This is a genomic window from Streptomyces cyaneofuscatus (genome assembly GCF_042718795.1).
Lineage (GTDB): Bacteria > Actinomycetota > Actinomycetes > Streptomycetales > Streptomycetaceae > Streptomyces > Streptomyces cyaneofuscatus_A.
The window spans coordinates 171,170-228,840 of record NZ_JBHXOX010000011.1; the positions used below are offsets into that span (position 1 = coordinate 171,170).

The 57,671-nt window shown below is 72.2% G+C and carries 43 protein-coding genes (1 of these 43 cut by a window edge); 31 read left to right on the forward strand and 12 right to left on the reverse strand.

Annotated elements, in window-relative coordinates:
* The 9 genes from ACFWRT_RS15280 to ACFWRT_RS15320 all read left to right on the forward strand — a co-directional run.
* Positions 1-298, forward strand: partial view of a gamma-aminobutyraldehyde dehydrogenase gene (locus ACFWRT_RS15280; protein WP_380951858.1) — the end only. Its footprint begins 1,217 nt before the window's first position; 298 of the gene's 1,515 nt are visible here — the last part of the coding sequence; its start codon lies off the left edge, out of view; its stop codon occupies positions 296-298.
* 70 nt (positions 299-368) lie between these two features.
* A complete protein-coding gene (locus ACFWRT_RS15285) occupies positions 369-1,616 on the forward strand; it encodes an ABC transporter substrate-binding protein (protein ID WP_380951857.1) in 1,248 nt (415 codons plus the stop codon).
* Between the two features lie 64 nt (positions 1,617-1,680).
* Entirely contained in the window at positions 1,681-2,835 is a 1,155-nt protein-coding gene (locus ACFWRT_RS15290; RefSeq protein WP_380951856.1) for an ABC transporter ATP-binding protein, read from the forward strand.
* The gene (locus ACFWRT_RS15295; RefSeq protein ID WP_317817110.1) at positions 2,832-3,773 is read left to right on the forward strand and encodes an ABC transporter permease; all 942 of its coding nucleotides are present in this window, start codon (positions 2,832-2,834) and stop codon (positions 3,771-3,773) included. Before ACFWRT_RS15290 ends, ACFWRT_RS15295 begins: the two co-directional genes overlap by 4 nt.
* Complete coding sequence (locus tag ACFWRT_RS15300) at positions 3,773-4,576, forward strand: ABC transporter permease (protein ID WP_380951855.1); 804 nt, start codon at positions 3,773-3,775, stop codon at positions 4,574-4,576. The genes ACFWRT_RS15295 and ACFWRT_RS15300 overlap by 1 nt, the downstream gene beginning before the upstream one ends.
* Before the next feature lie 23 nt (positions 4,577-4,599).
* Positions 4,600-6,015: an NAD(P)/FAD-dependent oxidoreductase gene (locus tag ACFWRT_RS15305; protein ID WP_380951854.1), complete on the forward strand. Its 1,416-nt coding sequence runs from the start codon at positions 4,600-4,602 to the stop codon at positions 6,013-6,015.
* A gap of 136 nt (positions 6,016-6,151) precedes the next feature.
* Complete coding sequence (locus ACFWRT_RS15310; RefSeq protein WP_161268335.1) at positions 6,152-6,616, forward strand: hypothetical protein; 465 nt, start codon at positions 6,152-6,154, stop codon at positions 6,614-6,616.
* Between the two features lie 118 nt (positions 6,617-6,734).
* A complete protein-coding gene (locus ACFWRT_RS15315; RefSeq protein WP_380951853.1) occupies positions 6,735-8,558 on the forward strand; it encodes a chitinase in 1,824 nt (607 codons plus the stop codon).
* 185 nt (positions 8,559-8,743) lie between these two features.
* Positions 8,744-9,043: a hypothetical protein gene (locus ACFWRT_RS15320; RefSeq protein WP_380951852.1), complete on the forward strand. Its 300-nt coding sequence runs from the start codon at positions 8,744-8,746 to the stop codon at positions 9,041-9,043.
* Here ACFWRT_RS15320 and ACFWRT_RS15325 read toward each other — a convergent pair.
* Both ACFWRT_RS15325 and gabT read right to left on the reverse strand, forming a co-directional pair.
* Positions 8,994-9,836, reverse strand: coding sequence for a phosphatase PAP2 family protein (locus ACFWRT_RS15325; protein ID WP_380951851.1), 843 nt, complete (start codon positions 9,834-9,836; stop codon positions 8,994-8,996). The two genes, ACFWRT_RS15320 and ACFWRT_RS15325, sit on opposite strands and share 50 nt — an antisense overlap.
* Before the next feature lie 170 nt (positions 9,837-10,006).
* Positions 10,007-11,347, reverse strand: a complete 1,341-nt coding sequence (gene gabT / locus ACFWRT_RS15330; RefSeq protein ID WP_380951850.1) for a 4-aminobutyrate--2-oxoglutarate transaminase — start codon at positions 11,345-11,347, stop codon at positions 10,007-10,009.
* A gap of 357 nt (positions 11,348-11,704) precedes the next feature.
* On the opposite strand from gabT, the gene ACFWRT_RS15335 reads away from it, so the two are divergent.
* From ACFWRT_RS15335 to ACFWRT_RS15390, 12 genes are all read left to right on the forward strand, one after another.
* Positions 11,705-14,242 carry an ATP/GTP-binding protein gene (locus ACFWRT_RS15335; protein WP_380951849.1) on the forward strand — a complete coding sequence of 846 codons (2,538 nt, stop codon included), beginning with the start codon at positions 11,705-11,707 and terminating at the stop codon, positions 14,240-14,242.
* 235 nt (positions 14,243-14,477) lie between these two features.
* A complete protein-coding gene (locus tag ACFWRT_RS15340) occupies positions 14,478-16,052 on the forward strand; it encodes a PucR family transcriptional regulator (RefSeq protein ID WP_380951848.1) in 1,575 nt (524 codons plus the stop codon).
* Between the two features lie 201 nt (positions 16,053-16,253).
* Positions 16,254-17,699, forward strand: a complete 1,446-nt coding sequence (locus ACFWRT_RS15345) for an aldehyde dehydrogenase family protein (protein WP_380951847.1) — start codon at positions 16,254-16,256, stop codon at positions 17,697-17,699.
* 243 nt (positions 17,700-17,942) lie between these two features.
* Complete coding sequence (locus ACFWRT_RS15350; RefSeq protein WP_380951846.1) at positions 17,943-22,274, forward strand: DNRLRE domain-containing protein; 4,332 nt, start codon at positions 17,943-17,945, stop codon at positions 22,272-22,274.
* 38 nt (positions 22,275-22,312) lie between these two features.
* On the forward strand, positions 22,313-22,708 hold the full coding sequence (locus ACFWRT_RS15355; protein WP_380951845.1) for a hypothetical protein: 396 nt from the start codon (positions 22,313-22,315) through the stop codon (positions 22,706-22,708).
* Positions 22,709-22,914: 206 nt separating this feature from the next.
* Positions 22,915-24,870: an acyl-CoA dehydrogenase family protein gene (locus ACFWRT_RS15360; protein WP_380951844.1), complete on the forward strand. Its 1,956-nt coding sequence runs from the start codon at positions 22,915-22,917 to the stop codon at positions 24,868-24,870.
* Between the two features lie 122 nt (positions 24,871-24,992).
* Entirely contained in the window at positions 24,993-26,246 is a 1,254-nt protein-coding gene (gene dxr / locus ACFWRT_RS15365; RefSeq protein ID WP_380951843.1) for a 1-deoxy-D-xylulose-5-phosphate reductoisomerase, read from the forward strand.
* Entirely contained in the window at positions 26,243-27,553 is a 1,311-nt protein-coding gene (locus ACFWRT_RS15370) for a M50 family metallopeptidase (RefSeq protein WP_380951842.1), read from the forward strand. Before dxr ends, ACFWRT_RS15370 begins: the two co-directional genes overlap by 4 nt.
* Positions 27,554-27,729: 176 nt before the next feature.
* Positions 27,730-28,887, forward strand: a complete 1,158-nt coding sequence (ispG, locus tag ACFWRT_RS15375; RefSeq protein ID WP_026241002.1) for a flavodoxin-dependent (E)-4-hydroxy-3-methylbut-2-enyl-diphosphate synthase — start codon at positions 27,730-27,732, stop codon at positions 28,885-28,887.
* Between the two features lie 188 nt (positions 28,888-29,075).
* A complete protein-coding gene (locus ACFWRT_RS15380) occupies positions 29,076-29,918 on the forward strand; it encodes a GNAT family N-acetyltransferase (protein WP_380951893.1) in 843 nt (280 codons plus the stop codon).
* Between the two features lie 114 nt (positions 29,919-30,032).
* On the forward strand, positions 30,033-30,608 hold the full coding sequence (locus ACFWRT_RS15385) for a GNAT family N-acetyltransferase (protein WP_380951841.1): 576 nt from the start codon (positions 30,033-30,035) through the stop codon (positions 30,606-30,608).
* Between the two features lie 69 nt (positions 30,609-30,677).
* Complete coding sequence (locus tag ACFWRT_RS15390) at positions 30,678-32,381, forward strand: proline--tRNA ligase (RefSeq protein ID WP_380951839.1); 1,704 nt, start codon at positions 30,678-30,680, stop codon at positions 32,379-32,381.
* Between the two features lie 62 nt (positions 32,382-32,443).
* Here the strand turns inward: ACFWRT_RS15390 and ACFWRT_RS15395 are convergent, their stop codons facing one another.
* Genes ACFWRT_RS15395 through ACFWRT_RS15405 form a run of 3 tightly spaced genes read right to left on the reverse strand, consistent with a single transcriptional unit; the run spans position 32,444 to position 34,417 of the window.
* Positions 32,444-33,361: an aminoglycoside phosphotransferase family protein gene (locus ACFWRT_RS15395; protein WP_380951838.1), complete on the reverse strand. Its 918-nt coding sequence runs from the start codon at positions 33,359-33,361 to the stop codon at positions 32,444-32,446.
* A gap of 28 nt (positions 33,362-33,389) precedes the next feature.
* The gene (locus ACFWRT_RS15400) at positions 33,390-33,902 is read right to left on the reverse strand and encodes a ferritin-like domain-containing protein (RefSeq protein ID WP_380951837.1); all 513 of its coding nucleotides are present in this window, start codon (positions 33,900-33,902) and stop codon (positions 33,390-33,392) included.
* Positions 33,899-34,417: a hypothetical protein gene (locus ACFWRT_RS15405; protein ID WP_380951836.1), complete on the reverse strand. Its 519-nt coding sequence runs from the start codon at positions 34,415-34,417 to the stop codon at positions 33,899-33,901. Before ACFWRT_RS15405 ends, ACFWRT_RS15400 begins: the two co-directional genes overlap by 4 nt.
* 176 nt (positions 34,418-34,593) lie before the next feature.
* Between ACFWRT_RS15405 and rimP the strand changes: the two genes are divergently transcribed.
* The 10 genes from rimP (at position 34,594) to ACFWRT_RS15455 (ending at position 47,752) form a co-directional block, all read left to right on the forward strand.
* Positions 34,594-35,097: a ribosome maturation factor RimP gene (gene rimP, locus ACFWRT_RS15410; RefSeq protein ID WP_030569388.1), complete on the forward strand. Its 504-nt coding sequence runs from the start codon at positions 34,594-34,596 to the stop codon at positions 35,095-35,097.
* Between the two features lie 2 nt (positions 35,098-35,099).
* Positions 35,100-36,140, forward strand: a complete 1,041-nt coding sequence (gene nusA, locus ACFWRT_RS15415; RefSeq protein ID WP_317817094.1) for a transcription termination factor NusA — start codon at positions 35,100-35,102, stop codon at positions 36,138-36,140.
* A 113-nt stretch (positions 36,141-36,253) separates the two neighbouring features.
* Positions 36,254-36,532: a YlxR family protein gene (locus ACFWRT_RS15420; protein ID WP_237328206.1), complete on the forward strand. Its 279-nt coding sequence runs from the start codon at positions 36,254-36,256 to the stop codon at positions 36,530-36,532.
* A gap of 170 nt (positions 36,533-36,702) precedes the next feature.
* Positions 36,703-39,849: a translation initiation factor IF-2 gene (gene infB / locus ACFWRT_RS15425; RefSeq protein WP_380951835.1), complete on the forward strand. Its 3,147-nt coding sequence runs from the start codon at positions 36,703-36,705 to the stop codon at positions 39,847-39,849.
* A gap of 199 nt (positions 39,850-40,048) precedes the next feature.
* Entirely contained in the window at positions 40,049-40,342 is a 294-nt protein-coding gene (locus ACFWRT_RS15430; RefSeq protein WP_015611818.1) for a DUF503 domain-containing protein, read from the forward strand.
* Positions 40,343-40,378: 36 nt separating this feature from the next.
* Positions 40,379-40,849 carry a 30S ribosome-binding factor RbfA gene (gene rbfA, locus ACFWRT_RS15435; RefSeq protein ID WP_380951834.1) on the forward strand — a complete coding sequence of 157 codons (471 nt, stop codon included), beginning with the start codon at positions 40,379-40,381 and terminating at the stop codon, positions 40,847-40,849.
* Complete coding sequence (gene truB, locus ACFWRT_RS15440; RefSeq protein ID WP_380951833.1) at positions 40,846-41,745, forward strand: tRNA pseudouridine(55) synthase TruB; 900 nt, start codon at positions 40,846-40,848, stop codon at positions 41,743-41,745. Before rbfA ends, truB begins: the two co-directional genes overlap by 4 nt.
* Positions 41,746-41,968: 223 nt before the next feature.
* Positions 41,969-45,577: a serine protease gene (locus ACFWRT_RS15445; protein ID WP_380951832.1), complete on the forward strand. Its 3,609-nt coding sequence runs from the start codon at positions 41,969-41,971 to the stop codon at positions 45,575-45,577.
* 47 nt (positions 45,578-45,624) lie between these two features.
* Positions 45,625-46,581 (forward strand): bifunctional riboflavin kinase/FAD synthetase, encoded by a 957-nt coding sequence (locus ACFWRT_RS15450; RefSeq protein ID WP_380951831.1) that lies wholly within the window; start codon positions 45,625-45,627, stop codon positions 46,579-46,581.
* A 49-nt stretch (positions 46,582-46,630) separates the two neighbouring features.
* Entirely contained in the window at positions 46,631-47,752 is a 1,122-nt protein-coding gene (locus tag ACFWRT_RS15455; RefSeq protein ID WP_380951830.1) for an XdhC family protein, read from the forward strand.
* On the opposite strand, the gene ACFWRT_RS15460 is transcribed toward ACFWRT_RS15455, so the two are convergent.
* From ACFWRT_RS15460 to ACFWRT_RS15490, 7 genes are all read right to left on the reverse strand, one after another.
* Positions 47,740-48,774 carry an oligopeptide/dipeptide ABC transporter ATP-binding protein gene (locus ACFWRT_RS15460; RefSeq protein ID WP_380951829.1) on the reverse strand — a complete coding sequence of 345 codons (1,035 nt, stop codon included), beginning with the start codon at positions 48,772-48,774 and terminating at the stop codon, positions 47,740-47,742. The genes ACFWRT_RS15455 and ACFWRT_RS15460 overlap by 13 nt on opposite strands.
* Entirely contained in the window at positions 48,771-49,823 is a 1,053-nt protein-coding gene (locus ACFWRT_RS15465; RefSeq protein ID WP_380951827.1) for an ABC transporter ATP-binding protein, read from the reverse strand. The genes ACFWRT_RS15460 and ACFWRT_RS15465 overlap by 4 nt, the downstream gene beginning before the upstream one ends.
* Positions 49,820-50,749, reverse strand: coding sequence for an ABC transporter permease (locus ACFWRT_RS15470; RefSeq protein WP_380951826.1), 930 nt, complete (start codon positions 50,747-50,749; stop codon positions 49,820-49,822). The genes ACFWRT_RS15465 and ACFWRT_RS15470 overlap by 4 nt, the downstream gene beginning before the upstream one ends.
* Positions 50,746-51,837, reverse strand: coding sequence for an ABC transporter permease (locus ACFWRT_RS15475; RefSeq protein ID WP_380951825.1), 1,092 nt, complete (start codon positions 51,835-51,837; stop codon positions 50,746-50,748). The genes ACFWRT_RS15470 and ACFWRT_RS15475 overlap by 4 nt, the downstream gene beginning before the upstream one ends.
* A gap of 3 nt (positions 51,838-51,840) precedes the next feature.
* Positions 51,841-53,718, reverse strand: coding sequence for an ABC transporter substrate-binding protein (locus ACFWRT_RS15480; RefSeq protein WP_380951824.1), 1,878 nt, complete (start codon positions 53,716-53,718; stop codon positions 51,841-51,843).
* A 196-nt stretch (positions 53,719-53,914) separates the two neighbouring features.
* A complete protein-coding gene (locus ACFWRT_RS15485; protein WP_380951823.1) occupies positions 53,915-57,142 on the reverse strand; it encodes an SCO5717 family growth-regulating ATPase in 3,228 nt (1,075 codons plus the stop codon).
* A 238-nt stretch (positions 57,143-57,380) separates the two neighbouring features.
* Positions 57,381-57,614 (reverse strand): DUF397 domain-containing protein, encoded by a 234-nt coding sequence (locus ACFWRT_RS15490; RefSeq protein ID WP_015611831.1) that lies wholly within the window; start codon positions 57,612-57,614, stop codon positions 57,381-57,383.
* Positions 57,615-57,671 lie beyond the last annotated feature (57 nt).

Sequence of the window (57,671 nt, forward strand, 5' to 3'; positions counted from 1 at the left end):
CGACGAGGGCATCGCGCTCGCCAACGACACCCCGTACGGACTGGCCGCCTCCGCCTGGACCCGCGACCTGTACCGCGCGAACCGCGCCACCCGCGAGATCCAGGCGGGCTGTGTGTGGGTGAACGACCACATCCCGATCCTCTCCGAGATGCCGCACGGCGGATACAAGGCCAGCGGCTTCGGCAAGGACATGTCGGCGTACTCCTTCGAGGAGTACACGCAGGTCAAGCACGTCATGTACGACAACACCGCGGTCGCCCGCAAGGACTGGCACCGCACGATCTTCGGGGACCGATAGCAGCTGCCGCGTGACCGGGGCCTGTTCACGACAGGCCCCAGCGGCCTCCCACCCGAAAGGGCACACGCGTATGGAGAGTTACGAGCCCGAGCGCCTCTCGCCGGTCCAGTCGGCGGCCATGAGGCGTTCCCTGACCAGCGGCCGGGGCGCCCTCACCCGCCGCTCCCTGCTGCGCGCCTCCGGTATGGGCGCCCTCGCGCTGGGCGGGATAGCCACCCTCGGCGCCTGCGGCATCCCGCCCGCCGGACGCGCCGAGGGAGCAGCGGCCGCCGACGACCACTCGGCCAAGGAGAAGGAAGTCACCTTCTCCAACTGGACCGAGTACATGGACGTCAGCGACGACGAGAAGAGCCGGCCTACCCTCGCCGCGTTCACCAAGCGCACCGGGATCAGGGTCAAGTACACCGAGGACATCAACGACAACGTCGAGTTCTTCGGGAAGATCAAACCGCAGCTCGCCGCCGGCCAGAACACCGGACGCGACCTCATCTGCGTCACCGACTGGCTGGCCGCCCGCATCATCCGGCTCGGCTGGGCGCAGAAGCTCGACCCCTCGAACCTCCCGCACGCCTTCGCCAATGTCTCCGCCCAGTTCCGCACCCCCGACTGGGACCCCGGCCGCGCCTACTCCTACCCCTGGACCGGCATCCCCACGGTCATCGCGTACAACGCGAAGGCGACCGGCGGCCGCAAGGTCGACTCGGTCACGCAGCTCCTCGACGACCCGAAGCTCAAGGGGCGCGTCTCCTTCCTCTCCGAGATGCGCGACACCATCGGCATGACCCTCCTCGACCAGGGCAAGGACCCGGGGAAGTTCACCGACACCGACTTCGACGGCGCGATCGGCCGGCTCCAGAAGGCCGTCGACAAGAAGCAGATCCGCCGCTTCACCGGCAACGACTACACGGCCGACCTCAGCAAGGGCGACATCGCCGCCTGCGTCGGCTGGGCCGGGGACATCATCCAGCTCCAGGCCGACAACCCGGACATCAAGTTCGCGATCCCGGCCGCCGGTTACATCACCTCCAGCGACAACCTCCTGGTCCCCGCGCAGGCCCGGCACAAGACCAACGCCGAGAAGCTCATCGACTACTACTACGAGCCGCCGGTCGCCGCGCAGCTCGCCGCGTACATCAACTACGTCTGCCCGGTCGACGGCGTACGCGACGAACTCGCCAAGATCGACAAGTCGATGGCCTCCAACACGCTGATCCTCCCCGACCGGGAGATGGCGGCGAAGTCCCGCTCCTTCCGCTCCCTGAGCACGGAGGAAGAGACGGCGTACGAAGAGAAGTTCGCCAAACTCATCGGCGCCTGACCCGGCAACCGCCCACTGGCTCTGCCCTCTCCGAACTCCCCCGAACCCACTGGGACCGCGACCCATGACACAGCAGCAGCAGACCGCGGGCGGCGATGTCCGCCTCGTCGGGATCAGCAAGACCTACGGCTCCTTCACCGCCGTACAGCCGCTCGACCTGACCGTCCCCCAGGGCTCCTTCTTCGCCCTGCTCGGGGCTTCCGGCTGCGGCAAGACCACCACCCTGCGGATGATCGCGGGGCTGGAGGAGGCCACCACCGGCACGGTCCACCTCGGCGGCAAGGACATCACCGACCTGCCCCCGTACAAGCGGCCGGTCAACACCGTCTTCCAGAGCTATGCGCTCTTCCCGCACCTGGACATCACCGAGAACGTCGCCTTCGGGCTGCGCCGGCGCGGCATCAAGTCGGTGAAGAAGCAGGTGGACGAGATGCTGGAGCTGGTCCAGCTCGGCGACTTCGCCCACCGCAAACCGCACCAGCTCTCCGGTGGCCAGCAGCAGCGCGTCGCCGTCGCCCGCGCGCTCATCAACCACCCGCAGGTCCTGCTGCTCGACGAACCCCTCGGCGCCCTCGACCTCAAGCTGCGCCGGCAGATGCAGCTTGAGCTGAAGCGGATCCAGACCGAGGTCGGCATCACCTTCGTGCACGTCACGCACGACCAGGAGGAGGCCATGACCATGGCCGACACCGTCGCGGTGATGAACGGTGGCCGCGTCGAGCAGCTCGGCGCCCCCGCCGACCTCTACGAGAACCCGCGCACCACGTTCGTCGCCAACTTCCTCGGCACCTCCAACCTCATCGCGGGCGAGATCGTGTCGACCGGCGAGGACCTGGTGGTGGCCGCGGGCGGCGGGAAGCTCACGCTGCCCCGCGAGCGATGTTCGGCGCCGACCACCAGCGGCGGCCGGCTTCTCCTCGGCATCCGGCCCGAGAAGATATCCCTGGCCCACGCGGACGACGCCGATGACATCGCCGCAGGCCGTAACCGCGTCACCGGCCGCATCACCGACTCCAGCTTCATCGGCGTCTCCACGCAGTACGTGGTCGAGAGCCCGGCCGGAACCGCCCTCCAGGTCTACGAGCAGAACGTCGACAGGCGTGCGGGACTCCAGGTCGGCGCCGAGGTCGTCCTCCACTGGAACCCGGCCCACACCTTCGGCCTCGACGCCGACCAGGACATCGCCGCGGGCGCCACCAGCGTGGAGGACGCGGAGTGAGCCTCACCGAAGCGCCGCCCGCGCCCCCCGCCCAGCCCGAGGAGCCCCGGAAGCTCACGCTCCGCAAGCCCTCCACCCGCAAGCGGCTCATCCCGTACTGGCTGCTGCTCCCCGGCATCCTCTGGCTGCTCGTCTTCTTCGCGCTGCCCCTCGTCTACCAGGCCTCCACCTCCGTACAGACCGGCTCCCTGGAGCAGGGCTTCGAGGTCACCTGGCACTTCCAGACGTACGTGGACGCGCTGCGCGACTACTACCCGCAGTTCATCCGGTCCCTGCTGTACGCGGGCACCGCCACGATCCTCTGCCTGCTGCTGGGCTACCCGCTCGCCTATCTCATCGCCTTCAAGGCGGGCCGCTGGCGCAACCTGGTGCTGGTGCTGGTCATCGCACCGTTCTTCACCAGCTTCCTCATCCGTACGCTGGCGTGGAAGACGATCCTCGCCGACGGCGGCGCGGTCGTGGACGTGCTCAACACCCTGCACGTCCTGGACGTGACGAGCTGGCTCGGCTGGACCGAGTCCAACCGGGTCCTGGCCACCCCGATGGCGGTCGTCTGCGGTCTGACGTACAACTTCCTGCCGTTCATGATCCTGCCGCTCTACACCTCTCTGGAGCGGATCGACGGCCGGCTGCACGAGGCGGCGGGCGACCTCTACGCCACCCCCGCCACCACCTTCCGGAAGGTGACGTTCCCGCTCTCCATGCCCGGCGTCGTCTCCGGCACCCTGCTGACCTTCATCCCGGCCAGCGGCGACTACGTCAACGCCGAGCTGCTGGGCTCCACGGACACCAAGATGGTCGGCAGCGTCATCCAGAGCCAGTTCCTGCGGGTCCTGGACTATCCGACGGCCGCCGCGCTCTCCTTCATCCTCATGGCGATCGTCCTGCTGACGGTCACCTTCTACATCCGCCGCTCCGGGACGGAGGACCTGGTCTGATGCCCGTACTGCGCTGGATACGCCGGAACCTGATCGTCATCGCGGGTCTGCTGACCCTCACGTACATGATCCTGCCGAACATCGTCGTGATGGTGTTCTCGTTCAACAAGCCCAACGGCCGCTTCAACTACGCGTGGCAGCGGTTCTCGCTGGACGCCTGGAAGGACCCCTGCGGCGTAGCCGATCTCTGCGGATCGCTCTCGCTCTCGCTCCAGATCGCGTTCTGGGCGACGCTCGGGGCCACCGCGCTCGGCACGGCGGTCGCCTTCGCGCTGGTCCGCTACCGCTTCCGGGCACGCGGCGCGATCAGCTCATTGATCTTCCTGCCGATGGCGATGCCCGAGGTCGTCATGGCCGCGTCCCTGCTCACGCTCTTCCTGAACATGGGCGCCCAGCTCGGCTTCTGGACCGTGCTGATCGCGCACATCATGTTCTGCCTCAGCTTCGTGGTGACGGCCGTCAAGGCGCGCGTCATGTCGATGGACCCGAGACTGGAGGAAGCCGCCCGCGACCTTTACGCGGGCCCCGTGCAGACTTTCGTACGGGTGACCCTTCCGATCGCCGCACCGGGAATCGCGGCGGGTGCGCTGCTCGCTTTCGCGCTCTCGTTCGACGATTTCATCATCACGAATTTCAACGCGGGCTCCACCGTCACCTTCCCCATGTTCGTCTGGGGATCGGCACAGCGCGGCACGCCCGTCCAGATCAACGTCATCGGCACCGCCATGTTCGTCATTGCGGTAACGATGGTCCTCGTCGGCCAGCTCATCGCGAGCCGGCGGAAGAGCAACGCTCGAACCTGAAAGTCCTGAAGGAGTTGGAAACCATGGCCCCAGCCGCCATGAGTATCGCTGCACAATCCCTCTCCGGCGCCAAGCCGGTCTCCTACTGGCTCGACGACCCGGCCAGACCCGACGCCCTCCCCGCCCTCACCGGCGACGAGCACGCCGACCTCCTGGTCATCGGCGGCGGCTACAGCGGCCTGTGGACCGCGCTCATCGCCAAGGAGCGCGACCCCGGCCGGGACGTCGTCCTCATCGAGGGGCACGAGGTGGGCTGGGCCGCCTCGGGCCGCAACGGCGGCTTCTGCGCCGCCTCCCTCACCCACGGCCTGGCCAACGGCGTGGAGCGGTGGCCGGACGAGATCGCCGAGCTGGAGGAGCTGGGGGAGGGGAACCTCGACGCCATCGAGGCCGCCGTCGCCCGCTACGGGATCGACTGCGAGTTCGAGCGGACGGGCGAGATCGACGTCGCGACCGAGCCGCACCAGCTCGAAGAGCTGCGGGAATGGCACGAGGAGATCGTCAAGCTCGGCATCAGCGGCGTGGACTTCCTGGACCGCGACGCCCTGCGCGCCGAGGTCGACTCGCCCACCTTCCTCGGCGGGCTCTGGGACCGGAACGGCGTCGCGATGCTGCATCCGGCCAAGCTCGCCTGGGGCCTGAAGCGGGCCTGCCAGGAGCTGGGCGTACGGATCTACGAGCACACGCGGGGCCTCGACCTGGTCCGCTCCGGCTCCGGGATGGCGGTGCGTACGCCGTACGGTCGTATCTTCGCCCGCCGGGTCGCGCTCGGCACCAACATCTTCCCGTCGCTCCTCAAGCGGGTCCGCCCGTACACCGTACCGGTCTACGACTACGCGCTGATGACCGAACCCCTCACGCCCGAACAGGTGGAATCCATCGGCTGGAAGGGGCGCCAGGGACTCGGCGACAGCGCCAACCAGTTCCATTACTTCCGGCTCTCCGCGGACAACCGGATCCTGTGGGGCGGATATGACGCGATCTATCCGTACGGGGGCCGTCTCAGTGCCGATCTGGACCAGCGTCCCGAGACGTTCCTGAAACTCGCGGAGCAGTTCTTCGACTGCTTTCCGCAGCTTTCCGGAATCAATTTCTCGCACGCCTGGGGCGGCGCGATCGACACCTGTTCCCGCTTCACCGCATTCTTCGGGACGGCCCATCAGGGACGGGTCGCGTACGCCGCCGGATATACGGGTCTCGGCGTCGGATCGACGCGTTTCGGGGCCGATGTGATGCTTGATCTGCTCGCCGGTGAGGAGACCGAGCGGACCCGGCTGGAGATGGTCCGCTCGAAGCCGATGCCGTTTCCGCCGGAGCCGTTCGCCTGGGCCGGGATCGAGATCACCAAGCGGTCCCTCGCCCATGCCGACGCCAACGGCGGACACCGCAATCTGTGGCTGAAGACCATGGACAAGCTGGGGCTCGGCTTCGACAGCTGACACCCTGTCCAGCAATGTGACCCACGTCACGGCCATTCGTGGCCCCAACCCGCGTCATAGTCGGGGCTGAGCGCTCTCTCGCACGTGTACCCACCGGTAGAACCCTGCCGGTGTTCACGTCAACGGGAGGCTGGTCATGACGGGACCGGAAACGAAAGCCGCGATCGAGTGGCTCACATCGGTGGCACCGGACCCCGGTGCCTGCCGGTGGGAATGGGAGCGCAACCCGCAGGGGATCGCTCTTCTTCCCGCCGGCAGGCGCTGGGACGTGCTGATCCTCCCTGGTGAACTCGGCTATCCGACGCTCGACGTCCTCACTCGCCTCATCGACCGGCCCGGCCCCGTCCTCGCCGACTTCGGCGAGTCCCGCATGGGCTTCTTCGTCCCGCCCGGCACCGCGTCCCGCTGGCTCGGCACCGGAATCCGGGGCGCGGGCCCCGGCACCTGGATCGTCGTCCCCCACCCGGGCCGGGCGGCCGGGGGAGTGCGCTGGCTGATCCCGCCGGACGGCTCGGGAACCCTCACGGACGCGGCGCTGCTGGAGCTGGCGATGCACGAGGCGGCCGGGGCCGCCGCCCAGGGCGACCGCGAGGGAGGGTGACCCGCAGCTCGGAGGCCATGCAGGGGGTGACCCCGCTGCCAGAGGTCTTGACAACCTGATTGGTCTGGACCATGTTGTGCGCACGCCACACCCAATTCCCCCCTGCACGGAGGCTGTTGTGGAACGCACCGGACCAACCGTCAGATTTTCCGGACTTCTGGCCACCTGTACGGCCGCGGTGCTCGCTGCCGGTGCCCTGGTCGCCACGGCACCGGCGGCGAGCGCGGCGGACGTGGACGTGGCGCGCAACGGCAACTTCGAGGCGGGCCTCGACGGCTGGAACTGCACCGCCGGCAGCGGCGCGGCCGTCTCCACCCCCGTACACGGCGGTACGAAGGCCCTGAAGGCGACCCCGGCGGGCAACGACAACGCCAAGTGCTCCCAGGCCGTCACGGTCAAGCCCAACTCCCGCTACACGCTGAGTGCCTGGGTGCAGGGCAGCCCCGTCTACCTCGGCGCCACCGGCACCGGCACCACCGACGTCTCCACCTGGACCCAGTCCACCGGCGCCTGGAAGCAGCTCACCACCAGCTTCACCACCGGCCCCTCCACCACCTCCGTGAGCGTCTACACCCACGGCTGGTACGGCACCCCCGCCCACTACGTCGACGACCTCACCCTCGTCGGCCCCGGCGGCGACCCGGTGGTCGTCCCCGCAGTCCCCGCGGGCCTGCGCACCACCGCGATCTCCTCCTCCTCGGTCGCCCTCTCCTGGAACGCCGTCTCCGGCGCCACCGGCTACGACGTCTACCGAGGCGGTACGAAGGTGGCCTCGGCCACCGGCCCCTCCGCCACCGTGACCGGACTGGCCGCCTCCACCGCGTACAGCTTCCAGGTCACCGCCACCAACGCGGCCGGCGAGTCCGCGAAGTCGGCGGCCGTCACCGCGACCACCACGGCGGGCGGCGGGGGCGGCGACACCAAGCTCCCGCCCCGGGCGCTGGTCGGCTACCTCCACTCCAGCTTCGCCAACGGCTCCGGCTACACCCGCATGGCGGACGTGCCCGCTTCCTGGGACGTCATCAACCTCGCCTTCGGTGAGCCCACCTCCGTCACCTCCGGCGACATCCGCTTCTCGCTCTGCCCGGTCGCCGAGTGCCCCAACGTCGAGTCCGAGGCGGAGTTCAAGGCCGCCATCAAGGCCAAGCAGGCGGCGGGCAAGAAGGTCCTGATCTCCATCGGCGGCCAGAACGGCCAGGTGCAGCTCGCCTCCACCGCCGCCCGGGACGCCTTCGTCACCTCGGTCTCGAAGATCATCGACACCTACGGCCTGGACGGCCTGGACATCGACTTCGAGGGCCACTCCCTCTCGCTGAACACCGGCGACACCGACTTCCGCGCCCCGACCTCACCGGTGATCGTCAACCTGATCTCGGCGGTGAAGACCCTGAAGGCGAAGTACGGTTCCGGCTTCGTCCTGACGATGGCGCCCGAGACCTTCTTCGTCCAGCTCGGCTACCAGTTCTACGGCTCCGGCCCCTGGGGCGGCCAGGACCCGCGCGCCGGCGCCTACCTCCCGGTCATCCACGCCCTGCGCGACGACCTGACCCTGCTGCACGTCCAGGACTACAACTCGGGCCCGATCATGGGGCTGGACAACCAGTACCACTCGATGGGCGGCGCGGACTTCCACATCGCGATGACGGACATGCTGCTCGCCGGCTTCCCGGTCGCGGGCAACACCAGCCGCGTCTTCCCGGGCCTCCGTCCCGACCAGGTCGCCATCGGCCTCCCGGCCTCCACCCAGGCGGGCAACGGCCACACCTCACCGGCCGAGGTCAACAAGGCGCTCAACTGCCTGATCAAGAAGACCGACTGCGGCTCCTACCAGACCCACGGGACCTGGACCGACCTGCGGGGCCTGATGACCTGGTCGATCAACTGGGACCGGTTCAACAACTGGGAGTTCAGCCGGAACTTCAACTCCTACTTCGGCCGCTGAGGCAGCGCTGAGGTAGCGCCTGGGTGCTGCTGAGGCAACCCACCAGACCGATGCCCGTCGCCGGGGTGAAGAGGATCGCGGCGACGGGCATCATCCATGCCGTCCTGGGGTGATCACGCAGTGGAGGGGCGCTCCGGCCCACCGCGTGCGAGATACCGCGTGCGAGATAGGGACAGCGTGTGCGCATGAGATCAGTCCTTGCGGCCGACGTCCCCGCAGGGTGGCCAGGCGGCCCTGTTCGCGGCCAGCACGCCCCGGGTCGGGTCGAAGGACTGACCGGCGTCGCCGCGATCGCCCCCGCCAACCACCTCCTGGGCCTGGTGCGAGGCGGAGCCACCCTCGACCGGATGAACTCCGACTTCGCCTTCACCCCGCTCCTCCTGAACTCCTGGGGTGGTATCAAGGGCACCGAGCCCGGCCACGACACCCCGGAGCTCACCGAATGGCCGGCGGCTCTCCTGACCGCAGCCGGGCCCCGCGGCTGACCCACCACAACGGCGCCAGCAGCAGCGGCCCCAGGCACCAGCTCGCCAGTACGTCCAGCGGCCAGTGGTAGCCGTGCAGCACCAGACCGACGCCCGTCGCCGCCGTCAGCAGCAGAGCGGCGGCGGGCGGGATCCAGCCGCGCAGCCACGCCGGCCGGGGAACGGCGAGGAGGAGCAGCGCCGAAGCCCCGTACGCCACCGCCGCCGTCGCCGTATGGCCCGACGGGTAGTAGTTGACGGCCTCGGTCAGCGGACCCTGCCGGGCGGTGGCCACCTTCAGCGGGATCACCAGCGCGGGGACGGCCGCCATGGTGAGGGCCGCGTACACCGGCAGCCGCCTGGCCCCGCGCCACAGCGCGTACGCGATCGCGCAGACGAGCACCGGGAGCGCCACCGGCACCCCGCCGAGATCCGAGAAGAGCTGGGTCAGTCCGGCCGGGCCACGCCGGAACAGGTGCTCGCCGACGCGCTCGTCCAGTCGGACCAGCGGTCCGTCGGCCGCGACCTGCCAGGTGATCAGCGCGAACAGCGCGAGCAGGATGCCGAGAAAGAGGGAGGCGGGGAGAAAGAGAGAGGCCGGCCACCCGGGAACAGGGGGGGTTGTTCCGGGATGGCCGGCGGGATCGGGTCGCCGCGCGCCCCGGGGGGTGTGGGGCGGGCGGCCGTCCGATCGGTGAGGAGTACCGGAGCCAGAGGCTCCGGAGGCGTGCACGGAGGCACGCCCGGGACGGTGCTGGGGAAGCCCCGACCCGGAATCACCCGCGGTTTCCCGTGGGCGATGTGTTTCTCTCATCTGCAGAAACCGTACGGCAGCGAAGGGGCGTCCGACAGCATCACCCGTCACCCGCCATCGCCCCCGCACACCTTCTTCACAGGCCCTCACCCGGATGCCGTACGGCGGCGGCGCGGGACCACCGCCGACCGTTCCCGAGTTCGAAGGGTCCTCGAGGGGTCCTCGAGGGATCAGAGCGTGCCGAATGCCTGCTCGATGACGTCGAGGCCCTCGTTGAGGAGGTCCTCACCGATCACCAGCGGCGGCAGGAAGCGCAGCACGTTGCCGTAGGTGCCGCAGGTCAGGACCATGACGCCCTCGGCGTGGCAGGCCTTGGCGAGCGCGCCGGCCGCCTCCGGGTTCGGGTCCTTCGTGCCGGACTTCACCAGCTCGATGGCGATCATGGCGCCACGGCCGCGGATGTCGCCGATGATGTCGCCGTTCGGGAGCTTCGCCTGCATCTGCGCGAGGCGGTCCTTCATGACCTCCTCGATCCGCTTGGCCTTCCCGTTCAGGTCCAGCTCGCGCATCGTCTCGATGGCGCCGAGCGCACCGGCACAGGCGACCGGGTTGCCACCGTACGTACCGCCCAGACCGCCCGCGTGCGCGGCGTCCATGATCTCGGCGCGGCCGGTCACGGCGGAGAGCGGCAGCCCGCCCGCGATGCCCTTGGCGGTGGTGATCAGGTCCGGGACGATGCCCTCGTCCTCGCAGGCGAACCACTGGCCGGTGCGGCAGAAGCCGGACTGGATCTCGTCCGCGACGAAGACGATGCCGTTGTCCTTGGCGAACTGCGCGATCGCCGGAAGGAAGCCCTTGGCCGGCTCGATGAAGCCGCCCTCGCCGAGCACCGGCTCGATGATGATCGCGGCGACGTTCTCCGCGCCGATCTGCTTGGTGATCGCGTCGACGGCCTGCGCGGACGCCTCGACACCGGCGTTCTCGGCGCCGGTCGGCCAGCGGTAGCCGTAGGCGACCGGGACGCGGTAGACCTCGGGCGCGAACGGACCGAAGCCCTGCTTGTACGGCATGTTCTTCGCCGTCATGCCCATGGTGAGGTTGGTCCGGCCGTGGTAGCCGTGGTCGAAGACGACGACGGCGGTCCGCTTGGTGTAGGCGCGGGCGATCTTCACCGCGTTCTCGACGGCCTCGGCGCCCGAGTTGAACAGGGCGGACTTCTTCGCGTGGTCGCCCGGCGTCAGCTCGGCGAGCTGCTCGCAGACCTCGACGTACCCCTCGTACGGCGTGACCATGAAACAGGTGTGGGTGAAGTTCGCGAGCTGCGCGGAGGCGCGGCGTACGACGGCCTCGGCGGAGGCGCCGACCGAGGTCACGGCGATGCCGGAGCCGAAGTCGATCAGACGGTTGCCGTCCACGTCCTCGATGATCCCGCCGCCCGCGCGGGCGGTGAACACCGGCAGGGTGGAGCCCACACCTGCGGCGACGGCGGCGAGCCGGCGAGCCTGGAGCAGAGCCGACTTCGGGCCGGGGATGGCAGTGACGACGCGGCGCTCCTGCGGGATTGCGGTCATGAGGGGCTCCTGGGGGTGTTTCGGACGCTCTTCTCATCGCAGGCTAGGGGCGGGGGACGTACCCGGGCATGCTCCGATCGGGAGTGATGGGCGCGTGTCGTTGTCCGTCGCGGACAGGTGAGGGCTGTCGGTGGGCGGACGGCGGACGGATGAGGGGCGGCCGGTGGGCGGACGGCGGGCGGACAGCGGTTACGCCGGCCGGACACGCCGCTCCCGACCTGCGGTGATACGGGTCCGGGGCGGACCGGGGGCGGTCACTCTTCGGGCGGGTTGCTGAACTCCCCGTGTGCGCGCACTAGATTGACCGGGGCAGCGGATGGACCAGGCAGGTCCGGCAGGTCGAGGGGGCAGTGGTTCATGGAGGACGAGGGCACGCGCGGCGTACGGGGCACGAGCGCGGACAGGGTGCCCGGCCCTGCCGCGCCACCACCGCCGTCGGGGCTGCCGAGGGCGGAGCCGCCTGCGGACCCGGGGGCGTCGTGGGGCGGGCAGCCGTCCGCCGGGCAGCCCTCGCCGGGGTGGGCTCCGTCCGGGGAGCCCGGCGCGCCACAGTTCGGGCAGCCCTCCGCCTGGACCGCCCCCCCGCCTCCGCTCGGCCCGCCCCCCGCCCGCCCCGCCGCCCCGCCGCCCCCCGTCGAGCAGCCCTCGGCCGGGGCCCCGCCCCTGGACGCCTGGCTCCGTACGCCCCGCCCCCCGCAGGCCCCCGGCGTCTGGCGGTTCGGGTTCACACCGCGTCCGCCCGAGCAGGGCGAGGAGGTCTCCGACCGCTCCCTCCTCGTGGGCGCCGTCATCACCCTCCTCTCCGCCCTCCTCCTCTGGTCGCTCTGGCGCAACGGCTACCTCCCGTACCGCCTCGTCCCCCTCAAGCTCTTCACCCCGGGCGAGTGGTGGAACCCGGGCACCTCCGGCGGCCCCCGCACCATCGAGGGCTCCGACGCCCTCACCGTGTACGAGGCCCTCCTCTTCGGGCTGCTCGCCTACGGCTGCGGCCGGATCGGCAACTTCTCCGAGCTCTTCCGCCGCCACGTCGTGAGGCGCGGGCAGCCCTTCCTCGCCCTCGCGGCGGCGGTAGCCGCGGGCCTCACCCAGCTCCTGGTCTGGAAGGAGACCCTGCCGGTCGTCCGCCCCGTCCTGGTCCTGGTCGCGGCCGTCGCGGGCGGCGAGATCTACCAGAGCCAGACCGTCGTCAACATCATCTACGCGCTGATCGCCGCCGCCGTCCTGTACCCCTTCGCCCGCCTCGGCCGCTGGCGCGACCTGATCGCCGCCCGCCGGAGCGGCTCCACACCGGCAACGGCCGACGACACCCCCGCCCCCGCCACCGCGACCTCCGCCGACCAGTGGCCCGAGCTGCGTGCGGCCGGCTGGACCGACGCGGCGGACACCCTCACCGCCGAGGTCCGCACCGGCCGCATGAACGACGTGGACGTGGCCCGCCTCCGCCACGCCTGGACCCGGGCCACCCGCAGCCCCGACCGCCTCGCCCCCCTCGCGGAGGCCGTCCTGCGCACCGGGGGAGCGGCCGCCCCGCACCCCTCGGGCGACCGCGACCTGCCCCGCCGCACCGCCCGCCACGACGTGCTCACCGGCCAGGTCCGCATCGGCCGCTGCGCCGAGGACCCGCACAACCCCTACGCCCGCCGGTCCACCGGTATCGCCCTGGACCCCACCCTGCTCGGCACCTCGCTGCTGGCCGTCGGCCCGCCCGGCTCCGGGAAGTCCGCCCGCCTGGTGCGCCCCGTCGTGGAGGCCCTCGGCCTGCGGGCCCTCGCCGGACAGGCGGCCGTACTCGCCGTCGGCGGCGCGGGCGCGCCCGTCGGCCCGGACGAGGCCTTCGACGTCGTCGTACGCGTCGGCAACCCCGCCTCCGCCCACGACCTCGACCTCTACGGCGGGACCAGCGACCCCGACGAGGCCGCCGCCGTCCTCGCGGAGGGGCTCGTCGGCGATGTCGGCAGCCTGGACAGCCGCCGCGCCGCCACCGTCCTCGCCCAACTGCTCGGCCCGTACCGGACGGCGCACGGCCACTTCCCCTCCGTGCCGGAGCTGCGCGAACTCCTCGACGGCACCCCGGCCGCGCTCACCGCCCTGCGCGCCACGCTCGAAGCCGCCGGACACCACGCGATGCTCCGCGAGCTGGAAGCCAGGACCCGTCAGGCGGGCGGCCCCGGCGACCCCGCACCGGCCCTCGCGGACCGGGTGGCGCTGCTGGACCGGCCCGCGTTCGCCGGGTTCTTCGCCACCGGCCCGGACGCCCGCCCGTTCGCGCTGCGCTCGCTCGGCCAGTACCCGCTGCGGGTCCGCGTCGACCTGCCGGAGCGCGGCCACGCCGAGGCGTCCCGCCTCCTCACCCGCCTCCTGCTCGCCCAGTTCACCGCGATCACCGCCGCCCGCACCGACACCACGCTCTTCGTGGGCCTGGTCCTGGACGACGCGACCCACGCGGTGACCGCCGAGACCGTACGCGGCATCCGCCGGCTGCGCTCCGTCAACGCGGGGGCCGTCCTCACCCTCCGTACCGTCGACGACGTCCCCGAACCCCTGCACACCCCGCTGCTCGGCGCGGTCGGCTGCACGGCCGCCTTCTCCGGGATCACCACGTGGGACGGCAAGCGCTTCGCCGAGGCCTGGGGCAAGGAGTGGGTGGAGACCCGCGAGGTCGCCCAGCACACGGTCTTCGCCGACCAGCCCTTCACCCGCGCCCTGCACGCGCTGCGCAAGCTGGTCACGGGCAAGGCGGTGACGACGGACGCGGTGACCGTACGGCAGGTGGAGAAGGAGCGGTGGTCGGCCTCGGAGCTGGCGTACGCGGTCCCGGCCGGCCACGCGGTGATCCGGCTGACCACGGTCGAGGGCGAGCACGCACCGCCGCTGCTGGTGGAGCTGGGTGGCTGAGAAAGGGGCCTCCTCGGGGGAGACCGGCGACGGCTGAGAAGCGCCCTTGCGGAACCGGGGGCGACTGAGAGCGGTTACAGGAACTCTGCCGCCCTGGCAGAATCGGTGGCAGCCGTTCATACGGGACGGCGAAATCACCGACCACCGACCACCGACCACCGATCACCGATCACCGACAGGGCCGGCGTCCCCCCTCGCCGGCCACGCGTCCCCGACACCGAGGGTTCCCGGTCCCATGCCCCCCACGCTCGCCTCGCTCGTCCAGCACTCGGCGCTCAAGCTCACGGTGCGGGCGGGCGCGGACCGGCTCGACACCCCGGTGCGCTGGGCCCACGCCAGCGAGCTCGCCGACCCCGTCCCGTACATGGACGGCGGCGAACTGCTCCTGGTGACCGCCACCAACCTGGACGCCGAGAACACGGAGTCCATGCGCCGGTACGTACGGCGGCTGGCCGGGGCGGGCGTCGCAGGGGTCGGCTTCGCGGTCGGCGTGAACTACGAGGCCATCCCGGCCGCCCTCCTCGACGCCGCCGAGGAAGCGGGCCTGCCTCTCCTCGAAGTGCCCCGCCGCACCCCGTTCCTCGCCATCAGCAAGGCCGTCTCCGCCGCCATCGCCGCCGACCAGTACCGCGCGGTCACCGCCGGCTTCGAGGCCCAGCGCGAGCTGACGAAGGCCGCGCTCGCCGGGGACGGCCCGGCCGACCTCCTCGCCCGCCTCGCCGCCCACATCGACGGCTGGGCCGCGCTGTACGACACCTCCGGTGCGGTACTCGCCGCCGCCCCCGACTGGGCCGCGCGCCGGGCCGCCCGCCTCACCCCCGACGTCGAACGCCTCCGGGACAGACCCGCGCCCGCCAGCGTCGTCGTCGGCGACAGCGAGGACCGGGTCGAACTCCAGTCGCTGGGCACCGGACGCCGGGCACGCGGCGCGCTGGCCGTCGGTACGGGGGCGGCCCTGGGCACCGCCGAGCGGTACGCGGTCCACTCCGCCGTCGCCCTGCTGACCCTCACCACCGCCCGCTCCCGCTCCCTCCAGGGCGCCGAACAGCGCCTGGGCGCCGCCGTCCTGCGGATGCTCCTGGCCGGGCAGCCCGACCACGCCCGGTCGGTCGCCGGAGACCTGTACGGCGGGCTGCTCGACGCCCCCTTCCGCCTGCTGATCGCGGAGGCGGCCGCGCCCGCCGGTTCCGACCTGCTCACCGAGACCATGGAGGCAGCCGCCGCTCGCTCCGGCGAGGCGCTGCTCCTGGTCCCCGAGGGCGAACGCGTCGTGGTCCTGGCAGCCGACGGCGGCACCGCGGTCGCCGCCTGCGCGGCCTACGCGGAGGCCCAGGACGACCGCGCCCCGCGCGAGGGAGTTGCCGAGGACAGCGACGTGATCGTGGGCCTCTCCGCCCCCTGCGGCCCGATCGCGGTCTCCGCCGCGTACAAGCAGGCCGAACAGGCCCTCTCGGTCGCCCGCCGCCGGGGCAGGGCCCTGGTCGAGCACGAGGAGCTGGCGGCCGGCTCGGTCCTGCCGCTGCTCGCGGACGACGCCGTACGGGCCTTCGCCGACGGCATGCTCCGTGCCCTGTACGAGCACGATGCGAAGGGCCGCGGTGACCTCGTGGCCTCCCTGCGCGCCTGGCTCTCCCGCCACGGCCAGTGGGACGCGGCCGCCGCCGACCTCGGCGTACACCGGCACACCCTGCGCTACCGGATGCGCCGGGTGGAGGAGATCCTGGGCCGCTCGCTGGACGACCCGGACGTCCGGATGGAGCTGTGGCTCGCGCTGAAGGCGACGGAGGCGGCGGCGCCGCCGGAGGAGTAGACCGCGGCCTCCCCGACCTCCTTCGCCAATCCGTAGCACCGGAGGCCGATCCCACTCCACACCGGCTAAACGCGCTCGCGGCAGCCTCGCCCTACCGTGGGAGTCGGGTGGGGAGCCTCAAGGGCCCCACGACCTACGGCGTCACGACGTAGGTACCTCCTCCTCACGACTCCTCACGACCTCCGAAGGGCCGGAACCTCCATGACTTCGCCCCACGCCTTCTGGGTGGCCGGCCGCCAGGCCACCGGTGCCGACAGCTTCGACGTCACCAACCCGTACGACGGACGCCTCGTCGGCACCGTCAGCGTGCCGACCGACACCCAGGTGGAGGAGGCCGTCGCCGCCGCACACGCCGTACGCGACGAGTTCGCCGCGACCCCGGCCCACGTACGGGCCGCGGCCCTCGACCACGTCGTACGGCGGCTGGGAGAACGCACCGAGGAGATCGCCCAGCTGATCTCGGCGGAGAACGGCAAGCCGATCAAGTGGGCGCGCGGCGAGGTCGGCCGGGCGGTCTCGGTGTTCCGGTTCGCGGCGGAGGAGGCCCGCCGCTTCAACGGCGGCGAGGCGCAGCGGCTCGACACCGACCTCGGCGGCACCGGCCGCCTCGGCCTGACCCGCCGCTTCCCGCGCGGGGCGGTCCTCGGCATCGCGCCGTTCAACTTCCCGCTCAACCTGAGCGCCCACAAGGTCGCCCCGGCCATCGCCGTAGGCGCCCCGATCATCCTGAAGCCGGCCCCGGCCACCCCGATCTCCTCGCTCATCCTGGGCGAGCTGCTGGCGGAGACCGACCTCCCGGCGGGCTCCTGGTCCGTCCTGACGGTCCCGAACGACAAGATGCCCGCCCTGGTCCAGGACGAGCGCCTTCCGGTCATCTCCTTCACCGGCTCGGGCCCCGTCGGTTACGCGATCATGGAGTCGGTGCCGCGTAAGCACTGCACCCTGGAGCTCGGCGGCAACGGCGCCGCGGTCGTCCTGTCCGACTACGCCTCGGACGAGGACCTGGACTGGGCGGCGACCCGGATCGCCACGTTCTCCAACTACCAGGGCGGCCAGTCCTGCATCTCGGTGCAGCGCGTCATCGCCGACGCCTCGGTCTACGACCGGCTGGTCCCGAAGATCGTCGCCGCGGTCGAGGCCCTGGCCACCGGAGACCCGTCCGACGCGACGACCGACGTCGGCCCCTTGGTCAGCGAGGACGCGGCGAAGCGCGTCGAGTCCTGGGTCGCAGAGGCGGTCGACGCCGGCGCCGAACTCCTCACCGGCGGCAAGCGCGACGGCGCCACCTACGCCCCGACGGTCCTGGCGGGCCTCCCCGACGACGTGAAGCTCTCCTGCGAAGAGGTCTTCGGCCCGGTCATGTCCCTCCAGAAGGTGGACGGCGAGGCGGAGGCGTTCGCCGCCGTCAACTCCTCCAAGTACGGCCTCCAGGCAGGCGTCTTCACCCACGACCTCCAGACCGCCTTCCGCGCCCACCGCGCCCTGGAGGTGGGCGGCGTGATCATCGGCGACGTCCCCTCGTACCGCGCCGACCAGATGCCGTACGGCGGCGCCAAGCAGTCCGGCGTCGGCCGCGAGGGCGTCCGCTTCGCGATGGACGACTACACCTACGAACGCGTCCTGGTCCTCACGGGTCTCGCCCTGTAGACACCCCGAACGCCCCCGCCCACGCCCCCGCCTGGACAGCGAGCGCGGGCGGGGCGGCTAGACGACGGCCGGAGCCCACTGTGCGGGGGCTCCGGCCGTCGTCTTGCCGGGTGCCGGGTGCCGGGTATCGCCGGGTGCCTGGTGAAGGGCGCCTGGCGTGCGAAATGAGGCGATCTTTGCATTATATTCATATCTTCTTTGCTTTTTGTTCGCACCAGGGGGATCTTCTTGCCCAGCACAGCCATGCCCAGATTCAGGTGGTTCGCCGCCACCGGTCTGGCGCTCTCCGGCCTTCTGGCCGTCGATGTGGCGGCACCGGCCGCCGCACACGCCGGCACCACCGCTCCCGCCGCCCCGCGCGCCACCGCGACGGGCACACCGCGGCCCCAGGACGACGTGACCTCCGCGCTGCTGCGCGCCCGTTCGGAGGGACGACGCGTCGAGGTCGTCGCGGAGCGCACCGAGACCCGCACCCTGTGGGCCGACCCCAGCGGCACCCTGACCGAGGATCAGGCAGCCGGCCCGGTCCGCTTCCGGGACGACGACGGATCGTGGACCCCCGTCGACATCAACCTCACCAAGACCGCAGACGGGACCGTGGAGGCGAAGGCGCACCCGCTGCGCCTCACTCTCGGCGGGGCCACGCCCGCCCGGGCCGACGAACAGGCCACCCGCCGCCTGCGCGCCCCGGCACCGGTCGCCGCCCCGGCCCCGCTGGTGACGCTGACCTCGCCGGACGGCGACCGCGTCGAGCTCGGCTGGCGAGGTGCGCTGACCACGCCCCGTATCGCCGGCACCCGGGCCACCTACCCCGACGCCCTGCCCTCCGCCGACCTCGTGGTCTCGGCCACACGCACCGGCTTCGAGCAGTTCCTCGTCCTCAAGTCCCGCCAGGCCGTCGACGCCGCGGGCACCCTGCGGATGACCCTCACCGCCAAGGGCCTGACCGCCAAGGCCGACGCCGACGGCGGCGTGGCCTTCACCGACAGCACGACCGGCAGGCCCGCCGGTGTCCTGCCCGCTCCCGTCATGTGGGACGCGCGCACCGACGTACGGTCCGGGGAGCACCCGCACCGCGCCCCCGTCGCCATGACGGTGACGCAGGAGGGCGACCGCGTCGGTCTCACCCTCACCCCCGACGCGGCCTTCCTCGCCGACCCGGCCACGCGCTTCCCCGTCACCGTCGACCCGGCGGTCAACCTGCTCACCACGTTCACCACCTTCGTCCAACAGGGCTACACCACCGACCAGTCCACCGCCACGGAGCTCAAGCTCGGCAACAACGGCTCCGGACAGGTCGCGCGCTCCTTCCTCCGGTTCGACACCAAGCCGGTGAAGAACCGAGAGATCAAGTCCGCGACGCTGAAGCTGTGGAACCACCACTCCTGGTCATGCCAGGCACGTGACTGGGAGGTCTGGGACACCAGCACGCCCAGCACCGCCACCCGCTGGACCGACCAGCCCAGCTGGAACCGCAAGTGGGCCACCTCCAGCGCGACCAAGGGGTTCGGCGCCGACTGCAACGACGGCTGGGTGACCGCCGACGTCACCGCGCTGACGCAGGCCTGGGCGGCCAACACGCACGCGGAGAACTCCCTCGGCATCCGGGCGGCGGACGAGAAGGACCCCTACGCCTGGAAGCGCTTCAACTCCCGCAACGCACCGGCCAACGTCCCCGTCCTGTCGGTGACGTACAACAGCCTCCCCGGGGTCCCGAGCGGTCTGGCGCTCTCCCCGTCCTCGTACAGCACCTTCAACAAGCGCACCTACGCCACGTCGTCGGCGCCGACCTTCGCAGCCAAGGTCGCCGACCCCGACGGAGGGCCCGTACGGGCCCAGTTCGAGGTGACCCCCGACCCGGCGTTCAACGACGCCGGCACCTACAGCTGGACCGGCACCAGTGGTGCGGTCGCTTCCGGCGGCACCGCCAAGCTGGCGCTTCCCGCGGACAAGAAGCTCGGCTCGTTGGGCTACCGCGTGCGCACCCGGGCCTTCGACGGCTCCGCGTACGGCCCGTGGAGCGCCTATCTCCCCTTCCGGGTGAACACCGCCAACCCCACCGCCCCCCAGGTCGTCTGCGAGGGCTTCCCGCGCGACCGGTGGACCGAGGGCACCGGCGAGGTCAGCTGCACCCTCACCACGTCGTCCTCCGACGGCCGCGGCTATCTGTGGGGCCTGGACGACCCCAACACGCCGCAGCAGGTCAACGACGCCTCCGGCACCGGCGGCAAGCCGCAGACCATCAAGATCAAGCCCGCCAAGGGCTGGCACACGCTGAGCGCCCGCACCGTGGACTCCGCCGGCCTGCTGTCCGGCGTGACCGCCTACCAGTTCGGCGTCGGCCCCAAGCCCGTCGTCCTGCCCGTCCCGGATGTGCCCACCGCGCTTCAGGAGGGCGCCGAGAACACGGCCGCACCCATGCTGTCCGGAGTGCTGACAGCCGGGAACCGCGCGTACGTGCACGGCGAGTTCGCCCTGTTCGACGCCGCCGGCTCGGCCCTGGACGACGTACAGCTGCCGCCGTCCTTCGAGAACAGCGGCAACCGCGTCGCCACGATGATCCCCGAGGGCACGCTGGTGCCCGGGCGGGCCTACCAGTGGGCGATGCGCGCCTGCGACGACTCGGCCTGCTCACCGTGGACCGCCAAGCGCACCTTCACCGCCAAGGCGCCCGTGGCCGTACCGGACCCGCAGGCCCGCACCGTCGCCCTGTCCGGCTCCGCCCTGCGCGACGCCACCGCACCCGTCGGCGCCGCCGACTGCGACGGCACCCCCTGCGCGGCCGTCGAGGACGGCACCCTGCGCGTCGGCACCCCCGGCGGCACCGCCTGGCGCAGCTGGCTCCACGCCGACCTGTCGGCCGTCCCGGCCGGCGCGCGGATCACCGACGCCCGGCTGGCACTGCACCGGGACGACTGCGCCGACGCAGCCGCCGGCTGCGTGGAGCCCGCGGCCACGGTCCTCGACCTCGCCGAGGCCTGGGACCCGTCCCGCAGCGGCCAGGAGCTCGCCGCGGCGGCCAACGAGGAGCCGCTCCTCAACGAGGACGAACTCCCCGCCGCACTCGGCGACGTCAACCTCGGCCCGCTCGTCGCGGACTGGCTGGCCGGCACCGACAACCACGGCCTGAGCCTCCAGTTCGGCGACGAGAAGGCCGCCGCCCCCGGCGTCGTCTACCACTCCTCGCGCGCCGCCGATCCGGCCCTGCGACCGGTGCTCACGGTGTCCTACATCCCGGCCGCCGCGCCGGGCACCCCCGAGGCACTCAAAGCCGTCCCGGCCGACCAGGGCCTGCTGGCGACCTGGAACCCGCCGAACGACCCCGGCGCGGCGACCGAGGACCTCACCTACACGGTGGTCGTCCACCGGGGCGCGTCGGAGGTCGCCCGCACCACCACGAAGGACACCCGCGCCGCGTTCGACACCCTCGCCAACGGCGCCGACCACACCGTGACCGTCACCGCGACCTCCGCCTTCGGCACCTCCGGGCCCGCCCGGTCCGACGCCGCGAAGCCCGTCGCGGTGACCGATCGGGAGCGCTACGCCACGGCGGTGCGGGACTACCTCGCGGCGCGGGCCGGCGTCCTCAAGGGCACCTACACGACCATCGAACAGGCCGCCGCGAGCAGCCCGAACGGTGCCATGTTCCGGAGCCTGTTCGCCGAGCAACTGCCCGTCCTGACCGAGCGCCGCGAGGCCTACGCCCGCCACGGCCGTCACTTCACCGAGGTCACCAGCACGTTCGACAACGTCCTGACCGGCCCCGGCCCCGACGGCTCCGTCGTGGTGCGCGGCACCCTCGCCGAGCACAGCGTGCTCACCCACACCGACGGCACCCAGGAGCCGGAAGAGGGGGAGCTGCCCGGCCGCTTCGTCTTCACCGGCGGAGTCCTGCGCCAGGAGGCCGACGACGCGGCCGTGGAAGTGACCCTGCCCGCCACCGGCGACGCCCAGCGGCTGGCCACCGTCGCCCCGCCCGCCGAGGACAGCATCGAGGACATGCCGACGGGCGAGGAAGAGGTCCTGCCGACCGAGCTGGACGCCGACGGCATGCCCGTCGACGAGCCCGCCTCGGTCACCGCGGCACGCGTCGCGCTGCGCGCCGCGCCCAACCACTCGGGCACCGCGTCCTGGGCCAAGAAGAACGTCAAGATCAAGTGGGACTACAGCACGGACTGCGCGAACTTCGTCTCCAAGGCCCTGCACTGGGGCGGTAAAATGCAGCAGCGCAAGGGCGGTCGCAAGAACGCCTCCCGCTGGTTCCGCAACAACATCGGCCCGTTCCGCCTGGACAGCTACACCTGGGCCGCCGCGGCCAACCTCCGCCAGCACCTGAAAAACCACCGGGGCGGCCGGGAGATCTCGCGCTACGACGCCCGGCCGGGCGACATCATCTTCGGTTACTACCGATCGTCCAAGCGGTGGAACCACACCGGAGTGGTCACCGCCGCCAAGGGAGGCAACATCAACATCACCCAGCACGGGACGGCCGCCCACACCACACTGAACCAGTGGTTCAAGCGCAACAAGAACCTCACCGCCATCAGCATCATCCGCCCGGGGAAGCGCAGTTGAGGCGGGCACACCGGGCGGTCGGCCTGGTAGGAGCAGCGGTGCTAACCCTCGGCGGGTGTGACGCCCTGGACACGGACAAGACGCCCGAGCGCGTCGCGAACGGCACCTCCGAGCTGGAGCTCACGGTCACCGGCCGCCCGTCACCCGGCAGCCTCTCCGCCGCCGAGAAGGTCATCGCGCGGCTGAAGGCCGAGGACGTCGATGGCCTGGCCGACCTGGCGGCGAAGGACGAAGGCTCCGAGGACGACGCACGCCGCTGGGTGACCCGGTGGGGCAAGGCCGCCCAGCATCCGGCCACGGCCCACTTCCTCCTGGGCGAGCAGGAGAGCACCGTCGACATCCGTTTCACCGGCGAACGCGCCACCCTGTCGCTCCTGCTGGAGGACGACGGATACGACGACGCATACCGGGTCGTCCTCGACCGGACCGACTGAGGACGCACGAGGAGAACCGCGGGCCCCGCCGGGCAGTCACCGGCGGGGCCCGCGGTGCGTCCGGCCCGCCGGCTCCCCCCTCGGGGCCGGTGCGGGTGCCGATCACCGGGTACACGGGTTACATACGGACCAGTAGGCAGCGACTAGTAGTCCGTGCGTCCAGGTGCCCGTCCGTCCTGGCGGCGCGCGGCGAGGTGAGGCCCGGCATGTCCGCACCACACAACACCCCCCAGGTCCCCAGAGCACCCAAGGTCACCGAGCGTGAGGCGCGACGCGTCGCCGAGGCCGCCCGGGAGCAGGACTGGCGTAAGCCCAGCTTCGCCAAGGAGCTGTTCCTCGGGCGGTTCCGGCTCGACCTGATCCATCCGCACCCCTTGCCGCCGCCCGACGACATCCGGCGCGGTGAGGAGTTCCTGGCGCGGCTGCGGGCCTTCTGCGAGGCGCATATCGACAGTGCGCGGATCGAGCGCGAGGCGAAGATCCCCGACGAGGTGGTCAACGGGCTCAAGGAGCTCGGCGCGCTCGGCATGAAGATCGAGACCAAGTACGGCGGTCTCGGGCTCACCCAGGTGTACTACAACAAGGCGCTCGCCCTCGTCGGCTCCGCGAGTCCCGCCATCGGGGCGCTGCTCTCGGCGCATCAGTCGATCGGCGTACCGCAGCCGCTGAAGATTTTCGGCACAAAGGAGCAGAAGGACGCCTTCCTGCCCCGGCTCGCCACCACCGATATCTCCGCGTTCCTCCTGACCGAGCCCGACGTCGGCTCCGACCCCGCCCGGCTTGCCACCACCGCCGTGCCCGACGGGAACGACTACCTGCTGGACGGTGTGAAGCTCTGGACGACGAATGGGGTCGTCGCCGATCTGCTCGTCGTCATGGCTCGGGTGCCTGCCTCCGAGGGGCGCAGAGGTGGCATCACCGCCTTCGTCGTAGAGGCCGACGCCCCCGGCGTCACCGTCGAGCACCGCAACACCTTCATGGGGCTGCGCGGCATCGAGAACGGCGTCACCCGCTTCCACCAGGTCCGGGTGCCGGCCGTGAACCGCATCGGGCCCGAGGGCGCCGGGCTGAAGATCGCGCTGACCACCCTCAACACCGGGCGCCTCTCGCTGCCCGCGATGTGCGTCGGGGTCGGGAAGTGGTCGCTGAAGATCGCCCGCGAATGGTCCGCCGTACGGGAGCAGTGGGGGCGGCCCGTGGCCAAGCACGAGGCGGTCGGCGCGAAGATCTCCTTCATCGCGGCCACCACCTTCGCCCTGGAGGCGATCGTCGACCTCTCGTCCCAGATGGCTGACGAGGACCGCAACGACATCCGTATCGAGGCCGCCCTCGCCAAGCTGTACGGCTCCGAGATGGGCTGGCTGATCGCCGACGAACTGGTCCAGATCCGCGGCGGGCGCGGCTTCGAGACCGCCGAGTCGCTGGCCGCCCGCGGCGAGCGCGCCGTTCCGGCTGAGCAGATGCTCCGCGACATGCGCATCAACCGGATCTTCGAGGGCTCCACCGAGATCATGCACCTGCTGATCGCCCGCGAGGCCGTCGACGCCCACCTCAAGGTCGCCGGCGACATCATCGACCCGGAGAAGGCGCTCGCCGACAAGGCCAAGGCAGGCGCCAACGCCGCGGTCTTCTATGCCCGTTGGCTGCCCCAGCTCGTCGCCGGGGCCGGGCAGCTTCCGCGTACGTACGGTGAGTTCAACCCGGCCGGCCACCGCGACCTCTCCGGGCACCTCCGGTACGTCGAGCGCTCCTCCCGCAAGCTCGCCCGGTCCACCTTCTACGCCATGTCCCGCTGGCAGGGGCGGATGGAGACCAAGCAGGGTTTCCTCGGCCGGATCGTCGACATCGGCGCCGAACTCTTCGCGATGAGCGCCGCCTGCGTCCGCGCCGAGCATCTGCGCGGTGCCGGGGAGCACGGCCGCGAGGCCTACCAGCTCGCCGACGCGTTCTGTCAGCAGTCGCGTGTCCGGGTCGAGGAGCTGTTCACGCGGCTCTGGTCCAACACCGACGATCTGGACCGGCGCGTGGTCGACGGCGTGCTCTCCGGTACGTACACCTGGCTGGAGGAGGGGGTCATCGACCCCAGCGGCGACGGCCCCTGGATCGCGGACGCCACCCCCGGACCCTCCGCCGAGGAGAACCAGCACCGGCCGGTCCGCTGAGCCGCCACCGGTAACCACCGAAGGGGGCGCGCCGCCCCACCCGCGCGCCCCCTCCGTACCGAATCCCCGCCCCACCGGGACGCGCTGTCCCCGCGCACAGCCGGAGCGGCAACAATGGGGGTATGAGCGACAGCCCCGCCCCCCTCGCCGATCCGCATCTCCTCTTCGACACCGCGGACGGCCGCCGGGATCTGGTGATCCTCGGCTCCACCGGGTCCATCGGCACCCAGGCCGTCGACCTGGTCCTGCGCAACCCCGACCGCTTCCGGGTCACCGCGCTCTCCGCCGCCGGCGGCCGGACCGCCCTCCTCGCCGAGCAGGCCCACCGGCTGCGGGTGGGCACGGTCGCCGTCGCCGACCCCGGCGCGGTCGGAGGACTGCGCGAGGCGCTGCGTGAGCGGTACGGGGCCGGGGAGCCGCTCCCCGAGATCCTCGCCGGGCCCGACGCGGCGGCCACGCTCGCCGCGAGCGACTGCCACACCGTGCTCAACGGGATCACCGGCTCCATCGGCCTCGCCCCGACGCTGGCCGCGCTGAAGGCGGGCCGCACGCTCGCCCTCGCCAACAAGGAGTCGCTGATCGTCGGCGGCCCGCTCGTGAAGGCACTCGCAGCCCCCGGCCAGATCATCCCGGTCGACTCCGAGCACGCCGCGCTCTTCCAGGCCCTGGCGGCCGGTAAACGCGCCGACGTCCGCAAGCTCGTCGTCACCGCGTCCGGTGGGCCCTTCCGGGGCCGTACGCGCGAGGAACTGGCCGACGTCACCCGCGAGCAGGCCCTGTCCCACCCCACCTGGGCGATGGGCCCGGTCATCACGATCAACTCGGCGACGCTCGTCAACAAGGGCCTTGAGGTCATCGAGGCGCACCTCCTCTACGACATCCCCTTCGACCGCATCGAGGTCGTGGTCCACCCGCAGTCCTACGTGCACTCCATGGTCGAGTTCACCGACGGCTCCACCCTCGCCCAGGCCACCCCGCCCGACATGGGCGGACCCATCGCCATCGGCCTCGGCTGGCCCGAGCGCGTCCCGGACGCCGCCCCAGCCTTCGACTGGTCGAAAGCGTCCACGTGGGAGTTCTTCCCGCTGGACACCGAGGCCTTCCCGTCGGTCGGCCTCGCCCGCCATGTCGGTACGCTCGGCTCCACGGCACCCGCCGTCTTCAACGCGGCCAACGAGGAGTGCGTCGACGCGTTCCTCGCCGGACAGCTGCCCTTCAACGGAATCATGGATACGGTCACCGCTGTGGTGACCGAACACGGCACCCCCGCCCCGGGAACCCCGCTCAGCCTCGCGGACGTCCTCGAAGCGGAAACCTGGGCCCGCGCACGGGCCCGGGAACTCTCGGCGAAAGCGACAGCGGAGGCGCGCGCATGAGTCTGACCTCGATCCTGCTGACGGTCCTGGGGATCGCCGTCTTCGTCGTGGGCCTGCTGTTCTCCATCGCCTGGCACGAGCTGGGCCACCTCTCCACGGCCAAGATGTTCGGCATCCGGGTCCCGCAGTACATGGTCGGATTCGGCCCGACGATCTGGTCGAAGCAGAAGGGCGACACCGAGTACGGCATCAAGGCCATCCCGGCCGGCGGCTACATCCGCATGATCGGGATGTTCCCGCCCGGCGCCGACGGCCGCCTCGAAGCCCGCTCCACCTCACCGTGGCGCGGCATGATCGAGGACGCCCGCTCCGCCGCGTACGAGGAGCTGGAGCCCGGCGACGAGAAGAGGCTCTTCTACACGCGCAAGCCGTGGAAGCGCGTCATCGTGATGTTCGCGGGCCCCTTCATGAACCTGATCCTCGCGGTCGCCATCTTCATGGGCGTCGCGATGACCTTCGGCTTCCAGACGCAGACCACCGAGGTCGCCGGCGTCCAGCAGTGCGTGATCTCGCAGAGCGAGAAGCGCGACACCTGCAAGGGCACCGACCCCGTCTCGCCTGCCAAGGCCGCAGGCCTCCAGGAGGGCGACAGGATCGTCGCCTTCGACGGGCAGAAGGTCGACGACTGGGCGACGCTCTCGGACCGCATCCGCAACACCATCGGCCCCGCCACCATCACCGTCGAGCGCGGCGGCCAGGAGGTCACCCTCAACGCCGTCCTGCGCGAGAACGCCGTCGCGAAGAAGGACGGCAACGGCGAGGTCATCCCGGATCAGTTCGTCAAGGCCGGCTACCTCGGCTTCGCCGCCCAGACCGAGATCGTGCCGCTCGGCTTCGGTGACTCCGTCGTGCGCATGGGCGACATGATCGAGAACGGCGTCGACGCGATCATCGCGCTGCCCTCCAAGATCCCCGACCTGTGGAACGCGGCCTTCAGCGACGGCCAGCGCGCCGACGACTCACCGGTCGGCGTGGTGGGCGCGGCCCGGATCGGCGGCGAGGTGATGAACCTCGACATCCCGGCGCAGAACCAGGTCGCGATGATGCTGTTCCTGCTGGCGGGCTTCAACCTGTCGTTGTTCCTGTTCAACATGCTCCCGCTGCTCCCACTCGACGGGGGGCACATCGCGGGTGCGCTCTGGGAGTCGCTGCGGCGCAATGTGGCCAAGGTCTTCCGGCGCCCGGACCCGGGCCCGTTCGACGTGGCCAAGCTGATGCCGGTCGCCTATGTGGTCGCCGGACTCTTCATCTGCTTCACGCTGCTGGTCCTGGTGGCCGACATCGTGAACCCGGTCAAGATCAGCTGAGCCTCCGCACCAGGAGCCCCGGACGTGACCACCGGGCACACGCGTTGTGTCCGGTCGGTCACCATCTGGTTGACTTGTCCGTACGGTGCGTGCGCCCCGGCTCCGGTGCCGTAACCTCGAAGCCTGGAGCCCGCCGACATCGGGACCTTGATCCACACCTTGGGGATGCACAGCGCATGACTGCGATTTCTCTCGGAATGCCGGCCGTTCCGACCAAGCTCGCCGACCGACGGGTCAGCCGACAGATCCAGGTCGGCTCGGTCGCGGTCGGCGGCGACGCACCCGTCTCCGTGCAGTCGATGACGACGACGCGTACGTCGGACATCGGTGCCACCCTCCAGCAGATCGCCGAGCTGACGGCCTCCGGCTGCCAGATCGTCCGCGTGGCCTGCCCGACCCAGGACGACGCCGACGCGCTCGCCACGATCGCGCGCAAGTCGCAGATCCCGGTGATCGCCGACATCCACTTCCAGCCGAAGTACGTCTTCGCCGCGATCGACGCGGGCTGCGCCGCGGTCCGCGTGAACCCCGGCAACATCAAGCAGTTCGACGACAAGGTCAAGGAGATCGCGAAGGCGGCCTCCGAGACCCGCACCCCGATCCGGATCGGCGTCAACGCCGGCTCCCTGGACGCGCGGCTCCTGAAGAAGTACGGCAAGGCCACCCCCGAGGCCCTCGTCGAGTCCGCCCTGTGGGAGGCGTCCCTCTTCGAGGAGCACGGCTTCGGCGACATCAAGATCTCCGTCAAGCACAACGACCCGGTCGTCATGGTCAACGCCTACCGCCAGCTCGCCGCCCAGAGCGACTACCCGCTCCACCTCGGCGTCACCGAGGCCGGACCGGCGTTCCAGGGAACGATCAAGTCGGCCGTCGCGTTCGGCGCCCTGCTCTCCGAGGGCATCGGCGACACCATCCGCGTCTCCCTCTCGGCCCCGCCGGCCGAGGAGGTCAAGGTGGGCCTGCAGATCCTGGAGGCGCTCAACCTGAAGCAGCGCCGCCTGGAGATCGTCTCCTGCCCCTCCTGCGGCCGCGCCCAGGTCGACGTCTACAAGCTCGCCGACCAGGTCAGCGCCGGCCTGGAGGGCATGGAGGTCCCGCTGCGCGTCGCGGTCATGGGCTGCGTCGTCAACGGCCCCGGCGAGGCCCGCGAGGCCGACCTCGGGGTCGCCTCCGGCAACGGCAAGGGCCAGATCTTCGTCAAGGGCGAGGTCATCAAGACCGTGCCCGAGTCGAAGATCGTCGAGACCCTCATCGAGGAAGCCCTGAAGATCGCCGAGCAGATGGAGAAGGACGGCATCGCCTCCGGCGAGCCCCAGGTCTCCATCGGCGCCTGACCTGCGCTTCTCCTCGTCCTCACCGCCCCGCCCGGCCCCGTGCCCGGCGGGGCGGCGGCGTATTCACGGCCGTTCCAGAGCCGTTCCAGGGCCGGTCCAGGAGCCCGCTTTCGGACCCGGGCAGCGCTCTCCAGCCTTGTTGGGTACAGTGCGGAAATCAGCAGACCGCATGGTGAGGCCCCCTCGTGTTGACGCAGACCACCACCCGGGTCCTCGAACCCAGCGACCTCGGCGCAGCGCTCGCCATCCTGGAGAGCGAGCCCGTGGCCAACGCCTTCGTCACGTCCCGCGTGCAGGTCGCCGGGCTCGACCCCTGGCGCCTCGGCGGCGAGATGTGGGGCTGGTACGCCGACGGAATGCTCCGCTCCCTCTGTTACGCCGGGGCCAACCTGGTCCCCATCTGCGCCGGGCCCGAAGCCGTACGCGCCTTCGCCGACCGGGCCCGCCGGGCCGGCCGCCGCTGCTCCTCGATCGTCGGCCCCGCCGAACCCACCGCCCTGCTCTGGCGGCTCCTGGAGCCGGGCTGGGGCCCCGCCCGCGAGGTCCGCGCCAACCAGCCCCTCATGGTCACCGAGAGCCCCTCCGCCGACGTCGCCCCCGACCCGCTGGTGCGCCGCATCCGCAAGGACGAGACCGAGATCCTGATGCCGGCCTGCGTGGCGATGTTCACCGAGGAGGTCGGCATCTCCCCGCTCGCCGGGGACGGCGGCCTCCTCTACCAGGCCCGCGTCGCCGAACTCATCGGCGCCGGACGCTCCTTCGCCCGCATCGACGACGGCAAGGTCGTCTTCAAGGCGGAGATCGGCGCCGCCACCACCCAGGCCTGCCAGATCCAGGGCGTCTGGGTCGCCCCCGAACACCGCGGCAAGGGCCTCTCCGAGACCGGCATGGCCGCCGTCCTGCGCTACGCCCTGGCCGATGTCGCCCCCGTCGTCAGCCTGTACGTGAACGACTACAACACCGCCGCCCGCAAGGCCTACCTCCGCGTCGGCTTCCGCGAGACCGGCACCTTCATGAGCGTCCTCTTCTGAACCGCGCGTACGGAAGGCTTCCGTACGCGCCCGTGCCCAAGGCCGCCTGTACGGAGGTGGCTTCCCGGCCGCCGCCCGTACCGGCCCGCCCACCCCGGCCAGTAGGGTTCGCGCATGGCACCAGCAGTCACCGGGAACGGCCCCGCGAACCCCGGCATCGAGGTCGGCCCCATCGACCTGGCCACACGCGTCGACGAAGCCCTCCACGTCCAAGCCGCCGCCTTCGGGCTCAGCCAGGACGAGATCGACGTACGCCGCCACATCGTCCTGCGCCACCTCGACCACCCCGAGGCCCGCGCGCTCGGCGCCCTCACCCCCGACGGGCGGCTCGTCGGCTTCGTCTACGGGCTGCCCAACGACCGTGCCCACTGGTGGTCCACCGTCGTCGAGCCCTACCTCCGGGCCACCGGCTCCGACGGCTGGCTCGACGACTCCTTCGTCATCACCGAACTGCACGTCCACCCCGACCACCAGCAGCACGGCATCGGCCGCACCCTGATCACCGGCATCACCGACACCGTCCCGCAGCCCCGCTCGATCCTCTCCGCGATCGACAAGGACAGCCCGGCCCGCGCTCTCTACCACGCGCTCGGCTACCGCGACCTGGCCCGCCAGGTCGTCTTCCCCAGCGCCCCGCTCCCGTACGCGGTCATGGGCGCGCCCCTGCCGCTCCGCAGGCCCCGGGGCTGAATGGATTTCCGCCTGCCCGCACCCCCCGGCTAACCTCGGGCTCACCACTTTCGCGAGCAGGAGTTCATCATGGCCCAGGTCCAGCGCATGTCCCGATTGATGATCAAGACACTGCGCGACGACCCGGCGGACGCCGAGACGCTCAGCCACAAGCTGCTGGTCCGCGCCGGGTACGTGCGCCGCAACGCGGCCGGCATCTGGTCCTGGCTGCCGCTCGGCAAGAAGGTCCTGGACAACATCTCCCATGTCGTCCGCGAGGAGATGGACGCCATCGGCGCCCAGGAGGTCCTGCTCCCCGCCCTGCTGCCCAAGGAGCCCTACGAGGCGTCCGGCCGCTGGGAGGAGTACGGCGACCTGCTCTTCCGCCTCCAGGACCGCAAGGGCGGCGACTACCTCCTCGGCCCGACCCACGAGGAGATCTTCACCCAGACCGTCAAGGACCAGTGCACGTCCTACAAGGACCTGCCGGTGATGCTCTACCAGATCCAGACGAAGTACCGCGACGAGGCCCGCCCCCGCTCCGGCGTCCTGCGGGGCCGCGAGTTCCAGATGAAGGACTCGTACAGCTTCGACACCACCGACGAGGGCCTCGCGCACTCCTACGCGCTGCACCGGGCCGCGTACATCAAGATCTTCGAGCGCCTCGGCCTCGACCACCGCGTCGTCTCCGCCGTCTCCGGCGCCATGGGCGGCTCGGCTTCCGAGGAGTTCCTGGCGCCCGCCGCCGCCGGTGAGGACACCTTCGCGGACTGCCCGAACTGCGACTACGCCGCCAACACCGAGGCCGTGACCTTCGCACTCGCCCCGGTCGACGGCTCGGCGCACGGCGCGGTCGAGGAGCTGGACACCCCCGACACCCCGACCATCGAGACCCTCGCCGCACACCTGGGCGTCCCCGCCTCGGCCACCCTGAAGAACCTGCTGGTCAAGGTGGACGGCGAGATCGTGGCCGTCGGCGTCCCGGGCCACCGCGAGGTGGACCTCGGCAAGCTGGGCGAGCACCTGGCGCCCGCCGTCGTCGAGCTGGTCACCGCCGAGGACTTCGTCGGCCGCGACGACCTCGTACGCGGCTACGTCGGCCCCCAGGGCCTGGAGAAGGTCCGCTACCTCGCCGACCCCCGCGTCGCCCCCGGCACCGCCTGGATCACCGGCGCCAACCAGGACGGCAAGCACGCCAAGAACGTCGTCGCGGGCCGTGACTTCGAGGTCGACCAGTACCTGGACGTCGTCGTGGTCCAGGAGGGCGACCCCTGCCCCAAGTGCTCCACCGGCCTCACCCTGGACCGCGCCATCGAGATCGGCCACATCTTCCAGCTCGGCCGCAAGTACGCCGACACCTTCCAGCTCGACGTGCTCGGCCAGCAGGGCAAGCCGGTCCGCGTGACGATGGGCTCGTACGGCATCGGTGTCTCGCGTGCCGTGGCCGCCCTGGCCGAGCAGTCCGCCGACGACAAGGGCCTGTGCTGGCCCCGCGAGGTCGCCCCGGCCGACGTCCACGTCGTCGCCGCGGGCAAGGCCCTCCAGACCGAGCTGGCGCTCGACGTCTCGGAGAAGCTCAACGCCGCCGGCCTCCGCGTCCTGGTCGACGACCGGCCCGGCGTCTCGCCCGGCGTGAAGTTCACCGACTCCGAGCTGATCGGCGTGCCCAAGATCCTGGTCGCCGGCCGCCGCTCCGCCGACGGCGTCCTGGAGCTGAAGGACCGCCGCACCGGCGAGCGCGAGGAGCTCACGGTGGACGAGGCGATCGCCCGCCTCACGGCCGATCTGGCCTGATCAGCCACTGGGAAAGGCCCCCGCGCACGGCTGCGCGGGGGCCTTCGCCGTACGGCGAACCGTTACAGCCAGCCCGCGAACTCCAGGTTGACCTCGCCCATCTGCCGCCGCCCCTCGGCCAGCGCGCGCGTCCCCGACTCGACCGCCCGGAACAGCGTCCAGCCGTGCAGCCGCGACTGGTCCACCTCCAGCGACTCCGCCAGCCTTTTGACCCGCCGCCGCGCCGTCACCGGGCCGCCGGGCGAGGCGATCAGATCCTCCGCCCGGTCCCGCACCAGCCGCGCCAGGTCGTAGGCGCGCTCGCCCACCAGCGGCTCCGGACCCACCGTCAGCCAGGGGGCGCGCTCGCCGGAGAGCACCTTGCTCTGGCGGAAGTTGCCGTGCAGGAGCAGGAGTTCGGGGGAGCCCTCGACCAGTTCCGTACGGGCCGCGAGGGCCGCGTCCACCAGCGGGGCGAGCTCCGGATCGGCCGCGGCGGCCGCCCGCATGCCCTCGCTCTGCCGCCCGGTCCGCTCGGCCACGGTCTCGAACGGGTGCCCGGCTGGCGGCTCCACCCAGAGCCGCCGGACGGTGCCCGCCGCCTCCAGGAGCGCCTTGGCCTCCGGCAGCGAGCGCAGCGACACCTCATGGTGCAGCCGCTCCAGCAGTAGTGCCCCCGACGCCTCGGACTCCGGCGCGTCCAGCAGCTTCACCGCGCCCCAGCCGTTCCAGTGCGCCAGCGCCGCCCGCTCCTGCTCCGGTTCGGCGCGCGGCGGGGCGATCTTCAGCGCGGCCGGGGTCCCGTCGGCCTGCCGGACCAGGAGCACCAGGGCGCTGCGCCCGCCGGGGGCGGCCACCCGCTCCACGGCGAGGTCCGGCCCGGCGGCGTCGACCGCCTGTTCGGTGAGCGTGGGGAGGCGGTCCAGCCAGTCGGCCGCCGCGCCGTCCCCGTACATCTCGCCGAGCGCGCGCACCAGGCGCTGCGGCGGTTCGAAACCCATACGTCCGTTGTTCCCTTTCCGTCCTTCGTCAGCCCTCGGGGGTGTCCGCTCCCGCGGCCTCCACCGGCTCCGTCCTCTCGGCCGGACCGGCGCCCGGGGCCCGCTCGGCGAGCCCCGGAAAGGCTACGTTGCCGCCCCGCCAGCGGGCCGCCCGCACGGCGGCCTCCCGCAGTGCGCCCGCCGCGTCGGCGCGCGCGGGCCCTTCGGTGGCCCGTACGAGATCGGAGTAGACGCCCGCCACCCGGTCCTCCAGGACGGCGGCGAGGCGCAGTGCCGACGCGGTGTCGGTAACCGCGAAGGGCAGAGCGTACGCGGCGTCGGCGGCCACCGGCGCACCGCCCAGGTCACGCACGGTGCGCATGAGCGCGTCCCGGCGCGCGCGGTGCCCGTCGTACGCCGCGCTCGCCTCGGTGCGCCGCTTCCCGGCGATCCGGCCGCCGAGCACGCCGTACCCGTAGACGGCCGCGTGTTCGGCGGCCAGCGCGGTCTGCGAGGCGATGAGGGCGGGGGAGGGGGCTTCGTCCTCGGCGGGAAGGGTCATGACGCGGTCTCCTTGGCCAGCTCGGTCAGCAGGTACGCGTGGACCGCCGCGGCCGCCGCCACCGAGGCGAGCAGCCGGGCCAGCTCCGGTTCCGCGGTGAGCAGGGCCTCGGCGTGCGCGTCGGCCCTGCGGCGCTCGGCGGCGGCCAGCTCCTTCACCGCGGCCTTCGCGTCGGCGGAGACGGGACCGGGTGCGGGCGGGGCCGCGGCCTTCCGGCCCCTCACCGCCAAGGCCTTGGCGTGCTCCCGTACGGCGGTCCGCAGGGGTGCCAGGCCCTCCGCGAGCGCCGGATGGGCCTCGGCGGCCAGGTCGTAGTGGGCGAGCGTCAGGGCGGCCGTGCGCGCCGCCGCCGTACGCAGCGCCTTCTCCACCCGGACGGCTTCGGCCTCGGTACGGACGGGCCCGCTACGGCCCTCGGTCTCCTCGTCGCCCCCGCAGCCGGTCAGCACCGCACCCAGTGCGAAAGCCCCCGTCGCGGTGAGCGCCCCCCTGCGGGTCGTCCCCGTGCGCCGCACGTTTCTCCTTCGGGCCGGGACCGATCCTGACAGGATCTGTCCTGAACTGATCACCGCAGGCGAGCGTACCCGCGGTGACAGGGCAGGCGGACGGCAACACCCCTGGCGACCGGATACCCTTTGACCTGACACACCACGATCCCCACAACAGCACACGCGGCCGAGGAGTCACCCGGATGAGCACCACCCAGAGCGAGAGGCTGCGCGGGTTGCTGGAACCGCTCGTCAGCGCGCAGCAGCTGGACCTCGAGGAGATCGAGGTGTCCCGGGCCGGCCGACGTGGAGTGCTGCGGGTCATCGTGGACTCCGACGAGGGCGTGGAGCTGGACACCTGCGCGGAGCTGAGCCGCGCGATCTCCGAGAAGCTGGACGAGACCGACGTGATGGGCGAGGGCGAGTACGTCCTCGAAGTCAGCTCCCCGGGCGCCGAGCGCCCGCTCTCCGAGCCCCGCCACTACGTACGCGCAACCGGCCGGCTGGCCCGCTTCCACCTCGCCGCCGACGGCTCCGGTGAGCTGGTCGCCCGCATCCTCGCCGTGGACGAGGACGGGCTGGACCTCGAAGTGCCCGGCGTCAAGGGCCGCAAGCCCACGTCCCGCCGCCTCGCCTTCGACGAGATCGCCAAGGCGCGCGTGGAGATCGAATTCAACCGCAAGGACAAGAAGGAAGAGGAGGCGTAGCCGTGGACATCGATGTGAAGCTTCTGAAGGGCTTGGCGCAGGACAAGGAGATCCCCTTCGACGTGCTCGTCGGGGCGATCGAGTCGGCCCTCCTCATCGCGTACCACCGCACCGACGGCAGCCACCGCCGGGCGCGTGTCGAACTGGACGCGAACGGCCACGTCACCGTGTGGGCCAAGGAGGACCCGGCCGACCTCGAAGAGGGCCAGGAGCCCAAGGAGTTCGACGACACCCCCTCCGGGTTCGGCCGGATCGCCGCGACCACGGCCAAGCAGGTCATCCTGCAGCGGCTGCGCGACGCCGAGGACGACAAGACCTTCGGGGAGTACGCCGGCCACGAGGGCGATGTCGTCACGGGCGTCGTGCAGCAGGGCAAGGACCCCAAGAACGTCCTGGTCGACATCGGCAAGCTGGAAGCCATCCTGCCGGTGCAGGAGCAGGTCCCGGGCGAGGAGTACACCCACGGCCTGCGCCTGCGTACGTACGTCGTACGGGTCGCCAAGGGCGTCCGCGGCCCGTCGGTGACGCTCTCGCGCACCCACCCGAACCTGGTGAAGAAGCTCTTCGCGCTGGAGGTCCCGGAGATCGCGGACGGCTCCGTGGTCATCGAGGCCATCGCCCGCGAGGCCGGCCACCGCACCAAGATCGCCGTGCGCTCCACCCGCGCCGGTCTGAACCCCAAGGGCGCCTGCATCGGCCCGATGGGCAGCCGTGTGCGCAATGTCATGGCCGAGCTGCACGGCGAGAAGATCGACATCGTGGACTGGTCGGACGACCCGGCCGAGATGGTCGCCAACGCGCTCTCGCCCGCCCGGGTGAGCAAGGTCGAGGTCGTCGACCTCGGCGCCCGCTCCGCCCGTGTCACCGTGCCGGACTACCAGCTCTCGCTGGCGATCGGCAAGGAGGGCCAGAACGCCCGCCTCGCCGCCCGCCTCACCGGCTGGCGCATCGACATCCGTCCCGACACCGAGACGGACGAGGAGCGGGAGAACGCCGACCGCGAGCGGGCCGAGCGGGCTCGGGAGCGCTCGGAAAGGCGTTGACCCGGAGCCGCTCCAGGGAATAGATCTTGGCCGTACGCCGCTGAGATCACGACAACATCCGTTCGATTTTTGCCCCAAAGGGGTGAGGTCGGTGCGGGGAGGTAGACTTAAACGTGTCTGGCCGGACGCAAGCTGGCGCTTGCCCCGAGCGAACCTGTGTGGGATGCCGGGAGCGAGTGGCCAAGAGCGAGCTGCTGCGCATCGTGGTGGACGAGGGCGCCTGCGCCCCTGATCCACGCGGTACGCTGCCCGGCCGGGGTGCTTACGTGCACCCCACCTCTGTCTGTCTCGACCTGGCGGTTCGCCGCCGGGCTTTCCCCCGGGCCTTCAAGGCCAAGGGGCCGTTCGACACCGCGGCGCTCACGCGGTTCGTCGAGCGGGTGACACCGTAAGAGCGGGTGACACCGCAAGAAAGCACGTGAACGGCACGGGACCCCGTGCGGTCAGGTACCTCGCGAGTTGGAAGTAGGTCGAGATTGCGATGAGCACTCGATGAGTACGCGATGAGTACGCCCATGAAGTAGCGACGGTCCGGCGGTAACCCGGACCTAAAAGGAGCGAAGTGGCTAAGGTCCGGGTATACGAACTCGCCAAGGAGTTCGGCGTCGAGAGCAAGGTCGTCATGGCCAAGCTCCAAGAACTCGGTGAATTCGTCCGTTCGGCGTCCTCGACGATCGAGGCGCCGGTTGTACGCAAGTTGACCGACGCACTGCAGGGGCCCGGCGGCAACGCCGGCAAGTCCGCTGCCAAGCCTGGCGCGCCCCGCAAGGCGACGCCCGCGAAGCCCGCAGCGCCCTCCCCGGCCGCTGCGGCACGTCCCGCTGCCCCGAAGCCCGGCGTACCGGCTGCCAAGCCGGCCGCTGCCGAGGCCCCGGAGACCAGCACCCCCGCGGCGCCTTCCGCGCCGTCGGCGGGCCCCCGTCCGGGCCCGAAGCCCGCGCCGAAGGCGGCCCCGGTGACGCCGGTCCCGGCCGCCGAGTTCTCGGCACCGGCTCCGGCCCAGCCGGCCGCCCCCCAGCAGCCCCAGGCCCCGCGTCCCGCGGCCTCCCCGGGACCGCGTCCTGCCGGTGGCCCGGCCCGTCCGGCTCCGGCCGGCGGTCAGCGTGACGGTGGCGCCCGCGACGGTGGCCAGCGTGACGGCGGCCGTGGCGGCGAGCGTGGCGGAGACCGCCCCGCACGTCCCGCCGGCCAGGGCGCCCCGCGCCCCGGCGGCGCCCGTCCGGCCGGTCCCCGTCCGGGCAACAACCCCTTCACCTCCGGCGGTTCCACCGGCATGGCGCGCCCCTCGGCGCCCCGTCCCGGCGGTGCCCCGCGCCCCGGTGGCGGCTCGGAGCGCCCCGGCGCCCCGCGTCCCCAGGGCGGCCCCGGCGGCGCCCCGCGCCCCCAGGGCGGTCAGGGTCAGGGCGGTGCCCGTCCCACTCCGGGCGGCATGCCCCGCCCGCAGTCCCCGCGTCCCGGCGGCGGTCCCGCCGGTAACCGTCCCAACCCGGGCATGATGCCGCAGCGTCCCGCTGCCGGCCCGCGTCCCGGTGGTGGCCCCGGCGGTGGCCGTGGTCCCGGTGCCGGCGGCGGTCGCCCCGGTGGCGGCGGTGCCGGTCGTCCCGGTGGCGGCGGCGGCTTCGCCGGTCGTCCCGGTGGCGGCGGTGGTGGCGGCTTCGCCGGCCGTCCGGCCGGTCCCGGTGGTGGCGGCGGCGGTGCCGGTCGTCCCGGTGGTGGTGGCGGCGGCTTCGGCGGTCGTCCCGGCTTCGGCGGTCGTCCGGGTGGTCCCGGTGGCCGTGGTGGCACGCAGGGTGCGTTCGGCCGTCCCGGCGGTCCGGCGCGTCGTGGCCGTAAGTCGAAGCGGCAGAGGCGCCAGGAGTACGAGGCCATGCAGGCCCCGTCCGTCGGCGGCGTCATGCTGCCTCGCGGCAACGGACAGGCCGTCCGGCTGTCGCGCGGTGCCTCGCTCACCGACTTCGCGGAGAAGATCAACGCCAACCCGGCGTCGCTCGTCGCCGTGATGATGAACCTCGGCGAGATGGTCACGGCGACGCAGTCCGTCTCCGACGAGACGCTCCGGCTTCTCGCGGACGAGATGAACTACGTCCTGGAGATCGTCAGCCCCGAGGAGGAGGACCGCGAGCTGCTCGAGTCCTTCGACATCGAGTTCGGCGAGGACGAGGGCGGCGAAGAGGCCCTGGTCTCCCGTCCGCCGGTCGTGACCGTCATGGGTCACGTCGACCACGGTAAGACCCGACTGCTGGACGCGATCCGCAAGACGAACGTCGTCGCGGGCGAGGCCGGCGGCATCACGCAGCACATCGGTGCGTACCAGGTCTCCTCCGAGGTCAACGGCGAGGACCGCAAGATCACCTTCATCGACACCCCGGGTCACGAGGCGTTCACCGCCATGCGTGCCCGTGGTGCGAAGTCGACCGACATCGCGATCCTCGTGGTGGCGGCCAACGACGGTGTGATGCCCCAGACGATCGAGGCGCTGAACCACGCCAAGGCGGCCGAGGTGCCGATCGTGGTCGCGGTCAACAAGATCGACGTCGAGGGTGCCGACCCGACCAAGGTGCGCGGTCAGCTCACCGAGTTCGGTCTGGTGGCCGAGGAGTACGGCGGCGACACCATGTTCGTCGACATCTCCGCCAAGCAGGGCCTCAACATCGAGGCGCTCCTGGAGGCCGTCGTCCTCACCGCCGACGCCTCGCTCGACCTGCGGGCCAACCCCGACCAGGACGCGCAGGGTATTGCGATCGAGTCCCACCTCGACCGCGGTCGCGGTGCCGTCTCGACCGTCCTGGTCCAGCGCGGAACGCTGCGCATCGGCGACACCATGGTCGTGGGCGACGCCTACGGCCGAGTCCGCGCCATGCTCGACGACAACGGTCAGAACGTGCAGGAAGCGGGTCCCTCGACCCCCGTCCTGGTCCTCGGTCTCACCAACGTCCCGGGCGCCGGCGACAACTTCCTGGTCGTCGACGAGGACCGTACGGCCCGTCAGATCGCCGAGAAGCGTGCCGCCCGCGAGCGCAACGCCAACTTCGCCCGCAAGGGTGTCCGGTTCTCCCTGGAGAACCTGGACGAGGCGCTCAAGGCCGGTCTGGTCCAGGAGCTCAACCTCATCATCAAGGGCGACGCGTCCGGTTCGGTGGAGGCTCTCGAGTCCTCGCTGCTCCAGCTCGACGTCGGTGAAGAGGTCGACATCCGGGTCCTGCACCGCGGTGTGGGTGCGGTCACCGAGTCGGACATCAACCTGGCGACGGGTTCCGACGCCATCGTGATCGGCTTCAACGTGCGCGCCGCAGGGCGTGCCGAGCAGATGGCCGAGCGCGAAGGCGTGGACGTCCGGTACTACTCGGTCATCTACCAGGCGATCGAAGAGATCGAAGCGGCCCTCAAGGGCATGCTCAAGCCGGAGTACGAAGAGGTCGAGCTCGGTACGGCGGAGATCCGCGAGATCTTCCGCTCGTCCAAGCTGGGCAACATCGCCGGTGTGCTGGTCCGCTCCGGCGAGGTCAAGCGCAACACCAAGGCGCGCCTGCTGCGCGATGGCAAGGTCATCGCGGAGAACCTCAACATCTCCGGTCTGCGCCGCTTCAAGGACGACGTCACCGAGATCCGCGAAGGCTTCGAGGGCGGTATCAACCTCGGAAACTTCAACGACATCAAGATCGACGACGTCATCGCGACGTACGAGATGCGCGAGAAGCCGCGAGGCTGATCCACCTCGGGTCCGCAAGGATCCGCAGGGAATTCGGAAGGGTTCCGGGAGTCCGCTCCCGGGCCCCTTCCACCACGGTCGGGGCCGGTCGACGGGTCGTATTTCCGTCGATCGGCCCCGGCCGTTCCGGTACGGTTCTGATGTCCCCGCCAAGCTCTGGCAGGGCACGAACCCGAACCGGCGGGACATCCGGACACACATGTATGTGGGGACCCTGTCCTTCGATCTGCTCCTCGGCGACGTACGGTCGTTGAAGGAGAAACGCTCCGTCGTCCGTCCGATCGTCGCCGAACTCCAGCGCAAGTACGCGGTGAGTGCGGCGGAGACCGGCGGGCAGGATCTCCACCGCAGGGCCGAGATCGGCCTCGCCGTGGTCTCCGGTGACACCGGACACCTGACGGACGTGCTGGACCGGTGCGAGCGGCTGGTGGCCGCCCGCCCCGAGGTGGAGCTGCTCTCGGTGAGACGGCGGCTGCACAGTGACGAAGACTGACACGCAAGCCAAATCAGAAGGAAGAGTGACGGACCGGTGACCGACAACGCGCGGGCCCGCAAGCTGGCCGATCGCATCCAGGTCGTGGTCGCGGAGACCCTGGACCGGCGAATCAAGGATCCGCGGCTGGGATTCGTGACGATCACGGACGCCCGGGTCACCGGCGACCTGCGGGAGGCCACGGTCTTCTACACGGTCTACGGCGACGACGAGGAGCGCGCGGCCTCCGCCGCGGCGCTGGAGAGCGCCAAGGGCGTCCTCCGCTCCGAGGTCGGCCGGCAGACCGGGGTCCGGTTCACGCCGAGCCTGGCCTTCGTCCCCGACGCCCTCCCGGACAACGCCCGCACCATCGAGGACCTCCTCGACAAGGCGCGCGCCAAGGACGCCGAGGTGCGCGAGGTCTCCACGGGCGCCAAGTACGCCGGTGAGGCCGACCCGTACCGCAAGCCCGAGGACGACGAGGACGAGGCTTCCTCCGGCGAGAACGAGGGCCCGACCTCCGCATGACCGAGCAGACCACCACGCCGGACGGACTTGTCATCGTCGACAAGCCGTCCGGCTTCACTTCGCACGACGTCGTGGCCAAGATGCGCGGCATCGCCCGCACCCGCCGCGTCGGCCACGCCGGAACCCTCGACCCGATGGCGACCGGAGTCCTCGTGCTCGGCGTCCAGCGGGCCACCAAGCTGCTCGGCCACCTCGCGCTGACGGAGAAGGAGTACCTGGGCACGATCCGGCTCGGCCAGGACACCGTCACCGACGACGCCGAGGGCGAGATCACCTCCTCCACCGACGCGTCCGGCGTGACCCGCGAGGGCATCGACGCCGGGGTGGCGGCCCTGACCGGCGCGATCATGCAGGTCCCGTCCAAGGTCAGCGCCATCAAGATCGACGGCAAGCGGTCCTACGCGCGGGTGCGCGGCGGCGAGGAGTTCGAGATCCCGGCCCGCCCGGTGACCGTCTCCTCCTTCCGCGTCTACGACGTCCGCGAGGCCGTCGCCGAGGACGGCACCCCGGTCATGGACCTGGTCGTCTCCGTCGTCTGCTCCTCGGGGACGTACATCCGCGCACTGGCCCGGGACCTCGGCGCCGGGCTCGGCGTCGGCGGCCACCTGACGGCCCTGCGCCGCACCCGGGTCGGCCCGTACGGACTGGACGCGGCCCGGACCCTGGACCAGCACCAGGAGCAGCTGACGGTGATGCCCGTCGCCGACGCGGCCGCCTCCGCCTTCCGCCGCTGGGACGTCGACGAGAAGCGCGCCAAGCTGCTCCTCAACGGCGTACGGCTGGACATGCCCGCGTACCCGCCGGGGCCGGTCGCGGTCTTCGGGCCCGACGGGACGTTCCTCGTGCTCGTGGAGGAGGAGAAGGGCAAGGCCAAGAGTCTCGCCGTCTTCGCCTGAGCTCTTGCCCCGACCTTCCGGTCGATGTGTCGATGTGTGGAGCGGGCACCACCCCCCCCACCCGGTGCCCGCTCCACGTTCCCCGCCCCGGGACCATCTCTGCTCCGCCAGGACACGGCTATTCACCCCATCGGACGGGCGCTCGGAGTGAATACCGGGGGCGTGGGGGGCGCGTTGCCCGTCCACGCGCTTCTGGAGATCAGCGGCGGCCTACCGTCGGACCATGGGCAGTGGGGACCGGTCGACGCTGGTGAGAATCTGTGATCAGGCCGGCCGGCCGCGGGGGACGGGCTTCGTCGCGGACGACCGCGGCACGGTCGTCACCGCCCACCAGGCCACCGCCGCCCCCGGCCCGTACCTCCTCCACGGCACCGACGGCCGCACCTGTTCCGTCGGCCCCGACGACATCACCGCCCTCCCCGCCCTCGGCCTCGCCCTCCTGCGTACGGGAGGCTCCGGGACGCTCGACGTGGAGCCGCTGCCCATCGCCGTACGGGAGCGGATCGAGCCCGGCAGTTACGTCGGGATCGCCGCCCACGGCCGCCGTGAGGCCCGCGTCCTCGGCACCGCCCCCGCCACCTACACCGCCCCGGACGGCTGCGGCCACCCCGTCCCGGCCGCCCTGGAGCTGGCCCTCGGCACCGACGGCCGCGACGCCCTGCGCTCCGGCGGCGCGGCGATCGGCGGACCGGTCACCGACCCGGCCACGGGCGCGGTCCTCGGCCTCCTGTGCACCGCCCTCACCACCCCGTACGAGGCCGCCGGGCTCGCCCTGCCCCTCCCGCGCGGCGCCGACGCCGCCCTCGACGCCCTCCTCGTACGGAACGCCGCCGCCGCCCCCGCCTACGGCCCCGACCTCAACCTCGCCGGCGCCCTCCAGCTCACCGCCACCTCCGTCGGCTCGGCGGACGGGCCCAAGGCGCGCACCGCCCCGGTCGAGCGCGAGGACATCCACGCGGAGTTCGCCGCCTTCGCCACCGGTACGGGCACGGTCCTCGGCCTCGTCGGCGCCCCCGGCACCGGCCGCACCACCGAGCTCGCCGCCCTCGCCGCCCGCCGGGCCGACGGCGCGGCACCCGCCCCCACGCTCTGGCTGCGCGGCGCCGACCTGCTCGCCGACGACACCTCGGTCGCCGACGCGGCCGACCGTACGCTGATCCGCTCGGCCCGCATCGTCGCTGCGGCCGGGGCCCTCGGCGACATGGCCACGGCCACCGCCGAACGCATCGCCCGCCTCGCCGCCGACGCGGGCCACCCCCTCCTCGTCGTCCTGGACGGCCCCGAGGAGATGCCCCCGCTGTTGGCCCACCGGCTCGCCGAGTGGACGGCGAACACCGCCGGCTGGCTGCGCGAGCACGGCGTCCGGCTCGTCGTCGCCTGCCGCCCCGAGCACTGGGAGACGGCGGGCGCCCTCTACCCGCCCGGCGCCCTGCACCGCCCCCACCGCCCCGCCCGGGCGCTGCCCCCGTCCCTGCGCCTGGCCGACCTCAGCCCCGGCCAGGCCGACCGGGCCAAGGAGCGCCTCGGCATCCCGCCGCACGCCCTCGCGCCCGGCCACGACCGGCACCCGCTCACCCTGCGGCTCCTCGCCGAGGTCCGCGCGGCCCTGCCGCCCGGCGTCCCGGGCCGCCCCGACACCGAGGACGTCTTCGGCGCCCACCTGGACCTCATGTGCGTGCGCGTCGCCGTCCGGATCGCGGCCGCCGCCGACGAGCAGCCCCGGGGCACCGCCGTAAGCCGGCTGGCCGCCCGGGTGGCGGGCCAGGTCCACGAGGCGGCCCGGCGGTGTCTGGGCCCGGGGCAGGGGGAGCTGGACCGGGAGGCGTTCGAGGAGGTCTTCCCCTGGCGCACGGGGTGGGCGTCGGCCGTGCTGGCGGAGGGGCTCCTCGTGCCCGCCGGGGCCGGTTACCGCTTCGCCCACGAGGAGCTGGGCGACTGGGTCCAGGGCGCCCATCTGGACCTGGACGCGGCGCTGTGCTCGCTGGTGCACCGCTGGCACCGGGGGAGCGGGGCGGAGGTGCGCGTGCCGAGCGGCCCGGCCGAGGGGGAGCCGCGCTCCCTGCCCGTGCCCCGGCACCGGATCGGGCCGGTGATCCAGGCGATGGTGCTCCTCGGCCGCCGCCAGGGGACCGCCGCGCTGGCGCACCGGATGGCCGACCTGATCGAGGCGCTGGACCGGCTGTGGGCGGAGGAAGGGCCGCACGACGACGCCTCTCGCCGCGGCCGCGACCACGATGCCTCTCACCGCCCACGCGACGAGGACGCCGCCTGGTGGGCGGCCCACCTCCTCGGCGGCAGCCTGCTCCGGGTGCCCGACGCCCGCCCGTACCTCGGCGTCCTGCGGGTCCTCGCCGGGCGCATCACCCGCCGCTCGGCCGCCGCCGCCGGGGGACCGGCGGGCCCGGGGGCGTACGGCGAGTTCGGCCCCTGGTTCTGGCGGCGGCTCCGGCTGCCCGAGGAGGACCGGATCGACCTCCTGCGCCGCCTCGTCCCCGCCGACGGGGTGCCCCGCACCGACGGCGACGAGCGGTACCTGGACGCCGTCGCCCGCCGCCTCACGCTCAACGCCCCCGTCGTCCTGCCGCTGCTCTGCCGTTGGTTCACCGACGAGCGCCCGCTGCTGATCGGCGGCCCCGACGCGCCGGACGAGGGCCTGCGCCCCACCGTGGCCGCCGCCGCCCAGGCCCTGCTCCACGCCCGCCGCGACCTGGCCGTCGACGACCTGACCGACGCGCTGGTCGCCACCCCGCACACCCGGGCCGGGGAGCTGCTCGCCGCCCTCGCCGAGGACGAGCCCACCGCGCTCTGCCGGGCCGTCGAGCGGTGGGCCCGCGACGAGGACCGTCCGGCCCGCCGCTCCGCCGCCGCGCGGTACGCGGGACTCCTCCAGCCCCGCATCACCGCCGACGGCGACCGGGCCCTGCTCCGCTCGGCCGCCGCGATCCTTCTGGACCGCCCCGATGACGCCGGCCTCCACGCCGCCGCCCTCACCCTCCTCGTCCGGGACCCGAAGAGCCGGGGCCGCCACCTCCCGCAGGCGCTGCGCCTCTTCGCGCACGGCGACCCCCGCCTCCCCGTGGAGCTGCTCGCCGAGGTCTTCCCCCTCCACCCCGAGCCGGTCCTCGCCGCCCTCCGCGCCCGCCTGGCCCGCCCCGGCGACGGCGCGGCGGCGGTCCTGCGGGCGCTGGCCGGGCTCGACACGCCCGCGCTCGCGCTGCACGTCGCCGGGCTCGTACGCGAGTACATCGACGCCCACCCCGAGGACGGCACCCACGCCGCCGAGTACGTGGACCTCCGCCTCGAACACGGCCCCGCCGCCCGCGCCCTGCTCCTCCCCCTGGTCACCGGGCTGCTGCGGGACCGCCCCGCCCCGCCACCGGTCCGCGCCGCACTGGCCCGGGTCCTCGCCGGGGCCGGGTCCACCGCGTCCCGGCCGCTGCGGGCCGAGCTGCTGGAGGTCCTGCTGGAGTTCGAGCAGACCACCGGACGGGACCCCGACGTCCTGGACGCCCTCCTCCAGGCCGCGGCGGCGGGAGCGGGGGGCCGCCCCGAGATCCGTACGCGCGCCCTCGTCCACCGCACCGGCATGCTCCTCGTCCGTACCCCCGAGGGCGCCGCCCGCTTCGACCGCCGCCTCGTCGAGCTGGCCCGGGACGTGCCCGGATTCGCCGCCCTCGTCATCCGCTGGCTCGCCGACGCCCCGCAGGAGTGGGCGGCCGTGGTGGGACCCAGCGCCCGGCGCACGGTGGAGGCGTTGGAGACATCACGCCGGGCGATGCCGATGCCGATGCAGGCGGCGGGGCGTGAGCATGGCAGTCTTAGACCTGCGTAATCGACATACATACACACGTACACAGGTTCGGGCGAGGAGCGGTCACAGTGCAGCGCTGGCGTGGCTTGGAGGACATCCCCCAGGACTGGGGACGCAGCGTCGTCACCATCGGCTCCTACGACGGCGTGCACCGCGGACACCAGTTGATCATCGGCCGGGCCGTCGAGCGCGCCCGCGAGCTGGGCGTTCCGTCCGTCGTCGTCACCTTCGACCCGCACCCCAGCGAGGTCGTCCGCCCCGGCAGCCACCCGCCGCTGCTCGCCCCGCACCACCGGCGCGCCGAACTCATGGCGGAGCTGGGCGTGGACGCGGTGCTGATCCTGCCGTTCACCGCGGAGTTCTCGAAGCTGTCGCCCGCCGACTTCATCGTGAAGGTCCTCGTCGACAAGCTGCACGCCAAGGCCGTCATCGAGGGCCCGAACTTCCGCTTCGGCCACAAGGCCGCCGGGAACGTGGCCTTCCTGACCGAGCTGGGCGCCACCTACGACTACACCGTCGAGGTCATCGACCTGTTCGTGACCGGTGAGGCGGGCGGCGGCCAGCCGTTCTCCTCCACCCTGACCCGCCGCCTCGTCTCCGAGGGCGATGTCGCCGGCGCCGCCGAGATCCTCGGCCGCCCGCACCGCGTCGAGGGCATCGTGGTCCGCGGCGCACAGCGCGGCCGCGAACTGGGCTTCCCTACGGCCAACGTGGAGACCCTCCCGCACACCGCGATCCCCGCCGACGGCGTCTACGCGGGCTGGCTGGAGGTGGCGGGCGAGTCGATGCCCGCCGCGATCTCGGTCGGCACCAACCCGCAGTTCGACGGCACCGAGCGGACGGTCGAGGCGTACGCGATCGACCGCGTCGGCCTGGACCTGTACGGGCTGCACGTGGCCGTCGACTTCCTCGCGTACGTACGCGGCATGCTGAAGTTCGACACGATCGACGACCTCCTGGTGGCGATGGCCGCCGACGTGAAGCGGTGCAGCGAGCTGATCGCCGCGTACGACCGCACCCACTGACGTACGCCGGGGGCGTGCGTCCCGCCCGGGGACGACGGATGCTGACAGGGTGCGCGATATCCTGCCCGACCTCCGTGCCCGGTGCGCCGACGGCGTCCCCCTCGCCCTGGCGACCGTCGTCGCCGTGCACGGCAGCGCGCCCCGCGACCCGGGCGCCGTCATGGCCGTCGACGCGGCGGGCGCGGTCCTTGGCAGCGTCTCGGGGGGCTGCGTCGAGGGCGATCTGTACGAGGTGGCCCGCGAGGTGCTCGCCGGGGCGGGGCCGCGCGTGGTGTCGTACGGGATCAGCGACGACGAGGCGTTCGGCATCGGGCTGACGTGCGGCGGGACCATCGAGGTGCTGGTGCGCGCGTACGTGTCGGAAGCCGAGCTGGCCGGTCTCGCGGCGCTGCTGGACCTGATCGCCGCCGACGTGCCGGTCGCGGAGGCCACGGTCCTGTCCGGCGGCGCGGCCGGGACCGGCGCCCGCCTGGTCGTCCGCGCCACCGACGTAAACGGCACGCTCGGTACGGAGGGGCTGGACGCGGCCGTCACGGACGACGCCCGCGGGCTGCTGGAACAGGGCCTCACCGGCATCCAGTGGTACGGGGCGCACGGCCAGCGCCGGATGGCGGAGGTCGCGGTCTTCGTCCGGTCCCACACCCCGCCGCCCCGCATGCTCGTCTTCGGCGCCATCGACCACGCGGCGGCCACCGCCCGCATCGGCTCGTTCCTCGGCTACCGGGTCACCGTCTGCGACGCCCGCCCCGCCTTCGCCACCCGGGAACGCTTCCCCACGGCCGACGAGGTGGTCCGCGCCTGGCCGCACGACTATCTGGCGGCGACCGAGGTCGACGCCCGTACGGTGATCTGCGTCCTCACCCACGACCCGAAGTTCGATGTGCCGCTGCTGGTCGCCGCGTTGCGCACACCGGCCGCGTACATCGGGGTCATGGGCAGCCGCCGCACCCACCACGACCGGCTGGCCCGGCTGCGCGAGGCCGGGGTGGACGAGGCGGCACTCGCCCGCCTCGCCTCACCCGTGGGCCTCGACCTCGGAGCCCGTACGCCGGAGGAGACGGCGGTCTCCATCGCCGCCGAGATCATCCAGCACCGCTGGGGCGGGACGGGGCGCCCGCTCGGCGAACTGACGGGGGCCATCCACCACGGCGTCACGCCTCAGCTGTATTGATCACGAGCGGTGTCAGCGCCGCACGCCGCCGCCCAGTGGCACGCCACCTGGGTCTCCGCCCCGCCGTTCAGCACCGGCAGATCCACCGTGCGGCATGCCTCCGCCACCCCCGCCCGCTCCGCCTCGCCCGAGGCGAGGACCTGGCAGCGGACGTGGAAGCGGCAGCCGGAGGGGACCTTCGAGGGGTCCGGGGGCTCGCCGGTCAGGACGACCGGTTCGCCCTCCGCCTCCGGGAGGACGGACAACAAGGCCCGGGTGTACGGGTGTTGCGGCGCCGTGAGGAGCTGCTCGACCGGGCCCGTCTCGACGATCCGGCCGAGGTACATGACCGCCACCCGGTCCGCGATGTTCCAGGCGAGCCCCAGGTCATGGGTGACGACGAGTGCCGAGAGGCCCAGTTCGTCGCGGAGGCGCAGCAGGAGGGCCAGGATCTCGCCCCGTACCGAGGCGTCCAGCGAGGCCACCGGCTCGTCGGCCACGATCAGCTCCGGCTCCAGCACCAGCGCCCCCGCGATCACCACGCGCTGGCGCTGGCCGCCCGACAGCTCGTGCGGGTAGCGGAGGAAGAACCGCTCCGGGGGGCGCAGGCCGGCCCGGGAGAGGGCCTCCGAGACGGCCGCCCGCTCGTCCCCGGCGTACCCGTGGATGCGCAGGCCCTCGGCCACCGCGTCGTACACCGTGTGCCGGGGGTTGAGCGAGCCGCTGGGGTCCTGGAGCACCAGTTGCACGCGTTTCCGGTACGCCTTCAGTGCCCGGCCCGCGTAGTCCAGCGGGGCACCCGCGAAGGTGACCCGGCCGGCGGTGGGCGGGACCAGGCCGAGCAGGGAGCGGGCGAGCGTCGTCTTGCCGCATCCCGACTCTCCGACCAGCGCGACGATCTCGCCGGGCCGGATGTCGAGGTCGACGCCGTCCACCGCGTGGGCGGTGGCGGCCCCGCGCCGGCCCGGGAAGGTGATCTTCAGAGCCTCGGCGCTGAGGAGGGGGAGGTGGGGGGTGGTGCTGACGAGGGGGGCCGTGCTCATGAGGTGCTCCTCGATCGGTCCGAAGCGGGCGCGTCCACCAGCACGCAGGCCGCCCGCCGTTCGCCCCCGGCCTCCCGCAGCTCCTGGTCCTCGGTGGCGCAGGAGTCCAGCGCCACCGGGCAGCGCGGGTGGAACGTACAGCCGCCCGGCAGCGCCGCCGGGTCCGGCGGGTCGCCCGGCAGGCCGCGTGGGGCGCGCCGGGAGGTGAGGTCCCCGATCTTCGGGAAGGCGGCGGAGAGCGCCTTGCCGTACGGGTGGCGGGCCTCCGCGTAGACCTCCCGGGCCGGGCCCTCCTCGACGACCCGGCCCGCGTACATCACCGAGAGCCGGTCGCAGGTGTCGGCGAGCACCGCCAGGTCGTGGCTGATCATGATGAGCCCCACGTCCTGGTCGGCCACCAACTGCTCGATCAGGCGCAGGATCTGGGCCTGGATCATCACGTCCAGGGCCGTCGTCGGCTCGTCCGCGACGATCAGGCGCGGGTCGCAGGCCAGCGCCATCGCGATCATCACGCGCTGGCGCTGACCGCCGGACAGCTCGTGCGGGTAGGCCAGAGCGCGGGCGGCGGGCAGGCCCACCTGTTCCAGCAGTTCACCGGCGCGCTTGCGGGCGGCGGCCGGGGTGGCCTTGCTGTGCAGCAGAATCGGTTCGGCGATCTGGTCCCCGACCCGGTGGACCGCGTTGAGCGAGTGCATCGCGCCCTGGAAGACGATCGACGCGCCCGCCCAGCGGACCGCCCGCAGCCGCCCCCACTTCATGGTGAGGATGTCCTCGCCGTCGAGGAGGATCTCGCCGGTGAGCTTCGCCGATGCGGGCAGGAGCCGCAGCAGGGCGAGGGCCAGCGTGGACTTGCCGCAGCCGGACTCCCCGGCGATGCCGAGCTTCTGCCCGGCCTCGACCCGGAGATCGACGCCCCGTACGGCGGGGACGGTGCCTCCGTACGTCACCGTCAGGTTCCGCACCTCCAGGAGCGGTGGGTCACCGACGGGCTTCGAGAGGTCGGGCGAGGCGGACGGGTCAGGGTTCGTGGTGGTGGTTGTTGCCGTCAACGGGACACCCCCAGCTTGGGGTTGAGCACGGACTCGATGGCGCGGCCGCAGAGGGTGAAGGCGAGCGCGACCACGGCGATGGCGAGTCCGGGCGGGGCGAGGTACCACCAGTTGCCGGAGCTGACCGCGCCGGCCTCGCGGGCGTCCTGGAGCAGCCCGCCCCAGGAGACGATCGTCGGATCGCTGAGCCCGAGGAAGGCGAGGGTCGCTTCGGTGAGGATGGCGGTGGAGATCACCAGCGTGGTCTGGGCGAGCACCAGCGGCATGACGTTCGGCAGGACGTGGCGGGACATGATGTGGCCGTGTCCGCCGCCGAGCGCCCGCGAGCGTTCGATGTACGGGCGGGACTCGACGGAGAGCGTCTGCGCCCGGACCAGGCGGGCGGTGGTCGGCCAGGTCGTCACCCCGATCGCCAGGATCGTCGTCCAGATCGAACGGGAGAGGACCGTGGCCAGGGCGATGGCCAGAACCAGGGTCGGCATCACCAGGAACCAGTCGGTGACCCGCATGACGACGGTGGCGTACCAGCCCTTGAAGTGGCCCGCCGTGATCCCGATCAGCGTGCCGATCGCCACGGAGAGGAAGGCGGCCAGCAGGCCGACGGTGAGGGAGACGCGGGTGCCCCAGAGCATCAGGGCGAGCAGGCTGCGCCCGAACTGGTCGGTGCCGAGCGGGAATTCGTCGCTCGGCGTTTCCAACGGGCCGCCCGGCGCGTTGGTCACGCTCAGCGAGTCGGCTCCCACCAGCAGGGGCGCGGTCAGCGCGAGCAGGGCGATCACCGCCAGCACGGCGAGGCCGACGAGACCGGCGCGGTGCGTGCGGTACTGGCGCCAGAAGCGGAGGGCCGCCTGCCGTCGCCGGGCCCGCGCGAGGGCGCGCGGGCCCTCCGTCCGTACACCTTCGGGTTTGTCGGTCGTGACAGTCATCGGCCCACCCGGGGATCGAGCAGCGGATAGATCACATCGGCGAGCGTGTTCATCAGGATCACCGCGGAGGCGAAGACGAAGAACAGCGCCTGCACCAACGGCAGGTCGGGCACGCTCAGTGCCTGGTAGAAGAGGCCGCCGAGGCCCGGCCAGGAGAAGACCGTCTCCACGAGGATCGCCCCGGCCACCGTCGTACCGAGGTTGACGAAGAGCAGCGTCACCGTCGGCAGCATCGCGTTCGGCACGGCGTGCTTCCTTCGTACGAGATCGTCGCGCAGGCCCTTGGCGCGGGCGGTCGTGAGGTAGTCGCTGCCCATCTCGTCCAGCAGCGAGGAGCGCATCACCAGCAGCGTGCGCGCGTACTCCACCGCGACGAGCGTGATGACGGGCAGCACCATGTGGTGCGCGATGTCGAGGACGCGGTCGAAACCGGTGGTGGAGCCGGACTCCATGCCGCCGGTCGGGAAGAGCCCCGGGATCGGGCCGATACCGACCGACAGCGTGATGATGAGAAGCAGACCGAGCCAGAAGGACGGCACCGAGTACAGCGTCAGCGCGAACGCGGTGTTGGTCCGGTCCCCGGCGGAGCCGTTGCGCCAGGCGGAGCGGGCGCCCAGCCAGATGCCGAGCAGCGTGTAGATGACGAACGCCGTGCCGGTGAGCAGGAGCGTCGCGGGCAGCGCCTCGGCGATCTTGTCGATGACAGGGGCCCGGAACTGGTACGACGTACCGAAGTCGCCGGTCAGGGCCTTGCCGCAGTACTGGGTGAACTGCTGCCAGAGCGGGAGGTCGAGTCCGAACTCGCGGCGCATCGCCGCGATCTGTTCGGTCGACACCTGGCGGCCGCCGGTCATCTGCTTGACCGGGTCGCCCGGGATCAGCCGGAAGAGGAAGAAGCTGGTGACGAGGACGGCGAAGAGGGAGACGGCCGCCCCGGCCAGCTTGCCCGCCGCGTAGCGGAGGTAGGCGGCCGTCGAGCGGGAGCGCGGGGAGCGGGCCGACGGCCTGGCCGGAGCCGGGCCGCCGGATGCGGTGCTCTCCACGCCTGCCGCGCCTTTGACCAGCGCGGGAGTGGATTCTGAGCTCATGGACTATTCACGGTCTTCCGCGGTGGAGCGGCGACGCATGGCGAACAGCAGTCCGCCACCGGCGAGGACGACGACGGCGATCCCGACCCCGACGAGCACCCCGGTGGAGGACCCACCGGAGTCGGAGGAGGACGTCGAGGAGGCCCCTGCGGCAGGGACCGCCGACCACCAGCTCCAGTAGCCGTCCTGGCCGTAGATGTTGCCCGCGGCCGACGGCATGGTGGTGATGGACTCGATGTGGTCGGTGCGGTAGGCCTCGACGGCATTCGGGTACGCCATGACGTTCATGTACCCGGTGTCGTACAGCCGCGACTCCAGTTGCCGCACAAGATCCGCCCGCTTGGCGGGGTCGTACTCCGCCAGTTGCTTCTTGTAGAGCTCGTCGTACTGCTTGTCGCAGATGAAGTTGTCGGTCGCGGCCGACTCCTTCGCCTTGGACGGCAGCGCGGCGCAGGTGTGGATGGAAAGGACGAAGTCGGGGTCCGGGTTGACGGACCAGCCGTCGAAGGCGAGGTCGTACTCACCCGCGTACCAGGGGTCGGAGACGTTGTCGAGGCAGTCGACCTTCAGCCCGATGCCCTGCTCGCCCCACCACTCCTGGAGGTACTTGCCGATCGCCTTGTCGTTGGGGTCGGTGGCGTGGCAGAGGATACGGAAGTCCAGCGGCTTGCCGTCCTTGCCGACGCGCTTGCCCGCGCTGTTCTTCTCGTACCCGGCCTCGTCCAGCAGAGCGGCGGCCTTCGCCGGGTCGTAGGCGAGCTTCTGGCTGTCCGACGGCTTCCAGAAGTAGTCGGAGAAGCGCGGCGGGATGTACCCCTCGCCCTCGACGGCGTGGCCCTGGAAGACCTTGTCGATGATCGTCTTCCGGTCGACCGCCATGAACAGGGCGTGCCGTACCTTCTGGTCCAGCAGCGCCGGGTGGCCGTCGCCGAACTTCTTCCCGTCCTTGGTACGGGCTCCGGGGTTGACGGCGAGCGCGAAGAAGCGCCGGCCCGGGGCGTCGTTCACCTTGATGTCCGGGGCGTTCTCCAGCGAGGCGGACTGAGCGGGAGTCAGGCTGGGGCTGCCCGCGACGAAGGAGACCTCGCCCTTGCGCAGGGCGGCGACGGCCGCGTCCTGGTCCTTGTAGTAGCGGAAGACCAGCTCGTCGAACTTGGGCGAGCCGCGCCAGAAGTCCTTGTTGGCCTTGAGCTTCACGAAGCTGTCGACCTTGTAGTCCGTCAGGATGAACGGGCCGTTCCCCACGACGGGGAAGTCCTTGTCGTTGTTGAACTTGGCGAAGTCGTCGACCTTCTCCCAGACGTGCCGGGGCACGATCGGGACGTCCAGCGCGGCCATCGTGGCCTGCGGCTCCTTGAGCTGGATGACCAGCTTGTCCTTGCTCGGCGCGGTCACCTTCTCGAAGTTGCCGACGAAGCTGCCGTTGGAGGTGGCCGCGCCCTCGTCGGTCATCATCTTGTTGAACGTCCAGGCCGCGTCCTCGGCGGTGGCCTGCTGCCCGTCGGACCACTGCGAGTCCGACCGGATCGTGTACGTCCACGTCAGCTTGTCCGCCGACGGCTCCCAGGCCGTGGCCAGTCCCGGGATCGCCTTGTTGTCCTTGGCGTCGTAATTGGTCAGGTAGTCGTACATGAGCCGGTGGATGCTGGTGCTCAGCAGCCGCTGGGCGAGGAACGGGCTCAGCGAGTCGACGCTCTGCGCGACGGCGACCGTGAGCGTCGTCCTCCCGTCGTCGGCGCGGGCCTCGGAGGGCGCGGGCGCGAGCGGATTGCCCGGGACGACGGCCCCGGCGGTGAGGGCCAGGGCGGCCGCGCCCGAGGCCAGCAGGGTGCGTAGGCGCCTGCCGGGCCGGGGGGTGCGGGAGGAAACTCTTGTGACCATGGACGGGGACCTCGCGTCATCACTCGCTTGAGAAGGCGGGTTGATCTCTGGTTCGCCAGTTGGTGAAGCGAAGGTTTATCAGCGGTCGCGAGGCTCGTCAACGGTCCGTCAAACCGCGTGTGGGCTGGGAAAACAGCGATGAGGGCCCGCACCGCGCGAGCGGTGCGAGCCCTCATTGGTGTAGACCTCTAACGCCTTACTGGTGAGGGGCCTGCGGCGGCTGCGGAGGCCTCTGCTGCCACCCGGCCGGATCCACCGGACCCTGCAGATCGGGCTGGCCTGCCGGGTTGTCCTGACCACCCGGCTGACCGCCCGGCTGACCCTGCGGCGGTGCGGCGGGGGCCGGTCCACCCGACTGGGCCTGCGGTCCACCCGGCCGGCCCTGCGGCGGGAGCGACTGCTGCCAGCCGTTCTGCTGTCCGGCCGGGCCCGGCTGCGGGGGGTAGGGCTGCTGCGGGGGCTGGGGAGCGCTCGGCTGATATCCCCCGTACGGCGGCGGGGGCTGCTGTCCGGGGTAGGGGTGCTGGCCCGGGACCGGCTGGCCGGGCTGTCCCTGCTGGACGGGGTACGGCTGTGGCTGCGGCTGGTAGGGCTGGCCGGGGGCGGGCTGCTGGGGGGCGTACGGCTGCTGGCCGCCGGGGCCGACCGGCTGCTGGTGCTGCGGGTAGGGCTGCTGGTGCTGTTGTGGGGCGTGGGGCTGGTGCGGGGCGTGGGGGTGCTGACCCTGCTGGCCTTGCTGGGCCTGGTGGCCTTGCTGCTGGCCGGGGAACGGCTGACCCGGCATCGGCTGGCCCTGCGCCGGGTAGCCCTGCTGGCCCGGCATCGGCGGGGCGTACTGCGGGGGTGGGTTCTGGCCGCCCGCCGTCCACAGCCCCTGCTGCTGCTGGGCGCGCGAGAAGTCCTCCGCGACCAGGGCGGAGAGGTTGAAGTACGCCTCACGCGTCTTCGGACGCATCATGTCGAGGTCCACCTCGGCACCCGCCGCCAGGTGTTCGTCGAACGGGACGACCACGACACCCCGGCAGCGCGTCTCGAAGTGCTGCACGATGTCGTCGACCTTGATCATCTTGCCGGTCTCGCGGACCCCCGAGATGACGGTGAGCGAGCGCTGCACCAGGTCCGCGTACCCGTGCGCCGAGAGCCAGTCCAGCGTGGTGGAGGCGCTGGAGGCGCCGTCGACCGAGGGCGTGGAGATGATGATCAGCTGATCGGCCAGGTCCAGCACGCCGCGCATGGCGCTGTAGAGGAGGCCGGTGCCCGAGTCGGTGAGGATGATCGGGTACTGCTTGCCGAGCACGTCGATCGCGCGCCGGTAGTCCTCGTCGTTGAACGCGGTGGAGACGGCCGGGTCCACGTCGTTGGCGATGATCTCCAGACCGGAGGGGGCCTGGGAGGTGAACCGCCGGATGTCCATGTACGAGTTGAGGTACGGGATCGCCTGGACCAGGTCGCGGATCGTGGCCCCGGTCTCGCGCCGCACCCGGCGCCCGAGCGTGCCGGCGTCCGGGTTGGCGTCAATGGCGAGGATCTTGTCCTGCCGCTCGGTGGCCAGGGTCGAGCCCAGCGCGGTCGTGGTGGTGGTCTTGCCGACGCCGCCCTTGAGGCTGATGACGGCGATGCGGTAGCAGGAGAGCACCGGCGTACGGATCAGCTCCAGCTTGCGCAGCCGCTCGGCCTCCTCCTTCTTGCCGCCCAGCTTGAACCGGGAGGCGGCGGAGGGGTTGCGGCTACTCTTCGCCTTCTGCTTGCCCCGGACGAGCCGGTCGGAGGAGAGCTCGACGGCCGCCGTGTACCCGAGGGGCGCGCCCGGTACGGAACGCTCGCGCTGGTCGTGGGTGACCGGGGTGGGCCAGGCGCCGCCGGCACGGGGGTCGACGGGCTGGTCGGGGCTGCCTTGGTGGCCCGGCTGCTGGCCTTGCTGCTGTCCCGTCTGCTGGCCCGGCTGGTGTCCCTGCTGCAGGGCGTGGGGCGGCTGGGGCTGGCCGTGCTGCTGACCGTGCTGTTGACCCTGCTGGGGGTACGGCTGCGGCTGCTGGGGGGTGGCCGGGGTGGCGGGCGCGGGCAGGTTGGGGGTGGCCTGGGCGGGGAAGGGAGCGGGCTGCTGGGGTGGGTTGGGCGCCTGGGGCGGAGGTGCCTGCGGGAAGCCGTAGCCGCCTTGGGCGCCCTGCGGGGGCAATTGCTGGTGCGGCTGCTGTTGAGGGAAGCCGTAGCCGCCCGCGCCCTGGGGGGCCTGGGGCGGCAGGGGCGCGCCCTGGGGGCCCTGGCCGGGGAACTGCTGGGGCTGCTGCGGCGCGTGAGGCTGCTGAGGTGCCTGCGGCGGCTGGGCCGCGTGCGGGAAGCCGTAACCGCCGGGGGCCTCGTGGGGCGGCACGGGGGCGGGCCACTGTGCCGCGGGCTGCGGGGTGCTGGGTTGCGGAGCCGCCGGCTGGAAGGCGGGCGGCAGCGGCGGCAGTGCGCCGCCCTCGGCGGGCGCGGACCACGGGACCGGCGCGGCGGAGGCCTGCGGTCCGGGCGGGGTCGCGGGCGGGGCGTCGTGGGGAGCGGCGTCCTGCGGTACGGCGTCGGCCCGAGGGCCTGCCTCTGCGGCGGGGGAGCGGTCACCGTCCGCACCGGCGTCCGCGTGGTCGTCCGTGTCGGCCGGGTCCGCAGCGGTGGCGGAGTCCGCGGGCTTCGGGGCATCAGCGGTGGCCGATGCGTCCGATCCGCCATTCGTCTCCGTGTCCGTGTCCTTGTCCGGGCCCGAGCCGTGGCCTTCGGCGGCGGAACCCGCGTCCGTACCGTCGCCGTCCGTGGAGCTCGACTCCGTACGGGAGGAAGCCGAACCCGGCTCCGTACCGGACAGGCCGGAGTCCGTCCCCGTCCCCGCCTCCGTCTCCGAGGCGGAAGCCGCCGCCTCGCGCTCGGCGATCTCCCGCTTGAGGGCGGCCGGGGAGAACCGCATCGTGGCGCCGCTCTCCACATCGCCGCCCCCGAACGGCCCCGGGTCACCGGAGGCATCGGCGGAGGCGGAAGCGGCCGGAACGGCCGGCACACCGGGAACGGCCGGCACACCGGGAACGACGGGCCCGACCGGATCGGCAACCGGAGCAGGCGCCTGCGGGGCGGCCGGCTCGACAGGGGCGGCCGGCTCGACAGGGGCGTCCGCGTGGGCGGGCGGTGCCGGGGGAGCGGGAGCCCAGTTGGGGTCGAACCCGCTCTGGGACGGCTGCTCCGGCACGGACACCGGCGCCCCGTACGGCGGCGGAGGCGGCGCCAGGTGTGAGCCCGCGCCTCCCGACGAGTCCCCCGCCGCGTTCTGCGTGTACCAGGCGGGAGGGGTGTAGTCGATGGTGAACTCACCCGTCATCTCGGCGGGATCCGCGTCGGACGACTCGTCGACGGGCGTGTTCCATCCGCCGCGGATCTCGTCCCGATCGCTGTTCACTGTGCCTCCTGGTGTGGTCGAGCACCCTTGTGCCGTGGTGGGTGGGGGCGACCGGTCTCATCGGGCCCGGTACGCCCGGCTCTCCCCCTTGCGACGCGCACAACCCGCTCGCAGGTTTCTGCCGCGCCCCACCCACCCTAATCGCCATGGGGCGAACTCCGGCAGGCCGTATCGCCCGGCAAAGAACGGCGAGGGTGGCGGCCGGGCCCGGCCGCCACCCTCGTACCGCCTGCGTCGTCTACTTGAGGTCGAACTCACCGTCGCGGGCACCCAGGACGAACGCCCGCCACTCCGCCTCCGTGTACCGCAGGACGGTGTCCGGGTCCAGGGAGGAGCGCATGGCGACCGCGCCCCCGGGCAGATGCGCGATCTCGACCCGCTCCTCGACGTCCTCGGTGCCGGGCGCGCTCAGCCACTCCACGCCCGAGATGTCGAGAGCGTAGAGCTCGTCCTTTTCCTGCTGGGTGCCCATACCGGCGTCCCTTCCGATCGAACTGTCGAACCGTGTGTCATTGCGTGGTCCATGCTC

Coding starts and splice junctions, on each gene's coding strand:
- ACFWRT_RS15285 (WP_380951857.1), top strand. CDS start 369: ATGGAGAGTTACGAGCCCGAGCGCCTCTCGCCGGTCCAGTCGGCGGCC.
- ACFWRT_RS15290 (WP_380951856.1), top strand. CDS start 1,681: ATGACACAGCAGCAGCAGACCGCGGGCGGCGATGTCCGCCTCGTCGGG.
- ACFWRT_RS15300 (WP_380951855.1), top strand. CDS start 3,773: ATGCCCGTACTGCGCTGGATACGCCGGAACCTGATCGTCATCGCGGGT.
- ACFWRT_RS15305 (WP_380951854.1), top strand. CDS start 4,600: ATGGCCCCAGCCGCCATGAGTATCGCTGCACAATCCCTCTCCGGCGCC.
- ACFWRT_RS15310 (WP_161268335.1), top strand. CDS start 6,152: ATGACGGGACCGGAAACGAAAGCCGCGATCGAGTGGCTCACATCGGTG.
- ACFWRT_RS15320 (WP_380951852.1), top strand. CDS start 8,744: ATGAGATCAGTCCTTGCGGCCGACGTCCCCGCAGGGTGGCCAGGCGGC.
- ACFWRT_RS15325 (WP_380951851.1), bottom strand. CDS start 9,836: ATGAGAGAAACACATCGCCCACGGGAAACCGCGGGTGATTCCGGGTCG.
- gabT (WP_380951850.1), bottom strand. CDS start 11,347: ATGACCGCAATCCCGCAGGAGCGCCGCGTCGTCACTGCCATCCCCGGC.
- ACFWRT_RS15335 (WP_380951849.1), top strand. CDS start 11,705: ATGGAGGACGAGGGCACGCGCGGCGTACGGGGCACGAGCGCGGACAGG.
- ACFWRT_RS15340 (WP_380951848.1), top strand. CDS start 14,478: ATGCCCCCCACGCTCGCCTCGCTCGTCCAGCACTCGGCGCTCAAGCTC.
- ACFWRT_RS15345 (WP_380951847.1), top strand. CDS start 16,254: ATGACTTCGCCCCACGCCTTCTGGGTGGCCGGCCGCCAGGCCACCGGT.
- ACFWRT_RS15350 (WP_380951846.1), top strand. CDS start 17,943: ATGCCCAGATTCAGGTGGTTCGCCGCCACCGGTCTGGCGCTCTCCGGC.
- ACFWRT_RS15360 (WP_380951844.1), top strand. CDS start 22,915: ATGTCCGCACCACACAACACCCCCCAGGTCCCCAGAGCACCCAAGGTC.
- dxr (WP_380951843.1), top strand. CDS start 24,993: ATGAGCGACAGCCCCGCCCCCCTCGCCGATCCGCATCTCCTCTTCGAC.
- ACFWRT_RS15370 (WP_380951842.1), top strand. CDS start 26,243: ATGAGTCTGACCTCGATCCTGCTGACGGTCCTGGGGATCGCCGTCTTC.
- ispG (WP_026241002.1), top strand. CDS start 27,730: ATGACTGCGATTTCTCTCGGAATGCCGGCCGTTCCGACCAAGCTCGCC.
- ACFWRT_RS15385 (WP_380951841.1), top strand. CDS start 30,033: ATGGCACCAGCAGTCACCGGGAACGGCCCCGCGAACCCCGGCATCGAG.
- ACFWRT_RS15390 (WP_380951839.1), top strand. CDS start 30,678: ATGGCCCAGGTCCAGCGCATGTCCCGATTGATGATCAAGACACTGCGC.
- ACFWRT_RS15395 (WP_380951838.1), bottom strand. CDS start 33,361: ATGGGTTTCGAACCGCCGCAGCGCCTGGTGCGCGCGCTCGGCGAGATG.
- ACFWRT_RS15400 (WP_380951837.1), bottom strand. CDS start 33,902: ATGACCCTTCCCGCCGAGGACGAAGCCCCCTCCCCCGCCCTCATCGCC.
- rimP (WP_030569388.1), top strand. CDS start 34,594: ATGAGCACCACCCAGAGCGAGAGGCTGCGCGGGTTGCTGGAACCGCTC.
- ACFWRT_RS15430 (WP_015611818.1), top strand. CDS start 40,049: ATGTATGTGGGGACCCTGTCCTTCGATCTGCTCCTCGGCGACGTACGG.
- truB (WP_380951833.1), top strand. CDS start 40,846: ATGACCGAGCAGACCACCACGCCGGACGGACTTGTCATCGTCGACAAG.
- ACFWRT_RS15445 (WP_380951832.1), top strand. CDS start 41,969: ATGGGCAGTGGGGACCGGTCGACGCTGGTGAGAATCTGTGATCAGGCC.
- ACFWRT_RS15460 (WP_380951829.1), bottom strand. CDS start 48,774: ATGAGCACGGCCCCCCTCGTCAGCACCACCCCCCACCTCCCCCTCCTC.
- ACFWRT_RS15470 (WP_380951826.1), bottom strand. CDS start 50,749: ATGACTGTCACGACCGACAAACCCGAAGGTGTACGGACGGAGGGCCCG.
- ACFWRT_RS15475 (WP_380951825.1), bottom strand. CDS start 51,837: ATGAGCTCAGAATCCACTCCCGCGCTGGTCAAAGGCGCGGCAGGCGTG.
- ACFWRT_RS15480 (WP_380951824.1), bottom strand. CDS start 53,718: ATGGTCACAAGAGTTTCCTCCCGCACCCCCCGGCCCGGCAGGCGCCTA.
- ACFWRT_RS15490 (WP_015611831.1), bottom strand. CDS start 57,614: ATGGGCACCCAGCAGGAAAAGGACGAGCTCTACGCTCTCGACATCTCG.